The organism is Gilliamella sp. wkB292 (genome assembly GCF_001690235.1).
Lineage (GTDB): Bacteria > Pseudomonadota > Gammaproteobacteria > Enterobacterales > Orbaceae > Gilliamella > Gilliamella apicola_F.
This window is the reverse complement of record NZ_LZGO01000052.1, coordinates 1-57,671: the sequence shown is the minus strand read 5'-3', so window position 1 is coordinate 57,671 and position 57,671 is coordinate 1. Positions and strand designations below refer to the sequence as shown.

The window sequence follows — 57,671 nt, the reverse complement described above, 5'->3', positions numbered from 1 at the left end:
CTATTAGATTTAGTCGCTTTAGGTACCATTGCTGACGTTGTCAAACTTGACCATAATAATCGAATACTAGTGCACCAAGGCATGAATAGAATACGATCCGGCTATTGCTGTGATGGAATCAAAGCATTGTTACATATAGCAAGAAAAGAAGCAGTGTCTTTTACTGCGATTGATTTAGCCTACTATGTTGCACCAAGACTCAATGCAGCAGGAAGAATGGATAATATGGCACTAGGTGTTGAACTATTGCTCTGTGATGATTTTGACCTAGCAGTTCAGCAAGCAACGGATCTTGATATACTCAATACCGACCGTAAGCTAATTGAACAAACAATGCACAAAGAAGCATTAGCATATATTCAGCAGCTTGAAAAACAAGACACATCTATTCCAAATGCTATTGTCGTTTACCACCCACAGTGGCATCAAGGTATTATCGGTATTTTATCGGCGCGATTAAAAGACAAATATTACCGTCCAGTTATCTCCTTTGCTTCAACCCAAGATGGTCATTTAAAAGGTTCAGGAAGATCTATCCCAGGCGTTCACTTACGTGATGTACTTGATGAACTGGATCAAAAGCACCCAAACTTAATCGTCAGTTTTGGCGGTCATGCAATGGCGGTTGGTTTAACGATTCGTGAACAAGACATCGAGCTATTTAGAGACAATTTTGAAACGCTATTAAATGACAAATTAAGTGAAGAGGTATTGCAACCAACAATTGAAACTGATGGTGAAGTCGATGGACAAGATTTTAATTATGCAATGGCTTTACAATTAAAAGAAGGTGGACCTTGGGGTGAGGGGTTTGATGAACCTATTTTTGATGGTGAATTTATTATCCATCAACAACGCCTATTTGCAGAAAAACACCTTAGATTAGTGTTAGAACCCCAAAATGGGGGGAGTCTAATAGAAGGCATATTATTTAATGCTGATTTACAACAATGGCCGGATCAATCGATAAAAAAAGCCAAAATCGTTTACCATTTAGTTGTAGATGATTTTCGAGGTAATCAGGCGGCAAAGTTGATGATTCGATATTTATGGCCTATCGCATAACTATTTAAAATCGTCTATAATAACCGGCACATGTCGGTGTTAAATCTCATTACCATTCAAAACGACTATAGTGATAAACAGTTATTATTATCGATATATTTTTATAAAAGTTAAGGATTAAAAATGCGTATTCATATTCTAGGGATTTGTGGCACATTTATGGCAGGCATTGCTTTAATAGCCCGATCACTAGGCCATAAAGTTACTGGTTCAGACAAAAATGTTTACCCACCCATGAGTACTCTCTTACAAAAAGAAAATATAGAGATTATTGAAGGGTACGACCCAGCACAACTCACTCCTACACCAGATTTAGTTATTATTGGTAACGCTTTATCAAGGGGAAATCCTTGTATTGAATATATTCTTGATAACAATATTCCCTATATTTCTGCGCCACAATGGCTACACGATAACGTTTTATGCAACCGTTGGGTCATAGCCGTTGCTGGGACTCATGGTAAAACAACAACAGCAGGTATGGTTAACTGGATTTTAGAAAAGCAAGGTTATAATCAAGGCTTTGTTATTGGTGGTGTACCGGGTAATTTTGATGTATCAGCAAGGCTCGGGGAAGGCAACTTTTTTGTTATTGAAGCAGATGAATATGATTGTTCTTTTTTTGATAAACGTTCTAAATTTATGCATTATTGCCCGAAAACCTTGATAATGAATAACTTAGAATTTGATCATGCCGATATTTTTGATGATCTTAGTGCAATTCAAAAACAATTTCATCATTTAGTGCGCTTAGTACCTAGTAAAGGGCTTATCATTTCACCACAAGACGATGTCAATTTAAAACAAGTACTCGCTAAAGGCTGTTGGAGTGAACAAACGTTTACTGAATCTGAAAATGGCTGGCTTGCACAGCGCATTAATAATGATGCAAGTCATTTTGCGGTTTATTTTAATAATCAAAAAGTGGGGGAAGTGCAATATTCCCTAGTTGGCGAACATAATATGCATAATGCATTAATGGCGATTGCAGCTGCGCATAATGTCGGGATTACGCCTGCTGATGCATGCAAGGCATTAAGCACTTTTGTTAACGCTAAAAGACGCTTAGAGCTTTATGGAGAAGTCAATAATATCGAAATATATGATGATTTTGCTCATCATCCAACAGCAATATTGGCTACATTAGAAGCATTACGCAGCAAAATTGGTGCTAATCGCCGAATATTAGCCGTACTTGAACCTCGGTCAAATACCATGAAATTGGGTGTATCAAAAGATGAATTAGCGCCTTCGCTAGGACGTGCTGACGAAATTTTCATCTTCCAACCTGAACATTTACCTTGGTTAGTTGCTGATGTGGTTGATGCCTGTATTCAGCCTGCACATTGGTCTGGGGATATCGATCTATTAGTTGAGATGATCAGCAAATCAGCTAAACCTACAGATGCAATTTTGATTATGAGCAATGGTGGTTTTAGTGGCATCCATAAAAAAATTCTAGAAAGTTTAGAAAGGCAGCAACTCAAAGATCAGCAAGAAGAACAATTATTAATCTAAAACATAAATTAGATTAACCCATCATAATAATTTAGCCACATAATGTGGCTATTTTTAAAGGCAAGACGGAGGCAGTATGCAATACTTGGTCACCTCATCTGAAATGAAACAATTTGATACTTATACAACTTCGGATGTGGGCTTACCCTCATTGGTGCTTATGGAACGCGCTGCCCTTGCTGTTATCGAACAACTTAAATCTGGTGAATTTGATTTAAACAAAGTTGCGCTCATATGTGGTTATGGTAATAATGGCGGAGACGGTATTGCCGTTGCTCGGTTACTCAAATTACAACAAATTGATGTTGTTATCTATTTAGTGGGTAATTGTGATAATGCTTCGACCGAAACATTACAACAAATCAAAATAGCTCAGCACTATCAAATCCCTATCTTGACGTCGCTACCCGATTCACTTTCATCTTATACAACCGTTGTGGATGCCATTTTTGGTATTGGCCTTAATCGAGATGTTAGCGGTGATTTTTTGCGAGCGATTGAGCTAATTAATCAAAGTCATGGCGATATACTCGCTATTGATATACCTTCCGGCGTGTGTGCAAATACCGGTAAAATATTAGGTGCTGCGGTAAACGCAAAACAGACAGTAACGTTTGCCTATACTAAGCTTGGATTATCTTTTTATCCCGGCATTGAACTAGCCGGCAAAATAACCATTGCCGATATTGGCATTTATGCAGACAAACCAACAGCACATTATACCTTTGAGCAAAATGATCTGGATAACTTGTTACCTGTGCGAGCAAATGACTCCCATAAAGGCTCTTATGGTAAAGTATTGACGATAGCCGGCTCGAAAAACATGTCCGGTGCCGCTTACTTTTCGGCTAAGGCCGCCTATCGAGCTGGTGCTGGGTTAGTACGTATTTACACACCAATTTGTAATAGCAGTATTTTATTATCCCAACTCCCCGAAGCTTTATTATCACCTTTTACACCTAATCAAGTTAATTTTACTGAGCTTGAAACATGGATAAATTGGGCATCAGTAATTGTTATCGGTCCCGGTATGGGGATATCTGATGATACCTATCAGATTTTATCTTATGTCGTTCACCATGCAACCGTGCCAATAATTATTGATGCTGACGGGCTTAATGTTTTATCGCAAAATTTGTCATTACTTGAGAAAGCAAAATCAACCATTATTCTTACACCACATTTAGGTGAAATGGCGAACCTAACAAAGCTATCTATCGATAAGATTAAAAATAATTTAATCGCAACAGCAAAAGCATTTTCGCAACACCACAACGTCATTTGTGTACTTAAAGATGCTAAGACCGTCGTTGCCCACCCTAACAAACCAACCTATATTAATCAATCAGGCAATAATGGTATGGCAACTGCTGGATCAGGTGATGTGTTAACTGGTATTATAGCTGGACTCATTGCCGGTCACTTACCCGCGGCTCAAGCAGCCCCAGTAAGTGTTTACTTGCATGGTTTGGCTGGTAACAAGGCAGCTGAAAAATTAAATAAATACAGTTTATTAGCTTCTGATATCATCGAAGGTTTAACGCATATACTACCCAATTAACCCCGATACAATAGGCTCAAAACTCAATGCATTATGTTTATATTGAGGATCACGCATGAATCAAACAACAGAAATTGTTGCAATGTTATGTCGCAGAATTAAATTGGCAAGAATTGAAAAAAATTTATCTCAACAAGAACTTGCTCAAAAATCTGAACTCGGCATAGCAACAATTAAACGCATAGAAAATGGTGAATCCATTACTTTACATACACTAATAAATGTACTACGAGGATTAGACGAACTTGATCAACTCAATAATTTACTTGCCTATAATGAACTAATGCATAACACATCAACCGATCAAGCCAAACGAAAAAGGAAGTTACGTTCAATAAAAAGTGAAAAAGTCGATATGCTAGTTAATAATGACTTTTTACGTTCCAAGGCGAATACTATGCGCTGGAAATATTAAATTTGATCGCTTCAATTCGCCAAATGACTAGTCGGCAAATTGAAGGATTAATTCATCGCAATTAATAGCTAATTAATTACAGTAAACGGTAATTGCCAGCCCGCCTCGTGATGTTTCACGATATTTAGCATTCATGTCTTTACCGGTTTCATACATTGTTTCAATCACCTTATCAAGCGACACTTTGGCAACTGTTGTGCGCCTTAACGCCATTCGAGTCGCATTAATTGCTTTAACAGAGGCAATTGCATTACGCTCAATGCACGGCACTTGTACTTGCCCTGCAACCGGATCGCAAGTCAAACCTAAATTATGTTCCATAGCAATCTCTGCTGCCATACAAACTTGCTGTGGATTTCCACCTAAAAGCTCGGCAAGGCCCGCAGCAGCCATTGAACAAGCAACACCCACTTCACCTTGGCAGCCCACTTCTGCCCCCGATATCGAAGCATTTTTTTGGTAAAGTTGCCCTATTGCTCCACAAGTTAAAAAGAAACGCATTGAGATTTCAGGCGTAACAGGATTAATAAACTTATCATAATAGGCAAGAACCGCAGGAATAATCCCACATGCGCCATTAGTTGGTGCTGTTACCACCCGTCCACCAGCAGCATTCTCTTCACTCACCGCTAAGGCAAACATATTGACCCAATCAATAATCACCATAGGATCGCTAATAATATTATCTTTAGTGGTCGATAATTGACGGTATAACGAAAACGCACGACGTGGCACTTTAAGTGGGCCCGGTAATAGCCCCTCAGTATTCATTCCCCGTTTTATACAATCTAAAATGGTTTGCCCAACATGATGAAAATAGTTTTCAATCTCTTCATAAGAGTGCAGTTCCAGCTCGTTTTTCATCATAATACTGGAAATAGATAACGAATTATCTTCACACGATTTTAATAGCTGCGCAGCAGTCGAAAATGGGTAAGGCAATAAAACTGGATTTTGATCTTGTTGACCAAATTGTGCTTCTTCAACAATTTTGCCACCGCCAACAGAGTAATAAGTTTTTTGCAACAGCAAATCATCGCCATGATAAGCGCTGAGTGTCATACCATTTTCATGCAATGGTAAAAACTTAGAGTGGAAAATCATACACTCAGCTAGCGGAAAATCAATTTCATAACGATTGTTATAAATCGGCAATCGATTAGTCTGGCTGATTTTTTCAATAAATATCGGAATGTTATCAATATTTACGGTATCGGGTTTTTCACCTGCCAGTCCCATAATAATGGCAATATCTGTTTGATGTCCCTTACCGGTTAATGATAATGAACCATAAACGTCCGCTACAATTTTTGTCACAGACGGCATCAACCCTTTACTTATCAGCTCATCGACAAATGCTTTTCCGGCTCGCATTGGTCCGACTGTATGTGAACTTGACGGCCCAATACCGATTTTAAATATTTCAAATACCGAACTCATATTTTTCCCTTTTCAAAACTCAATGTAACTAAGCCACATTGATAAATACTTTATAGATTACTCAATCAAATTAGATAATAAACATCTGTATTAAACGTTTAACAATCAACAATTAGGGCAGTGCGCCCAATACTTAAAATGAAAATCAAGACTGATTAAAAACATAATTGCCATCAGATCGAAAAATATTTATCCGCCTATTAACCTAAGCGGATTTTTCCTTTAGATGGTCATCATAACGGATAAATTCAAGCTTAAAGCAAATTATAAATAGCAGCTGAAATAGCAATCAATCCCATAATGACAATAAACACATTGCTTAATTTGCCTCGATACTTAGCCAATGCTGGTAATTTGTGAATTGCATACATCGGCATTAAAAATAGAAGTATCGCTAAAATTGGTCCACCCAATGATTCAATTAAACCTAAAATACTTGGATTAAGTGTTGCTATTCCCCAAGCAGTGATAAACATAAAACCAATGGCAATTTTATCTAATTTTGCTGGTGAAATTGTTTTATCACAGCTACGTAGCAATTTATTCACCACCCCATTAAAGCCCTCTTTCCCCCCTAAATAGTGCCCTAAAAATGATTTAGCCATTGCAATAAAAGCAATTGGAGGACCAATATACTCAATCACAGGTGAATTAAATCGGTTTGCCAAATAAGATAATGTCGAAATATTTTGTGCTTTTGCATCCAATAACTCAGCAGGGGTCAAACATAGTGCACAACTAAACACAAAAAACATGACAGTAGCGACCATCATTATATTACTTGCGGCAATAATTCTAGAGCATTTTTGTTCAGCATACACATCGCCATACTCTTTGCGTTTAGCGACAGCTAAAGAAGAGATAATTGGAGAGTGATTAAATGCAAACACCATAACCGGAATAACCAACCACAGCGTCATTAAAATACTTTGACTTCCTTCACTGCCAGCACTAGTAAGTGAAACGTTAGAAAAAATCTCACCATTCCATTCCGGAATTAGAAATAGCGCTAAAATCATCAGAACAGCAATAAACGGAAACACCAAAATCGACATCACTTTGACAATCAGCTCTTCACCAAAGTGAACAATCGACATTAAAAAAGCGACTAATATAAAGGATAATAACGCCCTAGGTATCGATGCCATGCCTAATTGATGTACCATAAAGCTATCAACGGTATTGGTGATCCCAACACTGTAAACCAATAAAATGGGGTAGATAGCAAAAAAATAGAGCACTGTGATAAAGTTACCGGCAGTTCGTCCAAATGCCTCTTCTACAACAACTGTAATATCCCCTTCAGGTTTTTTACCCGATAAAACAAATCGACATAACGCTTGATGGGCAAAAAATGTCATCGGAAAGGCAAGCACTAACATTACTAATAATGGAATTAATCCCCCAACACCTGCGTTTATCGGTAAAAACAGTACGCCAGCACCTATTGCTGTTCCATACAGACTTAGCATCCATAACGTATCACTTTTACGCCACTTGGGTAATTTTGCCTCATTTTTTACCTCACTAGCTTTTCTATTGGCTATGGCATTATCCATATTAATATTCTCCTATACCTAAAAATTTGTGCGTATGATATCAATTTAAAAACGTTACTAAAGTGATCTATATCACACAAATTAACAAAAAATTAAATATAATCAATAAGATAAAGATATCTCTTTTGATACCTAGCCAACCGAAAAATTAATAAAGTATCAATTTTGATACAAAATACGCAAAAATTATTATTGTCAGTGACTAAATTGGTCAGTTTGTTTACTTAAACTCTTTAGGCTAATTACGCCGATGCTAAAAAATAACAATAAAATTGCTTTAGTGTTACGCGCTGTACTGCTAAACTAGCTAACATTTTTATTATATTTATAGATAAATTATTTTTCAGGATAAATGTATGCGAACCAGTAAATATCTTCTTTCTACATTAAAAGAGACTCCAGCAGATGCTGAAGTGATAAGCCATCAATTAATGTTACGTGCCGGCATGATCCGTAAAGTTGCCGCAGGATTATATACTTGGCTGCCCACTGGTTATCGTGTACTTAAAAAAGTTGAAAATATTGTTCGGGAAGAGATGAACAAAGCAGGGGCAATTGAAGTGTTAATGCCAGTTGTGCAACCTGCTGATATTTGGCAAGAGAGTGGTCGTTGGGAACAATATGGTCCAGAGCTATTACGTATCAAAGACCGTGGTGACCGTGATTTTGTATTAGGCCCAACCCATGAGGAAGTGATCACTGACTTACTTCGTAATGAAGTCAGTTCGTATAAACAATTACCGCTTAATGTTTATCAAATTCAAACCAAATTCCGCGACGAAGTCCGTCCACGATTTGGGGTAATGCGTTCGCGTGAATTTATTATGAAGGATGCTTATTCGTTTCATACTTCACAAGAATCTTTACAAGAAACCTATGATGATATGTATAAAGCCTATAGTGCAGTATTTACTCGTGCCGGATTAAACTTTAGAGCGGTGCGTGCCGATACAGGCTCAATTGGCGGTAACTGGTCTCACGAATTCCAAGTATTAGCTGATAGCGGTGAAGATGATATTGTCTTTTCAACTGAATCTGATTACGCCGCTAATATCGAGATGGCACAAGCATTAGCACCAACGCAAAGCCGCTTAGCACCAACTAAAGTGATGGAACTCATTGATACACCTAATGCAAAAACGATTGATGAGTTAGTTGCACAATTTAATTTACCAATTGAGAAAACAGTCAAAACACTCATGGTTAAGGCGACGAAAGAGAGTGGGCACCAACTTGTTGCTTTATTAGTTCGTGGTGATCACACGTTGAACGAAATCAAAGCGGAAAAAATTGATATTGTGGCATCACCGCTTGAATTTGCAACTGAAGAGGAAATTCGAGCAATTGTCAATGCTGGGCCTGGTTCATTAGGTCCTGTTAATCTTAATATGCCAATCATTATTGACCGTGATGTAGCAATAATGAGTGACTTTAGTGCCGGTGCGAATATCGACCATAAACATTACGTTAATATCAATTGGGAGCGCGATGTTGCATTACCAAGAGTCGAAGATATCCGTAATGTGGTGGAAGGCGATATTAGCCCTGATGGTAAAGGAACATTACAGATTAAACGTGGTATCGAAGTTGGGCATATTTTCCAACTTGGTACGAAGTATTCAGAAGCAATGAAAGCAACGGTCCAAGGCGAAGATGGACAAAACCACGTAATGATTATGGGCTGTTATGGTATTGGGGTTAGCCGAATTGTTGCAGCAGCAATCGAACAATGCCATGATGATCGAGGTATTGTATGGCCAGAAGCTATAGCGCCATTTAGCGTGGTCATCATCCCAATGAACATGCATAAGTCAGAAAAAGTACAAGCAACAGCAGAAAAACTGTATGCTGATTTACAAGCCTCTGGCATTGAAGTTTTATTTGACGATCGTAAAGAGCGACCAGGTGTGATGTTTGCCGATGCAGAGTTAATTGGTATTCCACATACTATTGTTATTGGTGAACGCAATCTTGAAAATGGTGAAGTGGAATATAAACATCGCAGTGGTGGTGATAAGCAAATGATAAAAATTAACGATATTGTTGAATTTATCAAAAATCGTCAAAGTAAAGCATAAAACCATTGCTGATTTAATCTTAATAATGTTAAAGAAAGCACAACACTTAATCACTCTTATTGTTTGAGTTTTAAAAAATAGGGTTATATTATTGTTGTGTTTTCTAACGTTATCAATACAAAGTGAAACTTCACTCACAATAACCCAATAATTTTTATCAAATTGCAATGATATTTGTCGATCAAAACAGCCGACTATAAAGCAGATACAATATCTGAATAAGCTAGGTTTTAAAACCATAATCAACTTGCGTGTATTGCATAGTGATCGGGATAGCTTGAATAATACCGATCTTACCGAAGTTTGGATTAAGATACGGACTAGTCATATTACCGACGAAAAAATGATTGTAATACTTAAAGCCTTTAAACAATCACCAAACCAATATTAGTTCATTATTGGCATGGTAGTAAACGAACTGGTGTGACCCTTGCTACATATACCGTGTAGTTTTTCAATTGGGCTAAATCTGAAGCTATTAATCAATTAATTCAGCCTGAATTCGGTCATCACTATAATGTGTACCCGAATATTATTAAGTATATAAAACAGTTGATATTGAAAATATTCGCCAAGCAGCATTTCAATAATTTTTCAGTAAATTAGTTTAAAATAGCTTTCCCTAAGTAAGTAATTACACGCGTGAGTTAATCTCTTTTCAATATTCGTATTGAATTAAAATTGACAGTGATATTGCGTTTTTTTTCAGCTAAAATAAGGCAATCTAATTGTTAATTTAAGTGGTCTATATAATGTTAAAAAAAGCAATCGCATTAGCTCTCACTTCCTCATTATTGTTGCAAAACTCTCCGTTAGTTTTTGCTGATAACATTAACCTGCCAGATATGGGAACCGCTGCTGCATCAACCTTAAGCATCGGTCAAGAGATGGAAATGGGTGATTATTATATGCGTTTGCTCCGAGCCGATGCCCCTATTATCAATGATCCTGTGCTCAATCAATATATTAATGATTTAGGTAAAAAACTTGTGTCAAAAGCGGAATCAGTCCAAACACCTTTTCATTTTTATATTATGCGCAGTGATGTCTTAAATGCGTTTGCCTTTTTTGGCGGTAATGTGGTGATTCATTCTAAACTGATTTTAGATACTGATAATGAAAGTCAATTAGCTTCAGTTATGGCGCACGAAATCGGCCATGTGACTCAACGTCACTTAGCCAGAGCAATGGAAAACCAAAACCGTAATAGTCCTTATGTTTGGGGAGCAGCATTAGGCTCATTACTACTTACGCTGGCGAATCCTGATGCTGGAATGGCCGCGATGACAAGTACGATGGCAGGTTCTGCACAAAACACAATCAGTTTTACACAGGCTAATGAACAAGAAGCCGATCGCGTTGGGCTTAGAACATTGGCTAAGGCAGGATTTGATCCTTATGCTTCATCTGAATTTTTACAAAAATTAGCTGATCAAACACGTTTTAGCAGTAAACCACCTGAGATTTTACTCACTCACCCACTACCAAATAGTCGTTTATCTGATATTCGTAGCCGTTCTATGCAATATAGTAAAAAAGAGCTACCTCCCTCTTTAAACTACTATTTAGCAAAAGCGCGTTTGGCTATTTTAATAACTAATAATCAAAATACCGGTAAATTATTAATTGAAGATTACAAAAAGCTGAATAATGAACAAAGTAAGATTGCTTTAGTTTATGCTAATGCTCTGTTTGATTATCGTAATAACAATTACCAAAAAGCCAAACAACAACTTCAACCATTACTAGATAATGATCCAAATAATCTGTGGTACATCGATTTAATGACAGATATTGATCTAGACATGAATAATAATGCAGCAGCGATTAATCGGTTACAAACTGCTTTAAAAAAATCCCCAGATAGTTCAGCATTACAATTAAACTTGGCTAACGCTTACGTCAAAAATCGTAATTATCAACAAGCGGTTAGCTTATTACACCGCTATACCTTTGATCATAGTGATGATACAAATGGTTGGGATCTACTAATTACAGCTTATGGTGGATTAAACTCAAGGGCAAAAGAAATGAGTGCAAGAGCTGAACTTGTTGCATTAGAGGGGCAATTTCAACAATCTATTCAATTACTGCAAAATGCCAAAAAACAAACTAATGGCGATCAAACGATGATATCGAAGATTGATGCCAGAATAAATCAGTTACAACAACTTCAAAAACGTTACGCCCCTTATAGTAAAAATAGATAAGTTTACTAATCAGGCTCAATATTTCTCGACTAATGCTATAAAAGGCATTAGTCGAGAAATAAAAATGGGTTAAATTGCTGGTTATTTATCAGCTAAATGATCAACATTATTATAATATTTAACCGTAAATTTGCCTTCTGATTGACCATCTTGCTGCTGATAATTTACTACACTAACACTGGTATTTAACATCCGTGGAAAATAGTCTTCATCCCGATGTAAACGCCAATCACCACCATTTAATACACAAAGTAATAAACGTAACACGGTGCCATGCGAAACAACTAAAATATTACCTTTATCTTCACTGGCATTTTGAGTAATCGTATGCAGTGCACGTTTCATCCGTACCAGTGTATCAAGATAATTTTCACCGTGATTAACAGAAGCATCAAAGTTAGCTGGATCGGTTAGATAAGTATTAAATTCAGGCACTTCTTTTTTCAAATAAGGGACAGATTTTCCTTCCCAAAGACCAAAATCCATCTCACATAAATCTGCTAATTCAAAAGTTGGAATTTTATTATCATTTTCGTGAACGATATAATCACGTGTTTCTTTAGCTCGTAGCTGTGGGCTTGAATAAGCTTGCATAAAAGGAATATGCTTCAAATATTGACCAGTAATTTTCGCGCCCAAAATACCTTGTTCTGTTAACGGTGAATTTTGCGATCCTTGCATCTGATCTTTAATATTCCACTCGGTTTGGCCATGTCTAATTAAGTATAAATTAAGATCTTTCATTCGTCCTCACTCGTTTTTTTCAATTTAAAATTCGGTTTGATGATGCTTTTCTGTTCTAAGATAACTTAAGCATGCTTGTAATTTATCATCCATTGGTGCGCTTAACTGCATATCTTGTAACGTTTTAGGATGAATAAATGTCACATTGGCTGCATGCAAAAATAATCGATTAAGTTTTGTATTGGCAAATAACATATCAAATTGGCTATCACCATAACGATCATCAAATGCAATAGGATGATTGGCATATTGAGTATGTACACGAATCTGATGTGTACGGCCAGTAACAGGACTGGCTTTAATCAACGTTGCAAAATTAAATCTCTCTTCAACTTTAAAACGTGTCTCTGAAGGTTTACCTTCCTTATCGACTTTAACCACTCGTTCGCCACTTTTCAAAACATTTTTAAGTAACGGTGCCTGTATAACTTTGCATTCAGAAGGCCAATCACCTTTTACTAATGCTAAATAGTTCTTTTTCATCTGTTTTAGGCGCAGTTGTTCATGCAGTGCTTTTAATGCTGAACGTTTTTTAGCAATGAGTAACACGCCTGATGTTTCGCGATCGATTCGATGAACCAATTCCAGAAATTTTGCTTCAGGTCTTAATGCTCGAAGCCCTTCAATGACCCCAAAACTTAGACCACTACCACCATGAACAGCAATACCAGAGGGTTTATTAATGGCCAATATCACGTCATCTTCATAAATAATGGCTTTTTCTAAATCGGCAACTTTATTTAATTTAGTTGAGATTTCAGGTGAGGTTTTTTCTGCTACGCGAATAGGCGGTATACGAATTTCATCTCCAATACTGAGCTTATACTCGGGTTTAATGCGTTTTTTATTAACACGCACTTCACCTTTCCTCAGTATGCGATAAATCATACTTTTAGGTACACCTTTCAAATGTGTGATAAGAAAGTTATCAATTCGCTGCGTCACATTTTCTTCTGTGATGATAACAAATGAGACCTGTAATTTTGTTTGTGGAACGTTTGAATCCATAAGAAATGATTAATCCGCCATCAATAAATAAAAGTCGTTTACATTATTCGAAAATAAACTACACTACCACTAATTAAAAATGAAGACAGATTATTTTCGATATAATTAAAGATAGCTAATTATAGCCGAATATGGAGGAATAAAACAGTATGTTATCGTTACTTAATCAATACTCTCGCGCAAGGTTTGCTTGGTTTTTACTCTTCCTCTCAACCATTATTTTTGAATTAACTGCACTTTATTTTCAACACAGCTTAGGACTAGCGCCTTGCACACTGTGTATTTATCAACGTTGCGCCATTTTTGGCATCATGTTAGCCAGTATTATTGGCTTAATTGCACCGAATAATTTTATTTTTAGAATAATGGGGATAGCCATTTGGTTAATTAGTGCATATAAAGGCTTTAACTTAGCAACATTTCACGCCCATTTACAATTCGAACCAAACTTTAGTGACACTTGCGCTATTAATGTTCAGTTTCCATCATGGCTACCTTTAAACGAATGGATACCGGGTCTGTTTAATGCTTACGGCTCGTGTGCAGATAAAATTTGGTCTTTTTTAACCATTGAAATGTCACAATGGATGATTATTATTTTTGCTTGCTATTTTATAGTTGGATTATTCGTGTTTATTGCCCAATTTTTTGCAGTAAACAAAAATACCTTATGGAAAAATTAGGCGTGCTATAAAACTGGCACTTTTTGTTGAGTTTGTTAGAATGTGTGCCAATTTTATCTTATAAATTGTCATACATAAATGCTTTTGGAATATCATCCCCCTATTGACCCTTGGCTCTCTATCTTATACCAAGATGATCATATTGTTGTTGTCAATAAACAACCCGGTATTTTATCGGTGTCGGGCAACAAACCTCAATTTATCGATAGTATTATTCATCGTTTACAGCAAAAATTTAGCTACGTCGAGTCCGTTCATCGATTAGATATGGCAACCAGTGGCATTATGGTTGCCGCTTTATCTAAACTTGCCGATCGAGAAATAAAAAAACAATTTCGAGAACGAATCCCCAAAAAAAATTATATTGCCGTAGTTTATGGACATCTTAAAGATGATAGCGGTCAAGTTGAATTACCGTTGATTTGTGATTGGCCAAACCGTCCACGACAAATGGTCGATTTAGAAAATGGCAAGCCTGCACTGACGTTATATCAAGTCATTTCAAGAAACCCTGATAACACAACTCGGGTTAGCTTATCGCCTTTTACTGGTCGATCACACCAATTACGCGTGCATATGCAAGCACTGGGACATCCTATTTTAGGCGATAAATTTTATGCACACCCTGAAGCCTTTTCTCGTTCTAAAAGATTGTTACTCCATGCGCAATCGTTAACAATTCTCCACCCCAAGACAGGTGAAAGTATGACTTTTAACTGCGATCCCGATTTTTAACGAAACTTATAAATCGAACAACGGTTAACGATAGTTATCAACATAATTTTATGGTAAGGAATTAAAGATGCAAAAAATTGTTTTAGCAACCAATAATCAAGGCAAAGTCAACGAATTGCAAACGCTTTTAGCCGATGCTGGCTTTAATATTGTGGCACAAAAAGAATTTAATGTTCCCGATGTCGATGAAACAGGTTTAACTTTTATCGAAAATGCCATTTTAAAAGCAAGGCATACCGCAAAATTAACAGGACTACCCGCTATTGCAGATGATTCAGGTTTAGTGGTTGATGCCCTTAATGGTGCGCCAGGTATTTATTCTGCACGTTATGCGGGTTGCCATGGTAACGATAAATTAAATAATCAAAAATTACTTTCACAACTACACAATGTTCCAGCAGAAAAGCGCACTGCCTATTTTTATTGTGCCTTGGTTTTTATGCGCCATGATAACGATCCAACGCCAATTATTTGTTTAGGCAAATGGCATGGATTAATCCTAAATCAAGAACAAGGTGAAGGCGGCTTTGGCTATGATCCACTTTTTTATATACCAGAATTAGATTGCACAGCAGCCCAACTTAGCAAAGAGCATAAAAGCCAGATTTCACATCGTGGTCAAGCATTAAAACAGTTAATTACTAAAATAAAATCCGAATATTAATCGCAATATCATCGATATATGAAATTGCATCTTGTTGAGTAAACGGTATATACTTAAGTTAATTAGCATATTGGAGTTAACATTGTGATTCTCATGATTGTTAGTGGCCGTTCAGGTTCAGGGAAATCGATTGCACTACGTGCACTAGAAGATATGGGTTTTTATTGTGTGGATAACATCCCTGTTGTGCTATTGCCACAATTAGCCGATTCATTAAAGAACAATAATACCCCCGTTGCCGTTAGCATTGATATTCGCAATTTACCGCCAAATTTTGATTTTAACCGCGACATTTTGCAACAATTGCCAAACTCTGTCACACCCGAGATTATCTTCTTTGACTGTAGCCGCAATACCCTAATTCGTCGTTATAGCGAAACCAGACGAATCCATCCCTTAACCAATCAAAAATACTCACTTGAAGAAGCAATCGATCTTGAAGAAAAATATTTAGAATCATTAAAATCAAATGCAAGTTTGGTCATCAATACTGATAATCTTTCAGTGCATCAACTATCAGACATTTTACGAACACGCATTTTAGGTAAAAAAGAACGTGAATTAACCATGATCTTTGAATCCTTTGGTTTTAAACATGGTTTGCCGGTCGATGCCGATTTTGTTTTTGATGTCCGCTTTTTACCCAATCCCCATTGGGATATTGCACTACGTCCCCTAACTGGATTAGATGAGCCAGTAAAAAAATATCTATTTCAGCATGATGAAGTGACTAATTTTATCTATCAAACCGCCAGTTATTTACAGCAATGGTTACCGATGTTAGAAAAAAATAATCGTAGCTATTTAACCATTGCTATTGGTTGTACCGGAGGCCAACATCGCTCCGTTTTTATTGCTGAACAGCTGGCTGAATTTTTTAAAGCACAAAATAAGCAAGTACAAATTCGGCACCGAACCTTAGAAAAAAAATAATTATTCGTTTTCGGTATGATAAAAATGCCAAACTTGATCGCAGCGCTGTTTGTATCTGTCTATAATATCTTTTAACGTTGCTTTTGGCTTTATTAGTTCAGGTTGCGGTGTAACAAGCTGACTGACTTTGATTAATGTTATATCTGAAGGCAATTGCGCTAATCTATTTTTCAATACATTGAGTGTCTGTGGATGAGGATGACCAATGGCAATGGCAACCCCTTTTTTACGAGCAACTTGAATAGCTAATTCAAATTGCTGGCTAATAGCATGTTCATTTTGCTGATCATCTAAAAATACATCGCGCACAACTACAGGGATATTATAGGCGCTCGCTGCTGTTTTGACGGCAGTTTTTCCAATCGTTTTACTATCTAAAAAAAACATAGAATGTGGGCTGAGTGCTTTCATAACATATTGCATGCCATTAAGATTGGATGTCATTAAACTGCCCATATGATTATTAACACCAATAGCATGAGGTACACGCTCAATAGCATTATTCACAATGCGATTAACCTCAGTTTCGCTCATAGTGGGAAACAACGTATCTTTTTCAAGTGGCTGCTTACCCATTGGTGCCATGGGTAAGTGTATAATCACATCATTCCCATGTTCATGAGCCATATTAGCGATACGTTTTGCATTAGGTGAATGGGGTAAAACAGCAACTGTTATATTGGTTGATAATGCTATAATTTGCTCTTCATTATGTTGCCGATAACCAAAATCATCAATAACCAGAGCTAATTGTGCCGCAAAAGTAAGGCTTGAATTAAAAAATAATAGACTTATAAGTATGTAAATGATTGAACGATGCACTATTTTAACCAACCTTTAGGATCTAACGCTTTACCATCTCGGCGAATCTCAAAATAGAGTCCTGAACTATTTTGACCACCACTTGAACCAACTAAAGCAATGGCTTGTCCAGTGGAGATTTTATCGCCGACATCGACTAAAACACGTTGGTTGTAACCATATAAACTCATATCGCCTTTACCATGCTCTAGTGCAACCACAAAACCATAACCTTGCAACCAACTGGCCAGTATCACTCGACCATCAGCGATTGCCTTAACTTGGGTACCATCCTTCGCATTAATTACCATACCTTTCCAATACAGTTCACCTTGCAGTGACTCGCCAAATCGATGTACGACTGGACCTGTGACCGGCCAATTAAATTGGTGTTGTGGTTTACCTATACCACTCACACGCGCCATTAATGCCCGTTCATCAGAATTTAAAGTGTAGTTGGTATTTTTTTGTTTCTGCTCAATATGTTTTGCCTGTCTTGCTTCTTCTTCAGCTAATCGTCGACTCTCTTTTTCAGCTTGAGCAATTTTTGCTTGTAACTTGGCTTCATTTTCGTGCAATTGAGCCAATTTTTGTTGATTGACCTGCATAGATGATTCGAGCGAAGTAATGGTTTTTTGTCGATCTTGACGGTTTTTTTCAAGGCCAACTTGTTCTTGTTTCTGTTTGGTTTGTAATGCTTGCTGTGAAATTTGTTTATTTTGTAACGTTAATTTTTTTTCGTTTAACTGTAATTGCGTTTCACGAAGTTCGTTAATCAGTTGCTGTCTAGCTTGATTAATATAACCATAATAATTAATCAGCCGTTCATTACGCTCACTTTGTTCACTGGCAAAAATCAGCGATAACCCTGTTGTTTTCCCTAATTTAAATGCGCTTTCAAGTTGTTTAGATAACGCATCTCGCTGTTGTTGTTGCTTGATATTTAATTGTTCAATTTGTTTAATTAACCGATTAATTTCACTATCGATTTTTTTTAAAGTTAAATCGTTTTTCTCAATTGAAGTCAATAATTTTGCAATTTCTGTTTCTTGCTGTTTAAGATCATTAACTAACTGGTTTCGCTCTTTTTTTTGCTCAGCTAAACGATTTTCTTGTTCTTGAATTGAACGACGCAAAGTCTGTAACTGCTGATTATCATCAGCAGCATACGAAACATTAATTTGTGTAAGTCCAATAAAAATAAACGTTAGAAAATATCGATAAATAGCCATGGCATTATGATAAGTATTGATAACCAAGCAAAAGGGATAAAACACTATACCTAGAAATGCATAAAGATGCAAAACCAAAACTATTTAGATAAGCATTGAGAGTAATTGCAACAGATAGTAATTAGGCATTTCACAAGCTCCAATAAAAAGTATAAAATACAACACTATTTAAATTATCGAACAATCAATTCAACCATAAAGATAACATCATGCAAAAGTTTAATGTCAAAACCTTTCAAGGGTTAATACTAACGTTACAAGATTACTGGGCTAATCAAGGTTGTACGGTGATTCAGCCATTGGATATGGAAGTTGGGGCAGGTACTTCACACCCGATGACGTGTTTACGCGCTCTTGGACCTGAACCCATTAATGCTGCTTACGTTCAGCCATCTCGCCGTCCAACTGATGGACGCTATGGTGAAAACCCTAATAGGTTACAACACTACTATCAATTTCAAGTTATCTTAAAACCCTCTCCAGACAACATTCAAGAGCTCTATCTGGGTTCATTAAAAGAGTTAGGGCTCGACCCAACCGTTAATGATATTCGTTTTGTAGAAGACAACTGGGAAAACCCTACATTAGGTGCTTGGGGACTTGGTTGGGAAGTATGGTTAAATGGGATGGAAGTGACTCAATTTACCTATTTCCAACAAGTGGGTGGCCTTGAGTGTAAACCCGTCACAGGTGAGATCACTTATGGTTTAGAACGCCTTGCGATGTATATTCAAGGTGTCGATAGTGTGTATGATTTGGTTTGGAGTGATGGCGCATTTGGTAAAACCACTTATGGTGATGTATTCCATCAAAATGAAGTTGAGCAATCAACGTATAATTTTGAATATGCCAATATTGATTTTCTATTTTATTGCTTTGAACAACATGAAAAAGAAGCAAAAATGTTGCTTGAATTAGAAAAACCGCTGCCACTACCTGCTTACGAGCGTATTTTAAAAGCTGCGCACTGTTTCAATTTACTTGATGCGCGTAAAGCTATTTCAGTAACTGAGCGGCAACGTTATATATTGCGCATTCGAACATTAACCAAAATGGTTGCTGAAGCATATTATGCATCACGTGAAGCGCTTGGTTTTCCAATGTGCCAAAATTCACCGTCAAATCAAAGTGCATCAAAGTAGGATTTTAATATTATGCAAAAAACATTTTTAGTGGAAATTGGTACCGAAGAGCTACCACCAAAATCACTCCGCACTTTAGCTGAAAGTTTTGCGGCAAATTTTATTGAGCAACTGGACAATGCCAAGTTAGAACATGGCGAAGTACTTTGGTATGCCTCACCACGCCGCTTAGCATTAAAAGTTTTAAATTTAAATGACACTCAACCAGATAGCCAAATTATTAAACGGGGACCGGCTGTTAGTGCAGCATTTGATGCTAATGGTAAACCAACTAAAGCAGCTGAAGGCTGGGCTCGTGGTTGTGGTATTACTGTTGACCAAGCAGAGCGTATTCAAACAGATAAAGGTGAATGGTTATCTTATACCCAAAACCAAAAAGGCCAACCTGTTGTTAACCTATTGTGTGATATGGTTAAAGGCGCGCTAAGCAAATTACCTATTCCAAAACCAATGCGCTGGGCAGCTCGACAAGTTGAATTTATTCGCCCGAGTCATACGGTAACGATGTTATATGGTGATGAGCTAGTACCGGGCACAATTTTAGACATTGAGTCAAACCGCATCATTCGTGGGCATCGTTTTATGGGTGAACAGGAATTCACCATTGATAATGCCGACCAATATCCAGAAATTTTGGAGCAACGCGGTAAAGTTATTGCCGATTATGACAAACGAAAATCAATTATTAAACAACAAGCAGAGCAAGCCGCTGCAAAATTAAATGGTAAAGCTGATTTAACCGAAAGCTTGTTAGAAGAAGTCTCTTCATTGGTTGAATGGCCTGTTGTTTTAACGGCTAAATTTGAAGAAAGATTTTTAGATGTACCAGCTGAATCACTAGTTTATACCATGAAAGGCGATCAAAAATATTTTCCTGTTTATGATAAACAAGGAAAATTATTACCGAATTTTATTTTTGTTGCCAATATCGAATCAAAAGATCCGCAAGTGGTCATTTCAGGTAATGAAAAAGTAGTACGACCACGCTTAGCCGATGCTGAATTTTTTTACAAAACAGATTTAAAACAACGCTTGGAAGATCGTCTACCTCGTTTAGAAACGGTGTTATTCCAACAACAGCTTGGAACAGTCAAAGACAAATCATTACGAATTGAGTCATTAGCGGGTTTTATAGCCGACAAAATTGGGGCTAATGTCGAACAAGCTAAACGTGCAGGTAAACTCACTAAATGCGATTTAGTCACCAATACTGTTTTTGAATTTCCCGAAACACAAGGGATAATGGGTCGTTATTTAGCGCTAAAAGATGGTGAAAGCATTGAAGTTGCCACCGCGATTGAAGAGCAATACAAACCACGTTTTGCTGGGGATGAATTGCCAAGCACTAATGTATCGAGTGCGGTATCAATTGCCGAAAAAATGGATACCTTAGCCGGTATTTTTGGTATAGGGCAACATCCTAAAGGTGATAAAGACCCTTTTGCTTTACGCCGCGCTGCAATTGGTGTTTTGCGTATTATTGTTGAGAATAACTTACCGCTCGATCTTGTCGAATTATCAAATTTTGCCGTTTCATTATATGGTGACAAACTCAACAATAAACAGGTTGTGGAAGATATTGTCAGCTTTATGCAAGGTCGATTCCGAGCCTGGTATCAGGAGCAAGGTTTTACCATTGATACCATACAAGCAGTACTCGCACTTAATCCAACCAAGCCTGCTGATTTTGATGCGCGCATTAAAGCCGTGACACATTTTAGAACACTGCCAGAAGCCTCTTCGCTTGCTGAAGCTAACAAGCGGGTATCAAATATCCTCTCTAAAACAGAATTGGTGATACCTGATGCGGTGAATGCCTCACTACTTGAAGCGGGAGCAGAAGGTGAACTTGCTATGCAAGTAGCAGTATTAACCGATAAATTAGCACCTTATTTTATTCAAGGTCGTTATCAACAAGCTTTAGTAGAATTGTCTGCACTTAAAGCACCTGTTGATGCATTTTTTGCCTCAACCATGGTCATGGCAGATGATGAAAAAATTAAACTTAATCGGTTAGCATTGCTGAAAAAATTGCAAAATTTATTTTTAAAAGTTGCGGATATTTCATTACTACAATCGTAATTTGTAATTTATTTATCACTATAGTGGTAACCAATTAGGTTACCACCTTATTAGTAGGAACGAGACATGCAAACCGAAGTATCTTTTTCTCAAGTATTTAATCAAACAACTAATTTTGTCAAAAACCGTTTTTTACAACTCGTTATCATCAGTTTTATCGTCAGTTTAATCACAACATGTATCAGTAGTTATTTAATTGATCCACAAATGTTTAAACAATTATCGAGCACGACTATGACAGTCGATCAATTATTAATGTATGTATTAAAACCTGCGTTAATTAGTTTGGTCATCACTTTCATCATGCAAGCGATACTACTTGCTGTTGTTTATAACTATTCAATCAACGATAAATTCGATTTTAATCTTATCTTATCTCGAATGTTACCAAATGCACTCAATATCATATGCTTTTACCTAACTTATTTATTTATAATTCTGTTTGCAATGATATTTTTAACATTTATATTTATGATGTTGCAATTTATCCTACCCGCTAAAATGGTAACGTTTTTGTTTGGTGTATTAATCATTGCCGCAATATTACTGATAGTGACAGTTTCTTATTATTTTCAAGGTTCAATTATTGCACCTTCAACAAAAACGTTTATTCAAAATTTTGTAGAAAGTCATAAATATGCCATATCTTATTGGCGATTAACCGTTCCAATGGTTTTAATTTATTGCACGGTATCAATTATCTTTTCTATTGTCGATAGTGCACTTAATAACCTTGTAATAAATATCATCAGCTCAACTTTGCAAATACTCACAAGTATTTTTTGTATTTGTTTCTTCTATCGTCTCAATATTCTGTCAAAGAATGAGCAACTATCACATAACACACCTGAGCAAAATAATAATTTAACTATCTAACATTATTTACGCTTATTCTTAATCACTCTATTAACAAATGCGAATAGAGTGATTAAAATTAGATAATCATTTCTATTATCTAATTCGCTTGGGAAACACTATGACGCCGGCAATTGACCAACTAAAAAAATTGAAAATTCCATTCAAAATTCATCAATATGATCATGATCCTAATCAGACCCATTATGGTCAAGAAGCAGCGAATAAACTCGATCCAAGTTTACACATTACATCTAACCAGATATTTAAAACTTTAGTCGTAACTTTAAATGGAAATGATAAAACATTAGCAGTTTGTGTCGTACCTGTTGATAACCATTTGGATCTAAAAAAAGCTGCAAAAGCATTAAATTGTAAAAAAATAGAGTTAGCCGATGCCCATTTAGCGCAAAAAATCACGGGGTATTTGGTAGGAGGAATCAGTCCATTAGGGCAAAAAAAACAACTCACCACACTGATTGATCTTAGCGCTAATGATCTTAGTTCAATGTTGATATCTGGCGGTAAACGAGGTCTCGAAATCGAAATTAAACCACAAGATCTGGTTAATGCATTACATGCACAATTGGTTGAAATTAAAGCCTAATTTGCTGATCAAATTATGTTGGGTTATTTTAATATTTATACGGTGAGTTAAAACTTGAAATTAGAATGATTGGAAAATACAAAGACCTTAAGGTACTACCTTAAGGTCTAAAATATCCTGTCAAAAGTAAATATCGACAGAAAAAAATTACTTAATTGCTTCTTTCAAGCTTTTACCTGATACGAACGCAGGTACTTTGCCAGCAGCAATTTTGATTTCTTTACCTGTTTTAGGGTTACGGCCGATACGAGCATTTCGATGATTAACTTTGAATGTACCAAAACCAACTAATTGCACTGGATCACCAGCTTTTAATGATTCAGTAATAGCTGCTAAAGTTGCTTCTAATGCAGTTTTAGCTGCAACCTTAGTAATATCCGCTTTGCTAGCAATCGCATCTACAAGTTCTGTTTTATTCATGGAGATATCCTTACATAATTATTTTATTGTTAAAGTTAACATTATAAGCAATGTCAATAACCGACTTTGCCCCTGTAAACAATGTTTAGATTACATTGATGTTAAATGTAGTCTATATTCATCCAATGTTAAAGAAAAATTTAGTAAAAAATAAAAAAATAGGGCATTCAGCGGCTTAATTGCTCAAAAAAACACCAATATTGCTTATTTGAGCCGCCCTAATATCCTCTTTTAAACCCTTTATTAGATCAATTTTGTCATGAGATTCTTCGCGCAATAATCGAAATATTTCCCATTGCAAATCAAATTCTTCAATCACACCCGGTAAATTTAATTGTTCATCTTTGGAAAGATAAGTATCTAATTTTGTCATTTCGAATTCAGCTACTGTGGTTGCCGATATACTACTAACTTTTGCTGTATGTTCAGCAATATCACCCGTTAAATGAGCATGTATAAGCTCACTTAAGGCCTGACAAGCATCAATCGCAGGATAGATCATATAAGCGCTATCTTCATTCACAGTGGGAATAATCGCCTCTAATTTTTCTAATTGTAAATCAAAATTAATTTTAACTTTCTCAACTAATAATGACTCCCACATTAAATCAAGAATGTTTTTATAGCTTTTAGCATCATCTTCATTATGCTGTTGCTTGGTATAATAGACATAATTTGGGTACATTCGTTCACATAAGCAAACCATAAATAAATATTGTTGCCATGGTGCTAATTTTTCAACTCTTAACTGAACTGGATTTTTAATCATAATGAAACCTTTTAGACCGCTCGTGTACAGCCTCAATTAAATATTGTACATGCTCTACTGGAATATCTTGGTGAATACCATGCCCTAAATTAAAAATATGACCATTATGGAATCCAAATTCATTAAGAACAGCTTCAACATTCGATTCTATTGTTAACTTTCCGGCATACAACACAGATGGATCTAAATTGCCTTGTACCGCAATGTGTCCTTTTTGGGCAATATGGCTCAAATTTACAGTCCAATCAACACCAATTGCATCACATCCTGTATTCACAATACTATCTAACCATAACCCACCACCTTTGGTAAAAAGTGTGACTGGCACATAGGAAGAAATAGCTTGAGTTTTATGACCTCGTTTTAATTTTGATAAAATTAACTGCATATAATGCAGTGAAAACGTTTGATAACATTGATGGCTTAAAACGCCACCCCAAGTATCAAATATCATGAGTGATTGAGCGCCCGCTTCTATTTGAGCATTTAAATATAACGCGATGCTTTCAGCGAGCTTCTCAAGAAGTAAATGTAAAACTTTAGGTTTGCTATACAGCATTTTTTTTATTTTAGTAAAGGTTTTACTACTTCCCCCTTCAATCATATAAGTTGCTAATGTCCATGGGCTACCCGAAAATCCAATTAACGGAACTTTACCATTAAGTTCCTTTTTGGTTAGGCTGATTGCATCCATCACATATCTTAATGAATCATTTGGGTCGGGAATGGGTAACTGCTCAATATCTGACAAACTCGATATTGTTTGACTAAATTTTGGACCTTCACCCGCCTCAAAATACAAACCTAATCCCATTGCATCAGGTATGGTCAATATATCAGAAAAAATAATAGCCGCATCAAGATCAAAACGCTTTAAGGGTTGTAAAGTCGCTTCACATGCCAGTTCTGGTGTTTGGCACATAGTCATAAAATTACCCGCCTTTGCACGTAACTGTCTATACTCAGGTAAATAGCGTCCAGCCTGACGCATCATCCAAACAGGCGTATAATCAACAGGTAGACACTGTAATGCGCGTAAATAACGATCATTTTTTAATTGGCTCATAATATCCGCTCTTTAAGTAACTATTATATTATGTCAAGCAATTCAAGGTTAACATTACGTATCAGTAAAAAATCATTGCGTTTATTTGTGATCTTGAGGTTGTGATAATGTGAGCTTAGCATAACGAATTAAAGTCTCAGAAATATTTTGCATTACACTACTTTCTGGCGCAAAACGATGCCAATAAAGCATACGTCTTTGATACAGGCCTTCTGTTAAGTTAACTAATTCACCATTTTTTAACTCTTGTTCAACTTGTAACATAGGAATCATACAACAGGCTGAACCTTGTTTAGCAAGTTGTACAAACGCTTCAGATGAACTGGTAATATGACAAATTACACTACCCGGTGTTAAGTTAAAATTTTCCTGTAAAAAAGCTTGATGCATATCATCTAAATGGTCAAAAGCAACAGCAGGTGCTTTGAGTAAAGATGATCGTGTCACACCATTTGGAAAGTATTTTTTGGCAAAATCAGGCGAAGCGACAAAAATATAGTCGAGAGCACCCAGTAAATCAGATAAACAGCCAGGTAAGGGATTAGCTTGAATACTAATTGCAGCAACGACCGTACCTAAACGTAACAGCTCTAAAGTATGCTCTTCATCTTTAATTTGTATATCAAATCGAAGAATATTTTTATCTAAAACTGGTTTTAAAGCCGGTAACACCCATGTAGCCAAAGAATCTGCATTAATTGCAATAGACAATGACAAAGGCGTGGTATTTTGTTCATTATCACCTAACCATTGTTGTTCTAACAATTCGACCTGATGCAATAATCCTAACAGATGTTCCCCTTGTTTAGTTGCCTTTGGGGGAATTGTTCTAACTAATAGTTGTTGACCAAAAAAGCTTTCTAACTGTTTGATACGTTGTGACACCGCAGGTTGTGTGATACACAATTTATCTGCCGCTCTCTCAAATCCCCGCTCTTTTATTACTGCATCTAAGGCCTGTAATGCTCTATAATCTGGACGCTTCATAATCTCTTTATTAATAATTTGCTCATTGCTTGAAAAAAACAAGCTATTTTAATTTGCAAAGTTTTAAATAGATCTAAAACTTAAAATATTTTCTAAAAAATACTAATGATTTTTGCTTTCCAATTGGTTACTATGCCATATCTTCAATCATTTTGCTTTTAAAATTTTATTTTTTCGAGAAAATTATATTCTAAATACGGTGATACCATGACACAGGATGAATTAAAAAAAGCCGTCGGCTTTGCAGCGTTAAAATTTGTCAAACCCGATTCATTAGTTGGTGTAGGCACAGGTTCAACTGCATCATATTTTATTGATGCTTTAGCAACAATAAAGGATCAGATTAAAGGAACGGTTTCTAGCTCAGAAGCATCAACCCAAAAACTGAAAGATTATGGGATTCCCGTATTGGATTGTAATGAAGTTGATAGCTTAGATGTATATGTAGATGGTGCCGACGAAATTAATCATCAGTTGCAGATGATAAAAGGTGGAGGGGCCGCATTAACACGTGAAAAAATTGTCTCAGCATTATCCAAACAATTTGTGTGTATAGTTGATGAATCAAAAGTTGTCGATGTGCTTGGCAAATTTCCATTACCGGTAGAAGTAATCCCCATGGCGCGCTCTTATGTTGCACGTGAACTATTTAAGCTCGGCGGTAAACCAATTTATCGTCAGGGTGTAATTACTGATAATGGCAATGTTATCTTAGATGTTCATGATCTTATTATTGCAAAACCAATGGAATTAGAAAATCGAATTAATAATATTGCTGGCGTTGTAACAGTAGGTCTATTTGCTAACAAAGGGGCTAATGTAGCACTGGTTGGAACCCGTTCAGGTGTAAAAGAAATTAAACCGAGCTATTAGTTATCGCTTAGCTAAATACGTTAATTTAAAAAATAATAATATAACAATAAGCAGCAATAGATATGCTTAAATAAAGAGAGGAAAAAATGGTTGTTCAGGCATTAAGCAAAGATGATAATAAATTTTTATTACTCGAAGGTGTCCACCAAAGTGCAATTGACACATTAAAAGCTGCTGGCTTTACCAACATTGAATATCATAAAGGTGCGCTATCGCCATCGGAACTTCAACAAGCAATAAAAGATGCGCGTTTTATTGGGATCCGATCAAGAACGCATTTAACCAAAGACATCATAGATGCAGCACCAAAACTTGCCGGAATTGGTTGTTTCTGTATTGGTACTAACCAAGTGGATCTTGATACAGCTGCCGTTAAAGGTATTCCGGTATTTAATGCACCATTTTCTAATACTCGATCCGTTGCTGAGCTGGTATTAGCCGAGGCAATTTTATTACTTCGCCGTGTGCCAGAAGCCAATGCTAAAGCACATCAAGGAAAATGGAATAAGATTGCAACTGGTTCTCATGAAGCTCGTGGTAAAAATTTAGGCATCATTGGTTATGGTCATATTGGCAGTCAATTAAGCGTTTTAGCTGAATCTTTAGGGATGAACGTCTATTTTTACGATATTGAAACTAAATTACCATTAGGTAATGCCAAACAAATTTCAACCATGAAGGAGTTGTTGCAATTAAGTGACATTGTCAGCTTACATGTGCCCGAAAATTCAACAACAATTAATATGATTAGTCAAAGTGAAATTGATATGATGAAGCCCGACGCCATTCTTATCAATGCTTCTCGTGGTAAAGTTATCGATCTTGATGCATTAACTCAAGCACTACAAAGTCATAAATTAAGTGGTGCGGCTATTGATGTGTTTCCAACTGAACCGGCTACCAATAGTGATCCATTTGAATCACCATTGTGTAAATTTGATAATGTCATCATAACGCCTCATATTGGTGGTTCAACCACTGAAGCACAAGAAAACATTGGTATTGAAGTTGCAACAAAACTGGCCAAATACTCCGATACAGGTGCTACCTTGTCTGCCGTAAATTTTCCTGAAGCATCATTACCGATTCCGGCAAAAGGATCTAGCCGTTTTATCAACATACACAATAACCAACCGGGCGTATTGACAGCAATTAATACATTATTTGCAGAACAAGGATTAAATATTTCGGCTCAGTATTTACAAACCGATCCCAAAATTGGTTATGTTGTTATTGATATTGAAAGAGTAGAACAAAATAAAGCTGAGGAATTATTAGTTAAACTCAAAAGTGTACCTGGCACAATCAGAGCAAGATTACTCTTTTAAATAACTAAATAGACTAATAACGTGTTTATAATAAGATATAGTCTATTTTGTAGTATAAAGGGGATTGATGAATTTCAAATCCCCTTAATCAATTAAATTAGCCTGATCTAAAATAACGACAACATGATTCTTTTTTGGCTAAATTAAGTAGCTTGTAAAGCTGTGTAAAAAAATTCTTCCCATTAAATATAAAATGTAGTTTTAATGACTACTAATAGGTGATGCAATTTTAAAAAGTTATCTTAATAAAATAACGTTATTTGTTGGTTATGGTTGTGTGGCAAATTAGTTATCCATTACTTTTACTTTGATAACGTTAATGTTGCGCTCAACTAATGCATCATAGTATTTATCATCTAAGTTATCATCAGTGATAATAGTATCAACAGCACTTAAATCACATACAACATTAGGGCTACGCCGCCCAAACTTTGAAGAATCTGCTAACAAAATTAATTTAGCGGCAGCTTTACTCATGGCAACGCTGCCATGATAACTTTCATTAAATGTCGTTACACCACCAACTAAATCTACACCATCAGCACCCATAAAAAGTTTATCAAAAGTGTAAGATTCAAAGGCTGCAATTGCTGAGGCATTATTATTATGAAATGATGCCGATTTTCGCCGGAAAGTGCCCCCGGTTAATATTATGGTTTGGTCGTTATCATTAGCAACTAATTCATTAACCATATGTAAACTATTGGTCATAATAGTAAGATTATTGAATCGGGCAAGCATTGGAATCATCTGGGCAACGGTACTACCTGCATCAAAAATAATCGAATCACCTTCATGGATCAATTTTGCCGCTTCTTTAGCTATCGCTTTTTTTTGCGCAGTATTTATATAAGTTTTATGATCAATCGCCCTATCACCAATTTCCCTATTTAACATAGCCCCACCATAAGTACGCAGAACTAATCCACTTTCATTTAGTTGTGTAAGGTCTTTACGAATAGTTGTACCCGTTGTTTTAAAGTGAGCGACTAATTCATCAACACTGACTTGCCCGTGATTTTGTAGATATTCTAAAATAGCTGTTTGCCGTTGCTTTACTTTCATACCCAGTTACCACCACTTATCATTGTTAACCAATAAAATAAATTTATTTTAAAAAATATTATACTTCATTATGAAAGAAAATACTTTTCAAAATAAAAGTTATTTATTTGTTGTTAATGCGATAGTAAGCGCGCTTTGTGAGGCAAGATCATAGGGAAATATTTTTTCTGGAATAATATTTGATACCAACATCCCATGTAATTGTGGAATGGGTTTAGGTAAAGCAAAAACTGTAATACCTTTCATTCGTACTGAATCAATCACGACCTGATTTTTGTCTAAAGATACCGCAATTAAAACCCTTGGTTTAAAACGTTTGGTTTTACTTCGACCAATGCCTAAATACGTCCCTTTTTTTAAAGCTAAAAAAGCTTGATTAAAACGGCGAATTTGTAACCAACTAAATACAATTTGAATACACCAAGCAATTAAAGCAACAATAATAAAAGTGGTTGTCATATTCATATGCGCTTTTCCAGTATTGATTGAGTTAAACAGAGTGCAAAAGCATTAAACTTGCTTTCGCACTTTATTTTAACTAGAACATCACTTGACCGCCAGTAATGTTAATTGATTGTCCTGTACAATAAGAGGCTTTGTCACTTGCATAAAATAGCAGAACATTGAGCACATCTTGATAATCACATCCCCGTTTAAGTGGTACTTTATCAATATATACTTGCTCGACCTGATTCTCTGGAATGCCTAATTTTTTAGCATATTGTGGAATTAGCGATTGGAACATTGGCGATTTAAGCAAATTACCTAACATTAATGAGTTAACAGTAATGCCATGATCAGCAAGATCCAGTGCCAAAGATTGAGTTAAGCCAACACCACCAAATTTAGCTGCACTATATCCTGAATTATGTTTGCTCCCAACTTTACCTGATTTGGAATTGATTTGTATAATTCGCCCCGCTGTTTTATGTTCAATCATTAGTTTTGCAAATTCCCGCGCACATAAAAAATAACCGGTGAGATTAACATTTACTGACAATTGAAAATCATTTAATGCAAAATTGGTAATTGGTGCCGCTCTGGCAATACCTGCACTGTAAACCATCAAATCAAGACGTTTAAAGCAACTATTAACATCTTGAGCTAATTGGATAACACTTTCTTCGTTGGTCGCATCGACACCAAAACCTTTAGCAGTACCTAAACCATGTTTTTGATTAATTGCTTGAGCAACGTTATTAGCATTATCTATATTTAAATCAGCGACAACAACTTGGTAACCAGCATCAGCAATACCATGACATAAAAATTCACCGAGTGTTTGCCCACCACCTATAATGACCGCGACTTGTTTCATTTTTATATTCCTTAATTACTTAAAATTTTAATTTCATCATTTACATTAAGTTGAATTGGCAGTTTACCTTGTACATGCACTGTACCTGGCAACTCCGCTTGCTGATTACCATCAAACCTTAATGTAATATGACCTAATTCACGAAAATTAACGCTAGCAACATCACCAACAGAGGTGATTTGATAGATATGGTTACCTAATTGTAATGATTGCCCTACGGCTAGTTCCTGCTTTAAATCATCATGATTATGAATAAAACAGTAATCAGCTAAATCTGCTGGTGCGCCTTGTTTGAATAATATCAGCATCCCATCAGCTAAAGTCTCTTGCGCAAAGTCACCAATTTGATTAATAGTTGAATGATAAATAACCTTTGACATTATTAACCTTCTTTCTTCTTTAATGTGCGTTTATTAATTTCAAACCAGACAAAAGATAACAGCTTAAGTATCTAGCTTTTCCCACAACTTATTGATAGATAAATAACGATACCGCCCAAGCAATAAGCACGGTTGGGGCACCCGTTAAAAATCGACTAACTAAAACAGATGGTACGCCAACTCTAACCGTATCTTGTTTAGCTTCGGCAAGTGATAAACCAACAGGAATAAAATCACATGCAGCTTGTGCATTAATTGCAAAAAGCGCCGGCAAAGCTAGATGCGGCGGAATGTTGCCGAGTCCAATTTGTACACCAACTAAGGTACCAATGACTTGTGCAATAACGGCTCCTGGACCTAAAAATGGAGAAAGCAATGGGAATGAGCAAATTAAAGCTAAAATGACTAATCCAATGGGGTTATTGGCTAAAGGAACCAAACCATGAGCAATAAAATCACCTAATCCTGATGCAATAATGATACCGATTAAAGCTGATACAAAAGCCATAAAAGGTAAAATCGTTTTAAGGACAGTGTCGATAGTATCACGACCAGCTTGGAAAAAAACGGCCACTCCCGATCCCATTCCTATGCCGATTTTGGCCAGTAAACCATCGCTCTGTTCAGTAATTTTTTTACTACTGTCATAGTGTTTAAACTCGGAATCTTTATTAGCTTTAGCTTGCTGCGTTTGCATGACAGAACTCTCTTTAGCTGTCTGTGAGTCCTGATCGATTAATTTAATGTTATTAGGCTTTACCGCAGAAACATAAATATCTTCAACAATATATTGAGCCAAGGGTCCCGATTTACCTGTGGCATGAATATTAATCGTAGGGACACGATTTTTTGGGTAAATACCACAACGTAACGTACCGCCACAGTCAATTACTGCAACACCTATTTCGTCTTTTGCTGGCTCACCTTCCTTAAAACCATCAATAGCTTCCCAACCCGTTAGTTTAACTAAAGTATCAACGATAGCCGGTCTTGTTCCTGCTGCAATATAGACAATCTTTTTTCCTTCGATTACAGGTAATTCCAAAGGGCCCCCCCAACCTGCTTCACCTTTTTCTATTCGAATAAATTTAGCCATTTTCGTCTCCTCTTTATCTTGATAGATGAATGTTATAGATGCACTTCTCTATCCAATTTAATCCCCATTTTTCTTTCAAAAACGGCAGTACAAAAATCGGTAATCCAACCTCGAAAGAAGTTTGTAACCAAACCCACAAGAAAATAACTTACTGCTAAAGGGCCTAATGGAAGATTCAACGTTGTTAGTCCAGCAGCAATACCTAAATAGACAAACAACTCACCTGGATTAACATGTGGAAAAAGTCCATTCATAGAGTGGCAGCTATAAGAAGAAGCGGCATAATAACTTGGCTTGTAATACTCTGGCATAAAACGCCCTAAACTTAATGTCATCGGATTACAAAAAACAAAGGTTCCAATTAATGGTAGTAGTAAGTAGCGAGAAATTGGATTACCAGCACAAGCTTGTGCTAGGCGCTCTATACGATCTTGCCCAATAAATTTAATTACTGCATTCATCACAACCAGTAAAGAGATTAATAATGGTAAGATTCCTGTTACCATTCCTACTAATACTTTACCTCCCTCTTGGAATAGCCCTATAAACCATTCAGCACCAAATGAAATAGCGTCAATCATATTGCCTCCTATTAAGTTAAACTTTGTCGACATATTAACAACATTAAAAGAAAAAACTTTTATATAGATCACAATTTGAAACATTTTCTTTTAAAATGAAAGAAAATGTTTCAAAAAAAATGGATAACATAAAAACAAGATAAAAGTAATAGTTTGCTGAAATAGCAGTAATAGCTAAAAATAGTTGATTTTCATTGGACATTAACGCTGAGTTGGCGTAATTTTATATTACAAATTTATTTATTATTTAACTGAGGAGAATGTGTTATGGCTAAAACGACTAACTCTACTAAAAGCGCCAAAAAACTTCAACAAGCAGCAATTTTATTCCCTACTGATTTAGGTGAAAAAGCATCAAAAGATATTTCTAGTGCTATGAATTCAGTATTAGCTGATGTATTTGCTTTATATTTAAAAACTAAAAACTTCCATTGGCATGTAAGTGGCCCTCATTTTCGTGATTATCACTTAATGTTAGATGATCATGGTGAAGAATTATTTGCAATGACTGACCCTATCGCTGAACGTGTGCGTAAATTAGGTGGAACCACCCTTCGTTCAATCGGTCATATTTCAAAACTACAAAGTATTTCTGATAACGATGCTGATTTTGTTGAACCATCAGATATGCTTGCTGAACTTTGTCAAGATAATATTAAACTTACATCTCGTATGCGTGAAGCACACGATATTTGCGATAAATATAATGATACCGCTACAGCAAGCTTAATCGAAGAGTGGATCGATCAAACTGAAAGACGTGCTTGGTTCTTATTTGAAACAGGTCGTAAAATGGACTCTTCAGGTCATTAATATTTGTTATAATTCATAATAAATAACAAAAATTAAGAGACACAAACTGTGTCTCTTAATTTTATAAGATATTAGGGAGAATAGAAAATGAGTAAAAAAATTGCGGTTTTAGTAGGTAGTTTACGCAAGGATTCTTTTAACTTAAAAGTAGCAAAAATATTTCAAGAAATTGCACCTTCATCACTCTCATTACAACTAATTTCTATCGGTGATTTGCCTTTATATAATGAAGATATTGACACCGATACACCACCTTCATCTTACACCCGTTTTCGTCAAGAAATCGCAGCATGCCAAGGGGTAATTTTTGTCACACCTGAGTATAATCGAGGCTTACCAGCTGTTATTAAAAATGCTTTAGATGTGGGATCGCGTCCTTACGGTAAAAGCGTTTGGTCGAAAAAACCAGCCGCGGTTGTTTCTGTTTCACAAGGTGCTATCGGTGGTTTTGGTGCAAATCATCAACTACGCCAATCATTAGTATTTTTAGATATGCCGACACTACAACAACCCGAAGCTTATATTGGTAATATCAATTCATCATTCGATGAAAACGGCAATATAACTGCAAAAACTAAAGAGTTTCTTTCTCTAATCATTAATAGCTATGCAACTTGGGTTGAAAAACTCAATTAATAGCCCTTTATTTCCGTATTCACAGCCAATATAATTGACTGTGAATATTTTGCCATTAAGTTAATTCCTTTACATGCCAATATTTTTCCCAAATAGTGAACAAGAATTATTACAACGAGCTGAATTAGCAGCAGGTTATACTTTTGCTGATATCGCAAAATATTTAAATATGCCAATGCCACAAGATCTTACTAAACAAAAAGGTTGGGTAGGCAATCTAATTGAAACTTTTTTGGGGGCAAACGCAGGTAGTAAGGCCGAACGGGATTTTGCTAGTTTAGGCATTGAACTCAAAACCATTCCCATTGATAACCAAGGGAAACCTTTAGAAACCACTTTTGTTAGTGTAGCCCCGTTGATGGCAAACCACGGGGTCATTTGGGAAACAAGTCATGTCAAATATAAATTGACTAAGGTACTGTGGATCCCAATACAAGGTGAAAGAACTATTACACTGGCAGATCGAAAAGTTGGACGCCCTATTTTGTGGACGCCATCCCTCCAACAAGAACAACAGCTCAAGCAAGATTGGCAAGAACTGATGGATATGATTACGCTTGGCCAAGTTGAAAAAATTACAGCTCACTATGGAACCTATTTACAAATTCGTCCCAAAGCAGCTAACGGTCGCGCATTAACAGAAGCAATTGGTGAAAGTGGTCAAATTATTTTAACTCGTCCTCGCGGTTTTTATTTAAAAAAGTCATTTACTTGGCAAATTTTAAATAACGCAATTAAATAATATTACTACTCAGTTATTTCAATACCATGTAGTAATCAATCCTCATGAACTTAGTGTTAACAATATAATTGATATTGTTTATTATCAAACAAATCCGATCTATTTTTTCAAAATCTGTTCACCTTGTTATTTAAGCTACACTTTATTTTTTACATAAGTGAGGTTGTTTGATCAATTGTGGCAATAAAAAACAGACTAAGGATATTTTTAAGCATAATACTTGTCTGATTTTTTCCTTAGAACTATCAACAGTAATGCTGAAAAGTTATCTATTGCTAAGTAAGGCATTGTTATTTTCACTAAAAAATATTCTAACATTTAAAGAATTTGTTTAAATTATTACCTCAAAACGTGTTGCAGCTATCACTTTAATTGTCTTTTTTAGTAACAAGCTACTGTTTGCTGTATTGTGTGCTTTTTACTAAAATTCTTGGCTTCGTTGCTGTTTTTACTACCGTACCAATATGCTGCATAAAAGCATGGCAAATTTTATTTATAACAGATAAAACAGCGTCCATATTTGGTAATTTTACTACTAATGTTAAAGGCACATTATTGCTGCTTTGGTTTGTGGTTTGCCATTGTGTATTTTACGGTGCTGGTTTTACTATTTTTGCTTTATCAGGCATTAAAGAAAAAAGTTTTGCCAAAAACGGATTGTGCAAACTTATCATTACCCACAAAATTATTAGTTAAATTATTTAAGTAACAGTAAAAGAGTTATCAGTTTTATTAAGCTGATAACTCAAATACATCTAATGATTAGGCCAATCACCAACTAAAAAGTCGATTTATAATGAATTAACTTATTTGATATTGAACATTAATATTTTTGAGTTTCGTTGATAATTGTACAGTTGTTTCTTTTTGATCGGTAAATCATCAACTTCAGCTGGATTAAAACCTTTTTCTCTAAACCAATGAATACTCCAGGTAGTGAGTACAAAAATTTTCTCTAATCCTAGATTATTGGCACTTTCAGCAATTTTTTCGATCAATAGATCGCCGCGCGATGAATTTCGATACTGCGGATGGATGGCAACACAAGCCATTTCGCCCATTTTTTCTTCGGGGTATGGGTAAAGTGCAGCACAACCAATAGTCATATTATCACGTTGAATAATAGTAAATTTATCAATTTCCATCTCTAACTGTTCTCGTGACCGTTTAACTAAAATGCCTTGTTCTTCAAGTGGGCGAATAAGTTCTAAAATACCACCAATATCGTTGATTGTTGCTGTGCGAATTTGTTCAGAATGTTGCATTGCCACTTGTGTACCAATGCCATCACGCGAGAATAGTTCTTGCAAAATTGCGCCATCGACTAAATAACTGACTAAATGACTTCGTCTTACGCCATTGCGACAAGCTTTCGATGCTGCCCGTAAAAATCGAGCTTCGCTGGAAAGCGGCTTTCCATGCTGTTCTTTTTGATTAACATAGTTATCAGCATCAATAGGAAAAAGATCTGTAATTACTTTACCCTGTTCGTCAAGCACACCTTGCTCAGCGCAAAAACTAATTAATTTATCGGCTTTCAAACGTATTGCAACTTCGGCTGCAACATCTTCTGAAGATAAATTAAAACTTTCCCCTGTTACCGATACCCCAACAGGTCCGAGTAATACAATTGAACCGCGATTTAATTGTTCGTCTATCGCTTCATAGTTAATTCGGCGAATTTTGCCTGTATGGCAATAATCAATACCATCATCAACACCAAGTGGCTGAGCAATAACAAAATTGCCACTTACCACATTAATATGCGCACCTTGTAATGGCGTATTATTTAAGCACATTGATAGACTGGCTGTAATATTGAGCTGCAACAACCCTGTGACTTGTTTAACAATATCTAGCGTGTTGGCATCGGTAATTCGAGTATTCTTATGATATTTAGGTTCAATATTATGATGTTTAAGTGATTCGTCAATTTGATTACGTGCACCATTAACAATGACCAGTTTTATACCAAGACTGTAAAGCAAACCGATATCACTAATGATGCTTGAATAATTATTACTTTTTAATACCGCGCCTGTTAATAAAATTACAAATGTCTTTCCATGATGAGCATTGATATAAGGTACTGAATGTCTTAATCCTTCGACTAATTCAGTTGTTCTTTCTTTCATCTTAACCACCATTATCAAAATGAATATTTATTCACATTTATTGTAATTTTATTTATTTTTGATTTAATGGCAAGTAATATTTTCGAAATCGATTAAAAGCTAAAAATTAGACAAATAAAAATCAACAAACATAAATTGATCATAATTGTATTTAACAATAATCACTAAGACCAACCATGTTGACAACAAATGCAGTGATAAACTTGAACTTTAAACCATAGCATCAAATAGGCATGCTTATTTTAAGCATGACCTATAATGTTTTATGATTATTAGACAGACAACCCAATAAGTTTATGAAATGATCTATAAATTATTTTTTTGATTGAGTAACTTTTTAGTTATTTATCCGTAATTGTATGTGATACGTTAAAAACAGTTCGGTAACGCATTAATACAATAATAGCCAATATAGTACCAATACCCGCTATTATTGCATCACTCAACATAACATAACGTAAACCAAAATTAGTTGATACCCAGCCAATTAAAAACGGGATTATAGCTGTTGCAATACTTGAAGAAGTAAAAAATATACCCAGCACTTTACCCTTTCCTGATGGAAAAAATTCAGCCATGGTGGTGAGTGCAAGTTGTAAAACGCCGCCTGCCGCAGTAAAACCAAGTACAAAACCACCGATCATACATAATGCAGGGGTTGGGTTAAAATACATTACTATCAACATGATAGTTGAAAGTAGTGGATAAAACACAACAATATACACAGGTTTAATTAAACTTTTCACTAAAAGTGAAGTTAAAAATACACTGGCTAATGTCCCAATACCATAAGAAGAAAAAGTTTGTACCGCACCCGAAGAATCCATACCGGCAACTGTTTGTGAAAAATCTTTTAAACAAGACGAAACCAGATAAAAGGTCGCGGTTGAAGTGAAACCAATAATAATAAAACAGATACCTTCTATCCAAAAATTAGCCTTTTGCTTTAAAACAGGCGTTGTTTTTTCATTTTTTTCTAAATTCTCTAGCTCTTGCTCTGGCGTGAGTTTGTGGTTTGGAAAAGGCATCTTAAACACTATCAATGCATTTAACGCTAAAATAACGCAACAAAAAATGAATGACCAACCATAATATACTTGGTTAGCCATAATCATGCCGATAATTATGGGCAACAAGGATTGCCCTGCTGCAATAGCTGCTTTAATTAAAATAGATGCTGAGCCCGGTGATTTAGGAAAAGCTTCCATAAGCGCTGGATAAGTACCGGCATCAAGTGTTGAATTTGCAATGCCACCTAAAATAGCAAACATAAAGGCAATTTGTACACTCGGGCTAACTAAAATTCCTAGTAGAAAACCGATATAAAACAGTCCACCTAAAACAATGAAGGGTTTACGGCCAAGTCTGTCGGATAAAGATCCCATAATAAATAATACTAATAATCGGCCTATACCCAATCCCATCATCACGTTGTAAACACTTTGCTTTGCTTCGCTGATCAAATTTAATTGTACTGGAGTGAGTACCTCTTTATTTAAAGTAAACAGATAAGCAGATTGTGGATTAAATTGAGCAGCTAAATAATCAATATTTAATCCCAAAATAATCGCGCCCATTCCATGCACAAAGTAGTTGATATATAAACAACTCGCTGTGCCCCAATATCGGTTTTTCATTCCTGAATTCCTATATATATCAAAAAAGTATTTTTTTAATTTTGTTTTAATCTTGAACACAAATACTTAAATCAGTCATTATATTTTTGTAATATCAATCACTTTTTTAAATCGGTAAAAAACAATTGAACCTAAGATTAAACTTAATGACGCAATAAAAAAATCAATTAAAATTGCATAACTAACATCAATCATAGCGAGTTTTGGCACAATCAGTGGAATAACCACAAACGATAATCCACTAAAAGTATACATACAACCAACAGCAAGGCCTTTACGGCTTGGAAACATTTGTTGCATTACCACTAAAGTTAATTGAAGTACACCACCGGCTGCGGTAAATCCCATACCAATTGCTGCAATAACGCACATAACAGGTGAAATATTAAAATAAAAAATAATCAGAACAATAGCTGATAATGCGGGTAATATTATGATGCAAAAAATAGGTTTCAAAAAATGTTTAACGACAAAAGCAGTCACAAATACCGATATAATCGATGCGGTACTGTAATAGCTAATTAATTGTTTAGCATCAAGGTCGCTCATATTTACGCCTTCAGTTGCGATAGTTGGCAACCATTGCAAAATAATGACAAATGTTGCTGTTGTAGTAAATCCCATAATAATCAATAAAATGCCTTCAAATGCAAATTTAGGATGGCTTTTGAAATAGTTCTCAGAGCCTTGTCCACCTTTAATTGAAGTATCTTTGTGAGGAAATTTTTTAGGTAATAATAATATGCCATTTATTACTAAATAAGCAGTAAAGCCAAGAAAAGCCCAACCATACCAAATTTGATTGGAGTCAAAAAAAGTAACAATAAAAGGAAGTACTAAAGTCCCAATAGAAATAAACGCTTTTATTAACACACTTGCTGAACCGGCAGAACTTGGAAAGCATTCAGTCAATGCAGGCATTGAACCTGTGTCTAAAAAAGAGTTACCTGCCCCAACGGCAATGGCCAGACAAAAAGCGAGATGAATGTTGGTACAAAATATCATACCAATAAAGAAAACCGCGTAACACGCCATACCGAGGAAAATAAAAAGCTTACGACCAAATTTATCTGAAAGTATTCCACCAACAAACATTAAAAAGATTTTGCCAATACCTATACCTGAAGCAACATAGCCTAATCCAATAAGATCAGTGTTAAGCTGTTTTGTAAGATCAACGGAAAATTGCATAATCACAATTAGCGCAATACTTTGAATGATATAATTAGCGTAAATAGACCCGACAATTCCATAAGAATTGACTTTTAACGTATCCATTTGTCGTACTCCATATTTGAAATATATTTAAAACTAAACTGTTAATCGAATTCAATATACAAGTATTAATATTAATCTAAAAGCGATAACTATTAATTTATTAAGAATATTTTACTGATATTACTTTACCGACTATATGATGGTTAAAAAAACCAATAGATGAGGCAGATAAATTAGTAAAAATCCGATAACTTTTAATAAAAAATACCACATAAGGATGTGGTATTTTATCTAGGGTTAAGCAAAACAAATTGATTAATTGTTCAACATTTCAAGCATTTGGCTTAAAATTTGATGTTCATCTTGATCGACATTAACAACATAATGTGCAGCATCATGATATAAAGGCAATCGTTCCGCTACGACTTTTTCCATTTCATCTACAATCGATAAACCAGTAAGAGAAGGGCGCTGAGCAATATTTGGATCTTTCATTAAACGAGCAGCTAATGTGGCCGCTGGTGCAGAAAGAAAGATAACAATACCATTTTGTTTCATAAATTGGCGATTATGATCCGCTAAAACCATTCCACCACCTGTAGCAATCACCCGATTAGGTTTTGCCGTATCAATCAATACTTGGCTTTCTCTTGCTCTAAACCCTTCCCAGCCCTCTTTTTCAACAATTTCAGCCACAGTTTTTTGGGTGGTTTCGAGTAAATGACAATCTGTATCAATGAAAGAAAACGATAGCTTATTTGCTAACATTTTTCCCATTGTTGTTTTGCCTGCTGCTCTTGCGCCGACGAGAAAAATTGGTTTATTCATATTGGGTCCTTTCAGATTTACAGATCTCAGAATATTTTGTCTATGCTAGTGATTCACTTTATCTTTTGCAACATTTTTTTTACATTTAATCTTGTAAAAATAAATCCTATTGATTTATATGAATATGTTTTTAATAAAACTGTCAACGAATGTAAAATAATATTTACATCAAAACGATGTTAAATCATTCATATTACAAAAAATAGCCGCTAGCACAGTTTTTCTAGACCACGGAAATAAAGTTCAGTGGCAATGGATTGATGTAATCGCCATTGAATCACATCAAGATCTGGATTCACTTTTTTAAACTCTTCATATGTCATGAAGTAACGAATAGTATTACTGCCAACCCGATCATTAATACCTTTAATAATAAGATTGATTTTATCGTGGCGAATTTTTTTTAATTCTTGCATCGCTGTTGCTACAAATTCAGGAACAGGTAACTTACCACTTTCCCAATCATGCCAAGTTTTAATGTCTGTTTTACCAATATGTTCACTAGCTTCTAGCACTTTTAACATCAAAAAACGACGATAAGCTTGCAATTCAAGATTTGTCATAAATACTCCTTGTATTCACATTGTGAAATTACAAAATTCATTAAATTTATATCCAGGCAATTAATATTGCAGAATAATAGAACAATATGATCAATGTTCTAACATACATCAAATTAACATTGATAAGATGTATGTTGTTTTTCCAATATTTATTTTGCCGCTAACGCGTCTATTACTGCCTGTTTTGCCCGTTGAGAAAGTTCTTTTCCTGTCCAAATTTTAAATTGAGCATTTGCTTGACCAATAAACATTTCACGGCCAGAAATCGATTCCCATCCTGCTTTTTCAGCTTCTTGTCTAAATTTTGTATTATATGGCGTATAAACAATGTCATAAGCTAAGCCCTTTCCTTTAAACCACGCCTGTTCATAAGGAGTTTGATCTTCAAATTTACCTTGCATACCTAATGGAGTAGAGTTAACAATGATCTGAGCTTCAACTTTGCTACGATCTTCCCAATCAACGATTTTAAGGTTGAACTCTTTAGCTAGTGCTTCGGGTAGTTCTTTAGAAATATCACTAACGGTAATATCGGTATAACCTAGATCTTGCAAACCCACTACAGCAGCGCGAGCTGCGCCTCCGGCACCTAACAATAAAACCTTTTTATAGTCGGCAGGTAATTTTTTTTGTCTTAATGGCTCCATAAAACCAACAATATCAGTATTGTCACCACAAAGCTTATCACCATCCCAATAAACTAAATTTGCTGCGCCTGCTTTTTTAACATGATCAGTAACATAATCTAAATAAGGAATAATTGTTTGTTTATGTGGAATAGTGACACATAAACCACGAATATTAAGTAATCGAACCGATTTGAATAGGTTAGGTATCTCTTCTGGAGGCGTTGGAAATGCAACCAATACAGCTGGAATATTATAATCTTGAAACGAAGTAGTATGAATTAATGGGCTCATTGTATGCCCTAACGGATAACCGATAATGCCATAGATGTCATATGGCTTAAACTGGTTCATATAATCTCCTTGAAAGTTAGAAAATTAAATCAAAAAATATAGTTTATCATTTAGTATTAAAGCATATTTATTATAAAATAAAACGATTTTTGTATTTCACTAAAGTAAAGCTAGTTATAAAATAGAAGCAAATTGATAGATACTTTTATCTTTTTATATAAATCGTTGCGCATAGTGAACTTATTTTTATTCTAAAATAAGATAATACTTGAGAATCTTTCCATAACAGCGTATACTTCGCTACCTCATTATTATGGGTGTAGTGTGAGAGGTTAGACTGCTTCTCAAATAGAACTGCAGCAAACTAAAAGCCTGACGAGGTTAATTCCATTAACATATTACGCCCAAGGCTTAAGCATAGAAATTTCGGAGAATTATTGACATGTCACGAGTATGCCAAGTAACAGGAAAAGGTCCTTTAGTGGGAAATAATCGTTCTCATGCGATGAATGCTACTAAACGTCGTTTTCTACCAAACCTTCAAACTCACCGTTTCTGGATTGAGAGTGAAAAACGTTTTGTAAAATTACGTGTATCAGCTAAAGGTATGCGTACTATCGATAAAAAGGGTATTGATGCAGTTTTAGCTGAACTTCGTGCCCGTGGTGAAAAGTACTAATAAGGAAACCATATCATGGCTAAAGGTGTACGTGAAAAAATTAGATTAGTTTCTTCTGCTGGTACCGGTCATTTTTATACCACTAGCAAAAACAAAAGAACCATGCCTGAAAAGATGGAGATCAAAAAATACGATCCTGTTGTTCGTCAGCATGTTGTTTATAAAGAAGCTAAAATTAAATAGTTTTGTATAAACGAGAAACCCAGCAAATGCTGGGTTTTTTTATATCTATCTAAAAACAGAAAGTATAATTAATACTAAGAATATATTACAACAATTAATTGTTTATCTTATATCAGAAAACAACCGTGCTCTATATCCTTTATTAATAGTATTATTTTTAAGCCAATTTATAATTACTACCTATCTGCTATTCATGATGAATCATCATTGGTAACTAAAATAAAAGCTTCCATTTTATAAACAGAAGCTTTTGATAGTAGTACTCTAACACCAAGATTATTTCAAATATTTTTGTTCGTAAGCTCTGGCTTTTGTATCATCAAATGCATTTTCCCAGCGTGCAATAACAATTGCCGCTAATGCATTACCAACAACATTAACAACAGTTCGACCCATATCTAAAATACGCTCGACTCCCATAATATAGCCTATACCTTCCAGTGGTATACCAACACTACCAAGTGTTGCAGATAGCACTAATATTGAAGCGCCAGGCACACCTGCAATACCTTTAGAGGCTATCATTAGAGTAATGACAATAATAATTTGATCTATAATGCTTAAATCCATACCAAATAGCTGAGCTAAGAAGATAACCGTAATACTTTGGTATAAAGTCGATCCATCTAAGTTAAATGAATAGCCGGTTGGAATAACAAAACTGGTTATCGCTTTAGGTGCACCATAAGCTTCCATTTTTTCGATGATTTTTGGCAATGCTGTTTCAGAGCTGGCCGTTGAAAATGCGATGACTAATTCTTCTTTTAAAATTCTCAGTAACTTAAAAATACTAAATTTACAGAGTTTACACACAATACCTAATACCACAATGGTAAAGACAATCATTGCAGAATATACGGTCAAAATTAGTTTGAATAGTGGTAATAAAGATTCGAATCCATATTTAGCTACCGTGACAGTAATAAGAGCAAATACTCCAATTGGTGCATAACGCATAATCATATTCGTCACTTTGAACATGGTATCAGAAACAACTTTTAAGAAGAATACAAATGGTTCGCGTTGTTTATCTGGTAAAGACATTAAGCCTAAACCAAAAAACACACAGAAGAAAATTACAGGTAAAACCGCACCATCTGTCATTGCTTTAAAAATATTAGCTGGAATCATATCTAAAATCATAACAATGAGACCATGAGGTTTTCCGCTTAACTCTTCGGCTGCTTTTGCATATTTACTGACATCAGTTGTGGCTAAAGTTGAAGAGTCAATACCTGCACCTGGAGCAAAAACATTACCCCATAAAAGACCTAATAAAATAGCAATAGTGGTAATAATCTCAAAATAGAGTATTGTTTTAAATCCTAAAGTCCCTAATCGCTTTGAACCACCAATACCTGCAATACCAAGTGTTAATGTACTTAATATAATAGGTAATACAATCATTTTAATTAAACGAATAAAGATATCACCCGCAGGTTGGAAAATATTAACGATAGAGAATTGGTAATAAGAATGTAAAGGGTGAGTTGGAACAGAAAGTTCGAACAAATAAGCCCCCATTGCTACACCCAAAATCAAGGCAATTAAAATTTGCCACGCAAGATTTGTTAAAATTTTTTTTATAAAAAATGACATCAAATACTGTTCCTTTTCCTGATTTTCTAAAATAAAAAAGGATTAGCTATACTAACTAATCCTTTTTAATAATTAAAAATTATTCTTCGGATTCCTCTAATGAATCAGTCCTTTCTTCTCCTTGGTCCGAGGGAAATTCAGACTCGTTATCGTCATCCTCTGTTTCAGCAATTCGCTGCAATCCGACAACTTTTTCATTTTCAGCTGTTCGAATAAGCATAACACCTTGCGTATTTCGACCAACAATGCTCACTTCTGATACACGCGTACGGACTAACGTTCCTGCATCAGTGATCAACATAATTTGATCGGTTTCATCAACTTGTACAGCTCCAACAACTGCTCCATTTCGCTCACTGACCTTAATAGAAATTACACCTTTAGTTGCGCGTGATTTAGTTGGATATAATTCTTGTTCAGTACGTTTACCATAACCGTTCTGAGTAGCAGTTAAAATTGCGCCATTACCTCGAGGAACAATGAGTGAGACTACTTTATCATCACCTTCTAATTTAATACCCCGAACACCGGTCGCAGTTCGTCCCATGCAACGAACTTTATTCGCTGGGAAGCGAACAACTTTACCATTAGCTGAAAATAACATAATGTCCTCTGTATTAGAGATTTGAGAGACTTCGTCATCATTATCTGTCTCATCAACAATTACATCATCATTGAGCTCTTCATCATCAACGGTATCTGATGTTTCATTACTTGTTAGATCCACACCGATAAGTTCATCATCATCACGTAGGTTAATGGCGATAATACCACCACTACGAGGACGACTAAATTCAATTAGTGAGGTTTTCTTAACTGTACCTTGTGCCGTTGCCATAAACACACAATGTTCGTCATCAAATTCTCGAACCGGTAAAATTGCAGTAATACGCTCATCCGCTTCAAGTGGTAATAGATTAATAATTGGACGACCACGAGAACCACGACTTGCTTCAGGTAATTGGTAAACTTTCATCCAATATAATCGACCACGGCTAGAGAAACAAAGGATTGTATCATGCGTATTGGCGACCAGTAATTTTTCAACAAAATCTTCTTCTTTAATTTTGGTCGCTGATTTACCTTTACCACCACGACGTTGTGCTTCATAATCAGAAAGCGGTTGATATTTCACATAGCCTTGGTGAGAAAGGGTAACAACCACGTCTTCTTGCGCAATAAGATCTTCAATATTAATATCAGCGCTACTTGCAGTAATTTCAGTTCGTCTTGCATCTTGGAATTGATCACGAACCGCTTCGAGCTCTTCACGAATGACTTCCATCAATCTTTCTGGGCTTGCTAAAATATGCAATAGCTCACCGATTTGAATAAGTAACTCTTTGTATTCATCAAGAATTTTTTCGTGTTCAAGACCTGTTAAGCGATGTAAACGTAGATCTAAGATAGCTTGTGCTTGTGCTTCAGATAAATAATAGTGACCGTCACGAATTCCAAATTCTGGTGCTAATTCTTCTGGTCGCGCAGCATCATTACCCGCTTTTTCAAGCATTGCAGCAACATTACCTAACTGCCAAGCTTGGGCCAATAATTTAGTTTTCGCTTCGCTTGGCGTTGATGCAGCACGAATTAACTCAATAACAGGATCGATATTGGCAAGTGCTATTGCTAAACCTTCTAAAACATGGGCGCGTTCACGAGCTTTACGTAGTTCATATATCGTTCGGCGCGTAACCACTTCACGGCGATGAAGCACAAATGCTTCAATCATTTCACGTAAGTTTAATAGTTTTGGTTGCCCTTTATGTAAAGCAACCATATTAATACCAAATGAGACTTGTAGCTGCGTCAAAGAGAAAAGATTATTTAATACAACTTCAGCAACGGCATCTCGTTTAACTTCGATCACAATACGCATACCATCTTTATCTGATTCATCGCGTAGTGCTGAAATACCTTCTACTTTTTTATCTTTGACTAACTCTGCTATCTTTTCTATTAACTTTTTCTTGTTAACTTGATATGGAATTTCATTAACAATAATCGTTTCACGACCTGAATGGTCATCAACTTCAATTGTTGCTTTTGAGCGGATATAAATGATGCCTCGACCAGTGCGGTAAGCATTTTCAATACCCTTACGCCCATTAATTAAAGCTGCTGTTGGAAAATCAGGCCCATGAATATGTTCCATTAAACCATCAACAGAAATGTTTTCATCTTCAATAAAAGCAAGACAGCCATTAATCACTTCAGATAAATTATGGGGTGGAATATTGGTTGCCATACCAACTGCAATTCCTGATGAACCATTAATTAATAAGTTAGGAATGCGTGTTGGTAACACGTCTGGAATCATCTCGGAGCCATCATAGTTAGGTGAAAAATCAACGGTTTCTTTATCAAGATCCGTTAATAATGCACCTGCAAATTTTTGCATACGAATTTCGGTATAACGCATTGCAGCAGCAGAGTCACCATCAACTGAACCGAAGTTTCCTTGCCCATCAACTAACATATAACGTAATGAAAATGGCTGTGCCATACGCACAATCGTATCATAAACAGCAGAATCACCATGAGGGTGATACTTACCGATGACATCCCCAACAACACGCGCTGATTTTCGATAAGGTTTATTCCAATCATATCCAGCTTCGTTCATGGCAAATAAAACCCGACGATGAACCGGTTTTAAACCGTCACGCACATCGGGTAAAGCACGCCCAACAATGACAGACATTGCATAGTCAAGATAAGAGGATTTTAATTCATCTTCAATATTAACGGGGGTTATCTCTTTGGCTAGTTCGGTCATAACACCATGTTCTCTTATTAATTTAGATCATCAAAATAGCTTATAATTATAGCATAAAAACACTATTAATGCAGAACTAAACTGTTTTTATTTCAACTTATTCACCATGAATAAACAATGTATTTTCAATTAATTGGCACAAGCAGTTTAGAATCATTGCATGCATTTCGTAAGCCATCACTTTTTTATAGGATGGAACTCTAATTTCAATATCATTTTGGCTAAGTAAACCAATCACTTCACCGCCATCAAAAGCGGTAAGTGCAACAATTTTCATATCTTTAATCACCGCCTCTTGTACCGCCCGTATAATTGATCGACTGTTACCTTGGCAAGTTGCTATAATCAAAATATCACCTTGTTGACCCAAGGCTTGAATTTGACGTGCGTAAACTTCTTCATGAGTAGCAATAGCGCTTAATAATACATTATCTGAAACCAAAGCTAAGGCAGGAATACTCGGCCTTTCTATATTAATACTAGTCATTAATCGTGAGGTAAAACTTTGAACGTTTGCAGCCGAAGAACCATTGCCACAACACATAATCTTGTTGCCATTAAGTAAACCTTGAACAATGATATTGGCTGCTTTTTCGATTGATGAACCTAAAGACTCCGCCATTACAATTTGTGTTTGAATACTTTCAGTAAAATAATTTTTAATCAAATCTTGCACGTTTTTCACCTAATAATTAAAACGCATTTATAATCCACTTTTGATTTTTGCCTGTTATGGCAAAAATATCAAACCTAAACTCGGTATCTTCAATATTCAAATTTTCAGATAACATCCAGAGTTGTGCTGCTTGTTTAATTTTCGTTTGTTTACTTAACGTTACCGTCATCGCTGCATCGCCAAAATTAGCATTTTTTCGATAACGTACCTCAACAAAAACCAGACATTGCTTATCTTGCATAATTAAATCAATTTCCCCTAAGGGATATTGACTATTTTTAGCAATTAATAAAAGCCCTTGTTTAAGTAAGTATTGGCAAGCGATATTTTCATAATGCCTGCCAATTTGTTTATTATTCGCTTGTTGTGGTAGTTTGAGTTGAACCATGAATATATTGTTGCCAAGACAAGGCTCTGGTAACTTCACACTGATTACTTGTTGATAATTTTCCTGTCATTCCATCTAAGAAATTAGGTTGATAAGAATCTAATTGATTAAAGCGGTTTGCTAATCTCCATGCATCAATACCCATCGCATATAAACGCAATAATGAATAATCTTTCTGAATATTGCTTGGTATCATTTCTTGCATATTATCAGTGCGATTAATGATCATCGGAATATCGGCATACTCCGTTTTATTCATATCGTAGTTAAAATCATTAGATGCATTGGCTACATGGCTTTTTGAACTGGTATAAATCATTATCTGAGATAAATTAGTCCCAGATTTAGCCGCTCCCATATCTAACATAGGTTTGATTAAGGTCAGTTCATCATAAGAAGAGTAAATATAAATAGCATCAAAACTAACTGATTGTTCAGGTGGTACTACCGGCTGAGTAGTTGCATCATTGATTAAAATAGGTGAACCACTCAGGCTGATTCCACTATTTTGATTCATATTTGCGCTCAATGTACTTTTATTGCCAAAATATTGCACATAAGCTTGAGAATTATTAGCAGATAATTGTGACCACTGTTTAGCAAAAGTCTGCGCGACACGTTTGCCTAAATCATTTTGTGGCACAAGCAATAAAGGTTTCACTTTACTTTGTGCATAAATATGATCGGCAGCATCTTTTGCTTCATCTTCTGGTGATAGTGCAAAAAAGCACATTTTATTCGTTGATGTTGTATTATTATCAACTTTATTGAGTGCTAAAACCGGTATGCTTGGTGCTAATTGTTTTATTTTAACGACTTCATCTTTGAGTAAAGGACCAACGATGAGTTCAACATTTTGCTCTTTTGCTTGCTGAATAAGTGTATCCATTGGCGCACTTGTTGTGTCGAGTAAAACGACATTTTGCTGTGGTTCTTGCGGGAAAAACTTTATTGCATCACTATAACCTTGCTTAATTGTATCGCCAAATATACGTGATGAACCATTTAATGGTAATAATAAGGCTACTTTTTTCGCATTAGCATCGGCGGCAGCTAAGGTCTGCTCACCAGTCAATATTGGTAGGATATTTTTAGCAGGATGATCTGGATACTGGGTTAACCAATCAGCAACAGCTTGTTTTAATGCTTGTTTTTGTTTTTGCGCTTTTTCGGCTATCACTTCTGGCGTGTCACCTTCTTGCGTAGTGGGAGCTTTACTGTTGTTTGTGTACGCATAACTTAAATTAATCCAACCTTGTAAAGTACTGTCATCTTCGTTGACAACAATTGAATTAATTTGATTTACGTTTAACTTGCTAAAGAAATTCCAAGTATTATTTAGTATCTGTTTTTTTTGATTTTCTGGCGCATATTTTTCTAATTCAGTATAGTCATGAGCTTGTGCATTAATCTCTTTATTTTTTTCATCACTACTGAGTTTAATAGTATAATAACGGTATAACTGAGCTTGAGTTAAGCCTTGAGTAGAAAATTGATTAAAATCAAATGACTTTCCTGATTTTACTGCAATTTCACCAAGTAATAATGTTCGCTCTTGTTGTTGCTTAGCATCAAGGTGAGATGATATTTGCGACAGTAATCCATCAGCTTTAGCTATTTGATTTTCTTTCACTAAAGCCTGAATAGCCATTAACTGCCAATTGGTTTTGGCGTAACCAGAACTTTTATCAGCTTGTGATAAATAATAACTAGAATTTTTATTCTGGTCATAATCAGTCATTACTTGTGGCTTATTGGCAGGACATCCAGCCAATAAGGTAAACAATGTAAGTATTAACATTGCATAAAAGGACCGTTTTAAATTCATACACCTATTCTCTTGTAATTTGTTATCCCCAAATCCGCTGTACGTGCACAGTAATTTCTTCGCGATCATGATATAACTGTTTAGCCTGAATTTGGACGTTAATTTGTTTACCATTTAATTCTTCATGAAGTAGCAACAAGTTTTGTGTTACTTCTTCATATCGCTTTTTCATTGGTAATTTAAGGTTAAAAATGGTTTCTCTACACCAACCATTAATAAGCCATTTGGCAATTAATTGTGTCACTTTAGTTGGTTTTTCAACCATATCACAGACCAACCAATAAATATTATGCTTTTTTGGCACAAATTTAAAGCCATCTTCACGATAATGTTTTACTTGTCCGGTTTCCATCAATTTTTTATCCATTGGACCATTATCAATGGCATAAACCATCATATTTCGTTTAACGAGTTGATAAGTCCAACCGCCTGGACAAGCGCCTAAATCGACCGCATTTAAACCACCTCTTAATCGTTCATCCCATTCTTCATATGGAATAAAAATATGGAAAGCTTCTTCCAATTTTAAGGTTGAACGGCTAGGCGCATCGCTTGGAAATTTTAGCCGAGGTATTCCCATATAAAATGGCGAATTATTTTGACTTAACGAATAGCCAATATAGCAACTCTGACTATTAATAAAGAATAGATGAATGACGGGCCTTGATGGATTTTCCACTTTCAATAAGATACGTTTATGTCTTAAAGCTTGACGAAGAGGAACAGTAAATTTACGACAAAATCCTATCAGTTCTTTTCCTTCATTAGTATCTGCTACTTCTACCCGTAAATCGCCGGCTTTCTCTATCAAGCCAGATAATGAATCTATGATAGGAGAAATGCGGTCATGGTTAGGTAAATCAGTTAATAAATCACCGGCTGCAAACATTTGCCTCGCAAAAATTAATGTCCGAAAAGATAACGTTTTAATTAAGCATTGAGCATCGCCATCTTGGTAGCATTCAAAAATAACATAACCACTATTTTCCTTTACTTTAGCAAAACCAAATACTTCTTTTTGTGATGCTTTATCAGTGATTTCAGCCGCACACTCTTTTTCGAATCCTTGGCGACAATACAAAATAATTTTATTTAGTTTTTGCATATTGTAATTTTTACTCTTCTTCTCAACACGATTTAATGAGCGGATATTAATCAGATTGAACACTATCTGTATACAAAGGTGCTTCACCTTTAGGGCGCGTTTTAAAACGTCTATGTAACCACATATATTGTTCCGGCGCTTTTAAGATTTCGTGCTCAATGGCTTTATTCATAAACGTGGCAGCAAGTACATCATCATCGATTGGATAACCTTTAAGCACAGGCGTTACATCAACAATATAATGACCTTTTTTTTCACGTTTAGGTGTAAACGGTATAATCGCAGGTTGTCCCAACTTAACGAGAATTCGAGTTCCGATTGTGGTTGCTGCTTTTTCAACAGAAAATAATGGTGCAAATACACTATTTTTAGGGCCATAATCATGGTCTGGCGCGTACCAAAGTAATTCACCATTTTTTAATGCCCGAATCATACCTTTGGTATTGTAACGATCTAACATATATTTGTTTGATTTTAGTCGACCTTTAAGCTGCACATAGTCCATTACCAGATTATCATTAGGTCGATAAACACCAACACCGGGGTGACTCATACCTAAAATTCGAGCACCTAATTCGAGTGTTAAGAAATGAATTCCAATTAATAAAACACCTTGTCCTGATTGTTGTACCTTTGTAATATAATCATCACCCACTATAGAAGAATGCTTAGCTAAACGTTTATCGGACCAAAACCAAGCCATACCCGTTTCAAAAATAGCTAATCCAGTCGAAATAAAATTATCACGTAACAGCGCGTCGCGTTCTTGTTGTGATTTGTCGGGAAAACAAAGTTTAAGATTTTGTTTTGCAGTTTCTTTTCGCTTCCCAATTAACTTCATTGAAAGTAAACCTAATGATTTACCTAGTTGATAAATTATTGGATAGGGTAACAATACCAATAGATATAAAAAACCAATTCCTAACCACGTTAACCAGTAACGAGGATGTAATAAGTGCTTAGTAAAAACGGGACGAATTTCCTGATTTTGACTCATATTAAGATCAATTAATGATTTAAACAAAGTTAACTATTATATACCAATCTTGGTTCAATATGCAGGAAAATAACATTCCGATTTACAAAATCGGTTATTGTTACATGATGCGTTCAATAATAAAAAGAGAGATTTAAAAAAATATTGGGATTAATTTGATTAATCCCAATAATACTATTGTTAACTTATGTATGAGTAAAAAAATATATTAAACGTATTTTTTCATCATAATACTTTACACTGCGACTGGTGCCTTGATGGCAGGATAAGGATCATAATCAACAATCTCAAAATCCTCAAATTCGTAATCAAAAATTGTTGGCGGTTTACGTTTTATCAATAATTTTGGTAATGATCTTGGCTCTCGACTTAATTGCAGCTTAGTTTGATCCATATGATTTGAGTAGAGATGGGTATCCCCCCCTGTCCAAACAAAATCACCAACCTCCAAATCACACTGCTGAGCAATCATATGTATTAAGAGTGAATAACTTGCAATGTTAAACGGTAATCCCAAAAATACATCACATGAGCGTTGATAGAGTTGACAAGAAAGTTTACCTTGCGCAACGTAAAATTGAAAAAATGCATGACATGGTGCTAATGCCATTTGATCAAGTTCACCGACATTCCATGCAGAAACTATCATACGCCTTGAATCAGGATCATTTTTAATCTGTTCAATTAATTGAGTAATTTGATCTATTTGACGACCATCGGCAGCTCCCCAAGCCCGCCATTGTTTACCATATACTGGGCCTAAATCACCATTTTCATCCGCCCATTCATCCCAAATAGTCACTTTATTATCCTGTAAATAACGGATATTAGTATCCCCTTTCAAAAACCAAAGTAGTTCATGAATAATAGAACGTAAGTGACATTTTTTTGTTGTGACTAATGGAAAGCCATCTTGTAAATTAAATCGCATCTGATGACCAAAGATCGATAATGTACCCGTCCCAGTTCGATCAGATTTAGGTGTGCCCTCTGCTAAAATTTTTTGCATCAGCGCTAAATATTGTTTCATCGTTTAATCGCCTTACGGTTAAATCTATATGCATATAACAGAATCAAAATACCTCCAATAATCATTGGTAGGCATAAAATTTGTCCCATACTTATCATATTTAAGAATAAGCCTATTTGTTCGTCCGGTTGTCTAAAAAACTCTATGACAAATCGGAATAAACCATAGCAAAGTAAAAATAGACCAGATACAGCACCAACAGGTCTATGTTTACGGATAAATAAATTCAAAATAATAAATAGTACTATTCCTTCAAACAACATTTCATAAAGCTGCGAAGGATGCCTTGGTAAAATACCATTAAGCTGAGAATAAAGAGAGAACCATTCAGGATGAGATTGTACATACATAAAATCAGCATGAGACGAGGTTGGAAATAGCATTCCAATATGTGATTGGGTTACGCGTCCCCACAATTCACCATTAATAAAATTACCAAAACGTCCAAACATTAACCCAATAGGAACTAAAGGTGCCACAAAATCAGCTACTCGCATAAAGGTTTTGTGTGTTATTTTAGCAAAAATGGCAATGACACAAATCGCACCTATTAAACCGCCATGGAATGACATACCGCCTTCCCAAACTTTGAACAAAATAACGGGATCTTTAACAAAAGCATCAAAGTTATAAAACAAAATATAACCAAGTCGACCACCGATAAAGAGTCCTAAAAAACCCCAAAATAATAAATTTTCGACCTGTTGTGTAGTCCATTGGCTATTTGGCTGTTTGGCACGACGCTTAGCTAAATAAAGCGCGCCCAATACACCAAATAAGTACATTGCACCATACCAATGTAGCGAAATAGGACCAATTGAAAAAGCAATTGGATCAAAATTAGGAAATTGTAAGTATTGATTCATTTTTTTATACGCTGTTTATTTTTTCGTTTATGAGCAAAGAAATTAAATCGTTTCTTTTTAGAAACATTAACTGTTGGCACTTCTATCTCTGACTGTATAGTAAAAACTGGCAAAGAAAATTCTTTCATTGCTTTTCGATAGACATCACGTTTAAAGGCAATAACTTGACGAATAGGATACCAATAACTCACCCATTTCCAATCATCAAATTCTGGAGTCGAAGACGTATTAAGATTAATTACTGATGTATCAGAAATCAATTCTAATAAAAACCATTTCTGCTTCTGCCCTATGCATACAGGTTGATTTTCCCAACGAATCATTCGTTTTGGTAATTTATAACGCAACCAACCATTAGTTACAGACAAAATTTTCACATCTTTGGGTAATAATCCTACCTCTTCGTTTAATTCACGAAACATTGCCTGCTCAGGCGTTTCGTTTAGTTTAATTCCGCCCTGAGGAAACTGCCAAGAATTTTGTCCATAACGACGAGCCCAAAGAACTTGACCATACCTGTTACAAATAACTATTCCTACATTTGGACGGTAGCCATCATTATCGATCACTGACTACCTCAAAAAATTATTTTTCTATATCTAAATTGTTTCATACATACAGAAATAAATAAATAGGAAAATGAATTTATCAAGCAAATATACTTTTAATCAGCTATTTTTTAGATAATTTAACTATTGTAACAATGTTTATTATAGCAAATTGAATTTATATGGCTAAACTAGCAAGAAAGCCGCATAAGCTATAAATAATCTATAATCCACTACTGAGTAAAATAAGAAATTGCATTTTCTATTGTTGTGATCTAAATAATACAATGGTTACTAATGTTGAACCAACTTAGATATAGCTTTACGTTCTCGAATAGGCGGAACGCGTTGCCATAGATTAGTCGGTGCTTCCAGCTTTGTCGCTATAGCTGGGGCTGTATAGAACTCTTTTAACTGAACACCTTGAGCGAGTTTGTCTATAGCTTGTTGACTTATTACCCCTTCAACTTGTACCCAATAAGTTTTTGGTAATTTAAATTTTGGCGAGCTGATTTTTGACTGCAATTTACCATCATTGGTCAGTAATAATAATCCTTCACTGTCAGTATCCAGCCGACCTGCGGGATAAAATTTGGGTAATGAAATAAAATCTTTTAATGTTTGATATTTTTCATGGGGAGAAAATTGCGTAATTACATTATACGGTTTGTTAAAAGCAATTAATGAGCGCATTTTATTCCTATCCATTTAACTATTAACTATGTTCAATAACAATATTTTTAATAATATAGTAAATCATTATCGATTTTCTAGCATTGTTAGTCATAATTATTCAGCCATAAAAAGCAAAAAAGCCCAGCATCTCTGCTGGGCTCTCGCACTAATTTAAAAGTCTGGCGGCACCCTACTCTCACATGGGTAATACCCACACTACCATCGGCACTACGGCGTTTCACTTCTGAGTTCGGCATGGGGTCAGGTGGGACCACCGCGCTATTACCGCCAGACATATCCTGTCTTCTCTTTATCTCAATTGACAAACATTATCACATATCTTCATCAATCGCTCAATCCGGAACAAACTGTTTTATCAATCTTTAACCATCTTTCGATGACTTCTTACTCTCAACTTCGCGTATCCAAAACAACTCCGAGTTGTAAGGTTAAGACTCTCGGTTCATTAGTATCAGTTAGCTCAATGTATCACTACACTTACACACCTGACCTATCTACGTCTTAGTCTCAAACGGACCTTACTGATTCTCATCAGGGAAAACTCATCTCGAGGCTAGTTTCGTGCTTAGATGCTTTCAGCACTTATCTATTCCGCACGTAGCTACCGGGCAATGCAATTGGCATCACAACCCGAACACCAGCGGTGCGTTCACTTCGGTCCTCTCGTACTAGAAGCAAACCCTCTCAATTTTCCTACGCCCATGGCAGATAGGGACCGAACTGTCTCACGACGTTCTAAACCCAGCTCGCGTACCACTTTAAACGGCGAACAGCCGTACCCTTGGGACCTACTTCAGCCCCAGGATGTGATGAGCCGACATCGAGGTGCCAAACACCGCCGTCGATATGAACTCTTGGGCGGTATCAGCCTGTTATCCCCGGAGTACCTTTTATCCGTTGAGCGATGGCCCTTCCATTCAGAACCACCGGATCACTATGACCTACTTTCGTACCTGCTCGAGCCGTCACTCTCGCAGTCAAGCTAGCTTTTGCCATTGCACTAACCTCCTGATGTCCGACCAGGATTAGCTAACCTTCGTGCTCCTCCGTTACTCTTTGGGAGGAGACCGCCCCAGTCAAACTACCCACCAGACAGTGTCCCTTACCTCGATTCAGAAGTATAGGTTAGAACATCAAACATTAAAGGGTGGTATTTCAAGGTCGACTCCACACACACTGGCGTGCATGCTTCTTAGTCTCCCACCTATCCTACACATTAAGGCTCAATGTTCACTGTCAAGCTATAGTAAAGGTTCACGGGGTCTTTCCGTCTTGCCACGGGTACACCGCATCTTCACGGCAATTTCAATTTCACTGAGTCTCGGGTGGAGACAGCCTGGCCATCATTACGCCATTCGTGCAGGTCGGAACTTACCCGACAAGGAATTTCGCTACCTTAGGACCGTTATAGTTACGGCCGCCGTTTACTGGGGCTTCGATCAAGAGCTTCTGCTTACGCATAACCCCATCAATTAACCTTCCAGCACCGGGCAGGCGTCACACCGTATACGTCCACTTTCGTGTTTGCACAGTGCTGTGTTTTTATTAAACAGTTGCAGCCAGCTGGTATCTTCGACTGATTTCACCTAC

The 57,671-nt window shown here is 35.9% G+C and carries 54 protein-coding genes, 2 rRNA genes and 1 pseudogene (1 of these 57 running past the window's edge); 22 read left to right on the top strand and 35 right to left on the bottom strand.

The features are described from left to right. From recJ to A9G09_RS06180, 4 genes are all read left to right on the top strand, one after another. A protein-coding gene (gene recJ, locus A9G09_RS06195) for a single-stranded-DNA-specific exonuclease RecJ (protein ID WP_065634022.1) crosses the window boundary here: on the top strand, window positions 1-1,065 show its 3' portion. 672 nt of this gene lie to the left of the window's left edge; the window shows 1,065 of its 1,737 coding nt (coding positions 673-1,737); its start codon lies beyond the left edge, outside the window; its stop codon occupies window positions 1,063-1,065. 123 nt (window positions 1,066-1,188) lie between these two features. Then, window positions 1,189-2,583 carry a UDP-N-acetylmuramate:L-alanyl-gamma-D-glutamyl-meso-diaminopimelate ligase gene (mpl, locus tag A9G09_RS06190; protein WP_065634021.1) on the top strand — a complete coding sequence of 465 codons (1,395 nt, stop codon included), beginning with the start codon at window positions 1,189-1,191 and terminating at the stop codon, window positions 2,581-2,583. Between the two features lie 76 nt (window positions 2,584-2,659). Next, complete coding sequence (locus A9G09_RS06185) at window positions 2,660-4,144, top strand: bifunctional ADP-dependent NAD(P)H-hydrate dehydratase/NAD(P)H-hydrate epimerase (protein WP_065634020.1); 1,485 nt, start codon at window positions 2,660-2,662, stop codon at window positions 4,142-4,144. Between the two features lie 55 nt (window positions 4,145-4,199). After that, entirely contained in the window at window positions 4,200-4,559 is a 360-nt protein-coding gene (locus tag A9G09_RS06180) for a helix-turn-helix domain-containing protein (protein WP_065634019.1), read from the top strand. A 72-nt stretch (window positions 4,560-4,631) separates the two neighbouring features. On the opposite strand, the gene A9G09_RS06175 is transcribed toward A9G09_RS06180, so the two are convergent. Together A9G09_RS06175 and A9G09_RS06170 are read right to left on the bottom strand one after the other, a co-directional pair. Continuing rightward, entirely contained in the window at window positions 4,632-5,999 is a 1,368-nt protein-coding gene (locus tag A9G09_RS06175) for an L-serine ammonia-lyase (protein WP_065634018.1), read from the bottom strand. A 254-nt stretch (window positions 6,000-6,253) separates the two neighbouring features. Further along, the gene (locus tag A9G09_RS06170; RefSeq protein ID WP_065634017.1) at window positions 6,254-7,558 is read right to left on the bottom strand and encodes a serine/threonine transporter; all 1,305 of its coding nucleotides are present in this window, start codon (window positions 7,556-7,558) and stop codon (window positions 6,254-6,256) included. A 356-nt stretch (window positions 7,559-7,914) separates the two neighbouring features. Between A9G09_RS06170 and proS the strand changes: the two genes are divergently transcribed. Then, window positions 7,915-9,636, top strand: coding sequence for a proline--tRNA ligase (gene proS, locus A9G09_RS06165; RefSeq protein ID WP_065634016.1), 1,722 nt, complete (start codon window positions 7,915-7,917; stop codon window positions 9,634-9,636). Between the two features lie 752 nt (window positions 9,637-10,388). Further along, window positions 10,389-11,846 (top strand): M48 family metalloprotease, encoded by a 1,458-nt coding sequence (locus tag A9G09_RS06160; RefSeq protein WP_065634015.1) that lies wholly within the window; start codon window positions 10,389-10,391, stop codon window positions 11,844-11,846. A gap of 81 nt (window positions 11,847-11,927) precedes the next feature. Here the strand turns inward: A9G09_RS06160 and A9G09_RS06155 are convergent, their stop codons facing one another. Both A9G09_RS06155 and rluC read right to left on the bottom strand, forming a co-directional pair. Further along, window positions 11,928-12,590, bottom strand: a complete 663-nt coding sequence (locus tag A9G09_RS06155) for a histidine phosphatase family protein (protein WP_065634014.1) — start codon at window positions 12,588-12,590, stop codon at window positions 11,928-11,930. Between the two features lie 24 nt (window positions 12,591-12,614). Continuing rightward, entirely contained in the window at window positions 12,615-13,598 is a 984-nt protein-coding gene (gene rluC, locus A9G09_RS06150) for a 23S rRNA pseudouridine(955/2504/2580) synthase RluC (RefSeq protein WP_065634013.1), read from the bottom strand. 149 nt (window positions 13,599-13,747) lie between these two features. Here rluC and dsbB point away from each other — a divergent pair, with 149 nt between their 5' ends. The 4 genes from dsbB (at window position 13,748) to rapZ (ending at window position 16,613) form a co-directional block, all read left to right on the top strand. Then, on the top strand, window positions 13,748-14,281 hold the full coding sequence (dsbB, locus tag A9G09_RS06145; RefSeq protein ID WP_065634012.1) for a disulfide bond formation protein DsbB: 534 nt from the start codon (window positions 13,748-13,750) through the stop codon (window positions 14,279-14,281). Window positions 14,282-14,359: 78 nt separating this feature from the next. Next, a complete protein-coding gene (gene rluA / locus A9G09_RS06140) occupies window positions 14,360-15,016 on the top strand; it encodes a bifunctional tRNA pseudouridine(32) synthase/23S rRNA pseudouridine(746) synthase RluA (RefSeq protein ID WP_065634011.1) in 657 nt (218 codons plus the stop codon). A gap of 67 nt (window positions 15,017-15,083) precedes the next feature. After that, on the top strand, window positions 15,084-15,680 hold the full coding sequence (locus A9G09_RS06135) for an XTP/dITP diphosphatase (RefSeq protein ID WP_065634010.1): 597 nt from the start codon (window positions 15,084-15,086) through the stop codon (window positions 15,678-15,680). Between the two features lie 84 nt (window positions 15,681-15,764). Further along, window positions 15,765-16,613, top strand: a complete 849-nt coding sequence (gene rapZ / locus A9G09_RS06130) for an RNase adapter RapZ (protein ID WP_065634009.1) — start codon at window positions 15,765-15,767, stop codon at window positions 16,611-16,613. Here the strand turns inward: rapZ and A9G09_RS06125 are convergent, their stop codons facing one another. Beyond that, window positions 16,614-17,435: a divergent polysaccharide deacetylase family protein gene (locus tag A9G09_RS06125; protein ID WP_065634008.1), complete on the bottom strand. Its 822-nt coding sequence runs from the start codon at window positions 17,433-17,435 to the stop codon at window positions 16,614-16,616. Continuing rightward, complete coding sequence (gene envC, locus A9G09_RS06120) at window positions 17,435-18,646, bottom strand: murein hydrolase activator EnvC (RefSeq protein ID WP_141671537.1); 1,212 nt, start codon at window positions 18,644-18,646, stop codon at window positions 17,435-17,437. The genes A9G09_RS06125 and envC overlap by 1 nt, the downstream gene beginning before the upstream one ends. Window positions 18,647-18,855: 209 nt before the next feature. Here envC and glyQ point away from each other — a divergent pair, with 209 nt between their 5' ends. From glyQ to ybaK, 4 genes are all read left to right on the top strand, one after another. Next, a complete protein-coding gene (glyQ, locus tag A9G09_RS06115; protein ID WP_065634006.1) occupies window positions 18,856-19,788 on the top strand; it encodes a glycine--tRNA ligase subunit alpha in 933 nt (310 codons plus the stop codon). A gap of 9 nt (window positions 19,789-19,797) precedes the next feature. Beyond that, window positions 19,798-21,870, top strand: a complete 2,073-nt coding sequence (glyS, locus tag A9G09_RS06110; protein WP_065634005.1) for a glycine--tRNA ligase subunit beta — start codon at window positions 19,798-19,800, stop codon at window positions 21,868-21,870. 66 nt (window positions 21,871-21,936) lie between these two features. Beyond that, on the top strand, window positions 21,937-22,746 hold the full coding sequence (locus A9G09_RS06105; RefSeq protein WP_065634004.1) for a hypothetical protein: 810 nt from the start codon (window positions 21,937-21,939) through the stop codon (window positions 22,744-22,746). Window positions 22,747-22,846: 100 nt separating this feature from the next. Then, the gene (ybaK, locus tag A9G09_RS06100; RefSeq protein ID WP_065634003.1) at window positions 22,847-23,332 is read left to right on the top strand and encodes a Cys-tRNA(Pro) deacylase; all 486 of its coding nucleotides are present in this window, start codon (window positions 22,847-22,849) and stop codon (window positions 23,330-23,332) included. A gap of 147 nt (window positions 23,333-23,479) precedes the next feature. Here ybaK and A9G09_RS06095 read toward each other — a convergent pair whose 3' ends face one another. The 4 genes from A9G09_RS06095 to A9G09_RS06080 all read right to left on the bottom strand — a co-directional run bounded on the left by A9G09_RS06095 (window position 23,480) and on the right by A9G09_RS06080 (window position 26,574). Beyond that, on the bottom strand, window positions 23,480-23,752 hold the full coding sequence (locus tag A9G09_RS06095; RefSeq protein ID WP_065634002.1) for an HU family DNA-binding protein: 273 nt from the start codon (window positions 23,750-23,752) through the stop codon (window positions 23,480-23,482). Between the two features lie 175 nt (window positions 23,753-23,927). After that, window positions 23,928-24,521 carry a YjaG family protein gene (locus A9G09_RS06090; protein WP_065634001.1) on the bottom strand — a complete coding sequence of 198 codons (594 nt, stop codon included), beginning with the start codon at window positions 24,519-24,521 and terminating at the stop codon, window positions 23,928-23,930. Further along, window positions 24,514-25,587 carry a uroporphyrinogen decarboxylase gene (gene hemE, locus A9G09_RS06085; protein WP_065634000.1) on the bottom strand — a complete coding sequence of 358 codons (1,074 nt, stop codon included), beginning with the start codon at window positions 25,585-25,587 and terminating at the stop codon, window positions 24,514-24,516. Before hemE ends, A9G09_RS06090 begins: the two co-directional genes overlap by 8 nt. An 81-nt stretch (window positions 25,588-25,668) precedes the next feature. After that, window positions 25,669-26,574, bottom strand: a complete 906-nt coding sequence (locus A9G09_RS06080; RefSeq protein WP_065633999.1) for a LysR family transcriptional regulator ArgP — start codon at window positions 26,572-26,574, stop codon at window positions 25,669-25,671. A gap of 207 nt (window positions 26,575-26,781) precedes the next feature. On the opposite strand from A9G09_RS06080, the gene rpiA reads away from it, so the two are divergent. Together rpiA and serA are read left to right on the top strand one after the other, a co-directional pair. Next, a complete protein-coding gene (gene rpiA, locus A9G09_RS06075; RefSeq protein ID WP_065633998.1) occupies window positions 26,782-27,447 on the top strand; it encodes a ribose-5-phosphate isomerase RpiA in 666 nt (221 codons plus the stop codon). Window positions 27,448-27,533: 86 nt separating this feature from the next. Continuing rightward, complete coding sequence (gene serA, locus A9G09_RS06070; RefSeq protein WP_065633997.1) at window positions 27,534-28,775, top strand: phosphoglycerate dehydrogenase; 1,242 nt, start codon at window positions 27,534-27,536, stop codon at window positions 28,773-28,775. A gap of 285 nt (window positions 28,776-29,060) precedes the next feature. On the opposite strand, the gene A9G09_RS06065 is transcribed toward serA, so the two are convergent. The 6 genes from A9G09_RS06065 to srlA all read right to left on the bottom strand — a co-directional run bounded on the left by A9G09_RS06065 (window position 29,061) and on the right by srlA (window position 33,215). Further along, window positions 29,061-29,840 (bottom strand): DNA-binding transcriptional repressor, encoded by a 780-nt coding sequence (locus A9G09_RS06065; RefSeq protein WP_065633996.1) that lies wholly within the window; start codon window positions 29,838-29,840, stop codon window positions 29,061-29,063. A gap of 99 nt (window positions 29,841-29,939) precedes the next feature. Then, window positions 29,940-30,305, bottom strand: coding sequence for a transcriptional regulator GutM (locus A9G09_RS06060; protein ID WP_065633995.1), 366 nt, complete (start codon window positions 30,303-30,305; stop codon window positions 29,940-29,942). A 73-nt stretch (window positions 30,306-30,378) separates the two neighbouring features. Next, window positions 30,379-31,158: a sorbitol-6-phosphate dehydrogenase gene (gene srlD, locus A9G09_RS06055; RefSeq protein WP_065633994.1), complete on the bottom strand. Its 780-nt coding sequence runs from the start codon at window positions 31,156-31,158 to the stop codon at window positions 30,379-30,381. 11 nt (window positions 31,159-31,169) lie between these two features. Continuing rightward, on the bottom strand, window positions 31,170-31,538 hold the full coding sequence (gene srlB / locus A9G09_RS06050) for a PTS glucitol/sorbitol transporter subunit IIA (RefSeq protein WP_065633993.1): 369 nt from the start codon (window positions 31,536-31,538) through the stop codon (window positions 31,170-31,172). Window positions 31,539-31,626: 88 nt separating this feature from the next. Further along, complete coding sequence (locus tag A9G09_RS06045) at window positions 31,627-32,634, bottom strand: PTS glucitol/sorbitol transporter subunit IIB (protein ID WP_065633992.1); 1,008 nt, start codon at window positions 32,632-32,634, stop codon at window positions 31,627-31,629. A gap of 32 nt (window positions 32,635-32,666) precedes the next feature. Beyond that, window positions 32,667-33,215 (bottom strand): glucitol/sorbitol-specific PTS transporter subunit IIC, encoded by a 549-nt coding sequence (srlA, locus tag A9G09_RS06040; RefSeq protein WP_065633991.1) that lies wholly within the window; start codon window positions 33,213-33,215, stop codon window positions 32,667-32,669. Window positions 33,216-33,482: 267 nt separating this feature from the next. Between srlA and A9G09_RS06035 the strand changes: the two genes are divergently transcribed. The 4 genes from A9G09_RS06035 (at window position 33,483) to A9G09_RS06020 (ending at window position 36,102) form a co-directional block, all read left to right on the top strand. Further along, on the top strand, window positions 33,483-34,028 hold the full coding sequence (locus A9G09_RS06035) for a Dps family protein (RefSeq protein ID WP_065633990.1): 546 nt from the start codon (window positions 33,483-33,485) through the stop codon (window positions 34,026-34,028). Between the two features lie 87 nt (window positions 34,029-34,115). Then, window positions 34,116-34,664, top strand: coding sequence for an NADPH-dependent FMN reductase (locus tag A9G09_RS06030; RefSeq protein ID WP_065633989.1), 549 nt, complete (start codon window positions 34,116-34,118; stop codon window positions 34,662-34,664). Window positions 34,665-34,737: 73 nt separating this feature from the next. Beyond that, complete coding sequence (gene mutH / locus A9G09_RS06025) at window positions 34,738-35,406, top strand: DNA mismatch repair endonuclease MutH (RefSeq protein WP_065633988.1); 669 nt, start codon at window positions 34,738-34,740, stop codon at window positions 35,404-35,406. 411 nt (window positions 35,407-35,817) lie between these two features. Continuing rightward, window positions 35,818-36,102, top strand: a complete 285-nt coding sequence (locus A9G09_RS06020; protein WP_065633987.1) for a hypothetical protein — start codon at window positions 35,818-35,820, stop codon at window positions 36,100-36,102. A gap of 110 nt (window positions 36,103-36,212) precedes the next feature. Here the strand turns inward: A9G09_RS06020 and argA are convergent, their stop codons facing one another. The 6 genes from argA to aroE all read right to left on the bottom strand — a co-directional run bounded on the left by argA (window position 36,213) and on the right by aroE (window position 42,767). Then, entirely contained in the window at window positions 36,213-37,541 is a 1,329-nt protein-coding gene (gene argA / locus A9G09_RS06015; RefSeq protein ID WP_065633986.1) for an amino-acid N-acetyltransferase, read from the bottom strand. 341 nt (window positions 37,542-37,882) lie between these two features. Next, entirely contained in the window at window positions 37,883-39,178 is a 1,296-nt protein-coding gene (locus A9G09_RS06010) for an MFS transporter (RefSeq protein ID WP_065633985.1), read from the bottom strand. Window positions 39,179-39,256: 78 nt separating this feature from the next. Next, window positions 39,257-40,456 carry an MFS transporter gene (locus tag A9G09_RS06005; RefSeq protein ID WP_065633984.1) on the bottom strand — a complete coding sequence of 400 codons (1,200 nt, stop codon included), beginning with the start codon at window positions 40,454-40,456 and terminating at the stop codon, window positions 39,257-39,259. Between the two features lie 255 nt (window positions 40,457-40,711). Continuing rightward, a complete protein-coding gene (aroL, locus tag A9G09_RS06000) occupies window positions 40,712-41,224 on the bottom strand; it encodes a shikimate kinase AroL (RefSeq protein ID WP_065633983.1) in 513 nt (170 codons plus the stop codon). Between the two features lie 209 nt (window positions 41,225-41,433). Then, window positions 41,434-41,787, bottom strand: coding sequence for a DUF1870 family protein (locus tag A9G09_RS05995; protein ID WP_065633982.1), 354 nt, complete (start codon window positions 41,785-41,787; stop codon window positions 41,434-41,436). Between the two features lie 149 nt (window positions 41,788-41,936). Next, window positions 41,937-42,767 (bottom strand): shikimate dehydrogenase, encoded by an 831-nt coding sequence (gene aroE / locus A9G09_RS05990; RefSeq protein ID WP_065633981.1) that lies wholly within the window; start codon window positions 42,765-42,767, stop codon window positions 41,937-41,939. A 382-nt stretch (window positions 42,768-43,149) separates the two neighbouring features. Here aroE and rpmB point away from each other — a divergent pair, with 382 nt between their 5' ends. Together rpmB and rpmG are read left to right on the top strand one after the other, a co-directional pair. Beyond that, window positions 43,150-43,386, top strand: a complete 237-nt coding sequence (rpmB, locus tag A9G09_RS05985) for a 50S ribosomal protein L28 (RefSeq protein WP_034884345.1) — start codon at window positions 43,150-43,152, stop codon at window positions 43,384-43,386. Between the two features lie 15 nt (window positions 43,387-43,401). Continuing rightward, window positions 43,402-43,569 carry a 50S ribosomal protein L33 gene (rpmG, locus tag A9G09_RS05980; RefSeq protein ID WP_034884348.1) on the top strand — a complete coding sequence of 56 codons (168 nt, stop codon included), beginning with the start codon at window positions 43,402-43,404 and terminating at the stop codon, window positions 43,567-43,569. Window positions 43,570-43,845: 276 nt separating this feature from the next. On the opposite strand, the gene gltP is transcribed toward rpmG, so the two are convergent. The 13 genes and pseudogenes from gltP to A9G09_RS13010 form a co-directional block, all read right to left on the bottom strand. Beyond that, the gene (gene gltP, locus A9G09_RS05975) at window positions 43,846-45,156 is read right to left on the bottom strand and encodes a glutamate/aspartate:proton symporter GltP (protein WP_065634049.1); all 1,311 of its coding nucleotides are present in this window, start codon (window positions 45,154-45,156) and stop codon (window positions 43,846-43,848) included. A gap of 91 nt (window positions 45,157-45,247) precedes the next feature. Next, the gene (gyrA, locus tag A9G09_RS05970; protein ID WP_065633980.1) at window positions 45,248-47,947 is read right to left on the bottom strand and encodes a DNA topoisomerase (ATP-hydrolyzing) subunit A; all 2,700 of its coding nucleotides are present in this window, start codon (window positions 47,945-47,947) and stop codon (window positions 45,248-45,250) included. Window positions 47,948-48,044: 97 nt separating this feature from the next. Further along, window positions 48,045-48,623: an SIS domain-containing protein gene (locus tag A9G09_RS05965; RefSeq protein WP_065633979.1), complete on the bottom strand. Its 579-nt coding sequence runs from the start codon at window positions 48,621-48,623 to the stop codon at window positions 48,045-48,047. 16 nt (window positions 48,624-48,639) lie between these two features. Next, window positions 48,640-49,011, bottom strand: coding sequence for a YraN family protein (locus tag A9G09_RS05960; protein WP_065633978.1), 372 nt, complete (start codon window positions 49,009-49,011; stop codon window positions 48,640-48,642). After that, window positions 48,977-50,812 (bottom strand): penicillin-binding protein activator, encoded by a 1,836-nt coding sequence (locus A9G09_RS05955; protein WP_065633977.1) that lies wholly within the window; start codon window positions 50,810-50,812, stop codon window positions 48,977-48,979. Before A9G09_RS05955 ends, A9G09_RS05960 begins: the two co-directional genes overlap by 35 nt. A 49-nt stretch (window positions 50,813-50,861) precedes the next feature. Continuing rightward, entirely contained in the window at window positions 50,862-51,944 is a 1,083-nt protein-coding gene (gene rlmM / locus A9G09_RS05950) for a 23S rRNA (cytidine(2498)-2'-O)-methyltransferase RlmM (RefSeq protein ID WP_065634048.1), read from the bottom strand. Window positions 51,945-51,990: 46 nt separating this feature from the next. Then, window positions 51,991-52,941 carry an LpxL/LpxP family Kdo(2)-lipid IV(A) lauroyl/palmitoleoyl acyltransferase gene (gene lpxL / locus A9G09_RS05945; protein ID WP_065633976.1) on the bottom strand — a complete coding sequence of 317 codons (951 nt, stop codon included), beginning with the start codon at window positions 52,939-52,941 and terminating at the stop codon, window positions 51,991-51,993. A gap of 235 nt (window positions 52,942-53,176) precedes the next feature. Continuing rightward, complete coding sequence (gene thyA, locus A9G09_RS05940) at window positions 53,177-53,971, bottom strand: thymidylate synthase (protein WP_065633975.1); 795 nt, start codon at window positions 53,969-53,971, stop codon at window positions 53,177-53,179. Continuing rightward, window positions 53,968-54,837 carry a prolipoprotein diacylglyceryl transferase gene (lgt, locus tag A9G09_RS05935; RefSeq protein WP_065633974.1) on the bottom strand — a complete coding sequence of 290 codons (870 nt, stop codon included), beginning with the start codon at window positions 54,835-54,837 and terminating at the stop codon, window positions 53,968-53,970. The genes thyA and lgt overlap by 4 nt, the downstream gene beginning before the upstream one ends. Further along, a complete protein-coding gene (gene rppH, locus A9G09_RS05930) occupies window positions 54,834-55,406 on the bottom strand; it encodes an RNA pyrophosphohydrolase (RefSeq protein WP_065633973.1) in 573 nt (190 codons plus the stop codon). The genes lgt and rppH overlap by 4 nt, the downstream gene beginning before the upstream one ends. 294 nt (window positions 55,407-55,700) lie before the next feature. Continuing rightward, window positions 55,701-56,078 (bottom strand): annotated as a pseudogene (locus A9G09_RS05925) (pseudouridine synthase); the annotation flags it as partial. Window positions 56,079-56,237: 159 nt separating this feature from the next. Continuing rightward, window positions 56,238-56,353: ribosomal RNA gene (rrf, locus tag A9G09_RS05920) — 5S ribosomal RNA — on the bottom strand. Window positions 56,354-56,505: 152 nt separating this feature from the next. After that, window positions 56,506-57,671: ribosomal RNA gene (locus A9G09_RS13010) — 23S ribosomal RNA — on the bottom strand; the annotation flags it as partial.

Excerpts from the sequence above, each read along its gene's own strand:
- mpl (WP_065634021.1), top strand. The coding sequence starts at position 1,189 with ATGCGTATTCATATTCTAGGGATTTGTGGCACATTTATGGCAGGCATT.
- A9G09_RS06185 (WP_065634020.1), top strand. The coding sequence starts at position 2,660 with ATGCAATACTTGGTCACCTCATCTGAAATGAAACAATTTGATACTTAT.
- A9G09_RS06180 (WP_065634019.1), top strand. The coding sequence starts at position 4,200 with ATGAATCAAACAACAGAAATTGTTGCAATGTTATGTCGCAGAATTAAA.
- A9G09_RS06175 (WP_065634018.1), bottom strand. The coding sequence starts at position 5,999 with ATGAGTTCGGTATTTGAAATATTTAAAATCGGTATTGGGCCGTCAAGT.
- A9G09_RS06170 (WP_065634017.1), bottom strand. The coding sequence starts at position 7,558 with ATGGATAATGCCATAGCCAATAGAAAAGCTAGTGAGGTAAAAAATGAG.
- proS (WP_065634016.1), top strand. The coding sequence starts at position 7,915 with ATGCGAACCAGTAAATATCTTCTTTCTACATTAAAAGAGACTCCAGCA.
- A9G09_RS06160 (WP_065634015.1), top strand. The coding sequence starts at position 10,389 with ATGTTAAAAAAAGCAATCGCATTAGCTCTCACTTCCTCATTATTGTTG.
- A9G09_RS06155 (WP_065634014.1), bottom strand. The coding sequence starts at position 12,590 with ATGAAAGATCTTAATTTATACTTAATTAGACATGGCCAAACCGAGTGG.
- rluC (WP_065634013.1), bottom strand. The coding sequence starts at position 13,598 with ATGGATTCAAACGTTCCACAAACAAAATTACAGGTCTCATTTGTTATC.
- dsbB (WP_065634012.1), top strand. The coding sequence starts at position 13,748 with ATGTTATCGTTACTTAATCAATACTCTCGCGCAAGGTTTGCTTGGTTT.
- rluA (WP_065634011.1), top strand. The coding sequence starts at position 14,360 with ATGCTTTTGGAATATCATCCCCCTATTGACCCTTGGCTCTCTATCTTA.
- A9G09_RS06135 (WP_065634010.1), top strand. The coding sequence starts at position 15,084 with ATGCAAAAAATTGTTTTAGCAACCAATAATCAAGGCAAAGTCAACGAA.
- envC (WP_141671537.1), bottom strand. The coding sequence starts at position 18,646 with ATGGCTATTTATCGATATTTTCTAACGTTTATTTTTATTGGACTTACA.
- glyQ (WP_065634006.1), top strand. The coding sequence starts at position 18,856 with ATGCAAAAGTTTAATGTCAAAACCTTTCAAGGGTTAATACTAACGTTA.
- A9G09_RS06105 (WP_065634004.1), top strand. The coding sequence starts at position 21,937 with ATGCAAACCGAAGTATCTTTTTCTCAAGTATTTAATCAAACAACTAAT.
- ybaK (WP_065634003.1), top strand. The coding sequence starts at position 22,847 with ATGACGCCGGCAATTGACCAACTAAAAAAATTGAAAATTCCATTCAAA.
- A9G09_RS06095 (WP_065634002.1), bottom strand. The coding sequence starts at position 23,752 with ATGAATAAAACAGAACTTGTAGATGCGATTGCTAGCAAAGCGGATATT.
- A9G09_RS06090 (WP_065634001.1), bottom strand. The coding sequence starts at position 24,521 with ATGATTAAAAATCCAGTTCAGTTAAGAGTTGAAAAATTAGCACCATGG.
- hemE (WP_065634000.1), bottom strand. The coding sequence starts at position 25,587 with ATGAGCCAATTAAAAAATGATCGTTATTTACGCGCATTACAGTGTCTA.
- A9G09_RS06080 (WP_065633999.1), bottom strand. The coding sequence starts at position 26,574 with ATGAAGCGTCCAGATTATAGAGCATTACAGGCCTTAGATGCAGTAATA.
- rpiA (WP_065633998.1), top strand. The coding sequence starts at position 26,782 with ATGACACAGGATGAATTAAAAAAAGCCGTCGGCTTTGCAGCGTTAAAA.
- serA (WP_065633997.1), top strand. The coding sequence starts at position 27,534 with ATGGTTGTTCAGGCATTAAGCAAAGATGATAATAAATTTTTATTACTC.
- A9G09_RS06065 (WP_065633996.1), bottom strand. The coding sequence starts at position 29,840 with ATGAAAGTAAAGCAACGGCAAACAGCTATTTTAGAATATCTACAAAAT.
- A9G09_RS06060 (WP_065633995.1), bottom strand. The coding sequence starts at position 30,305 with ATGAATATGACAACCACTTTTATTATTGTTGCTTTAATTGCTTGGTGT.
- srlD (WP_065633994.1), bottom strand. The coding sequence starts at position 31,158 with ATGAAACAAGTCGCGGTCATTATAGGTGGTGGGCAAACACTCGGTGAA.
- srlB (WP_065633993.1), bottom strand. The coding sequence starts at position 31,538 with ATGTCAAAGGTTATTTATCATTCAACTATTAATCAAATTGGTGACTTT.
- A9G09_RS06045 (WP_065633992.1), bottom strand. The coding sequence starts at position 32,634 with ATGGCTAAATTTATTCGAATAGAAAAAGGTGAAGCAGGTTGGGGGGGC.
- srlA (WP_065633991.1), bottom strand. The coding sequence starts at position 33,215 with ATGATTGACGCTATTTCATTTGGTGCTGAATGGTTTATAGGGCTATTC.
- A9G09_RS06035 (WP_065633990.1), top strand. The coding sequence starts at position 33,483 with ATGGCTAAAACGACTAACTCTACTAAAAGCGCCAAAAAACTTCAACAA.
- A9G09_RS06030 (WP_065633989.1), top strand. The coding sequence starts at position 34,116 with ATGAGTAAAAAAATTGCGGTTTTAGTAGGTAGTTTACGCAAGGATTCT.
- mutH (WP_065633988.1), top strand. The coding sequence starts at position 34,738 with ATGCCAATATTTTTCCCAAATAGTGAACAAGAATTATTACAACGAGCT.
- argA (WP_065633986.1), bottom strand. The coding sequence starts at position 37,541 with ATGAAAGAAAGAACAACTGAATTAGTCGAAGGATTAAGACATTCAGTA.
- A9G09_RS06010 (WP_065633985.1), bottom strand. The coding sequence starts at position 39,178 with ATGAAAAACCGATATTGGGGCACAGCGAGTTGTTTATATATCAACTAC.
- A9G09_RS06005 (WP_065633984.1), bottom strand. The coding sequence starts at position 40,456 with ATGGATACGTTAAAAGTCAATTCTTATGGAATTGTCGGGTCTATTTAC.
- aroL (WP_065633983.1), bottom strand. The coding sequence starts at position 41,224 with ATGAATAAACCAATTTTTCTCGTCGGCGCAAGAGCAGCAGGCAAAACA.
- A9G09_RS05995 (WP_065633982.1), bottom strand. The coding sequence starts at position 41,787 with ATGACAAATCTTGAATTGCAAGCTTATCGTCGTTTTTTGATGTTAAAA.
- aroE (WP_065633981.1), bottom strand. The coding sequence starts at position 42,767 with ATGAACCAGTTTAAGCCATATGACATCTATGGCATTATCGGTTATCCG.
- rpmB (WP_034884345.1), top strand. The coding sequence starts at position 43,150 with ATGTCACGAGTATGCCAAGTAACAGGAAAAGGTCCTTTAGTGGGAAAT.
- rpmG (WP_034884348.1), top strand. The coding sequence starts at position 43,402 with ATGGCTAAAGGTGTACGTGAAAAAATTAGATTAGTTTCTTCTGCTGGT.
- gyrA (WP_065633980.1), bottom strand. The coding sequence starts at position 47,947 with ATGACCGAACTAGCCAAAGAGATAACCCCCGTTAATATTGAAGATGAA.
- A9G09_RS05960 (WP_065633978.1), bottom strand. The coding sequence starts at position 49,011 with ATGGTTCAACTCAAACTACCACAACAAGCGAATAATAAACAAATTGGC.
- A9G09_RS05955 (WP_065633977.1), bottom strand. The coding sequence starts at position 50,812 with ATGTTAATACTTACATTGTTTACCTTATTGGCTGGATGTCCTGCCAAT.
- rlmM (WP_065634048.1), bottom strand. The coding sequence starts at position 51,944 with ATGCAAAAACTAAATAAAATTATTTTGTATTGTCGCCAAGGATTCGAA.
- lpxL (WP_065633976.1), bottom strand. The coding sequence starts at position 52,941 with ATGAGTCAAAATCAGGAAATTCGTCCCGTTTTTACTAAGCACTTATTA.
- thyA (WP_065633975.1), bottom strand. The coding sequence starts at position 53,971 with ATGAAACAATATTTAGCGCTGATGCAAAAAATTTTAGCAGAGGGCACA.
- lgt (WP_065633974.1), bottom strand. The coding sequence starts at position 54,837 with ATGAATCAATACTTACAATTTCCTAATTTTGATCCAATTGCTTTTTCA.